Source organism: Dyella flagellata (assembly GCF_030160275.1).
Lineage (GTDB): Bacteria > Pseudomonadota > Gammaproteobacteria > Xanthomonadales > Rhodanobacteraceae > Dyella_B > Dyella_B flagellata.
In genome coordinates this window covers 115,343-173,013 of record NZ_BSOA01000002.1, presented here as the reverse complement: position 1 = coordinate 173,013, position 57,671 = coordinate 115,343, and the positions used below count along the sequence as shown (strand labels likewise).

46 protein-coding genes (1 of these 46 cut by a window edge) are annotated in these 57,671 nt (G+C 61.9%); 28 read left to right on the top strand and 18 right to left on the bottom strand.

Annotated features, from left to right (window positions below):
* Positions 1 to 14: 14 nt before the first annotated feature.
* On the top strand, positions 15 to 1,430 hold the full coding sequence (locus QQJ96_RS01035) for an OmpP1/FadL family transporter (protein WP_284330039.1): 1,416 nt from the start codon (positions 15 to 17) through the stop codon (positions 1,428 to 1,430).
* 56 nt (positions 1,431 to 1,486) lie between these two features.
* On the opposite strand, the gene QQJ96_RS01030 is transcribed toward QQJ96_RS01035, so the two are convergent.
* Positions 1,487 to 2,611 carry a hypothetical protein gene (locus QQJ96_RS01030; protein ID WP_284330038.1) on the bottom strand — a complete coding sequence of 375 codons (1,125 nt, stop codon included), beginning with the start codon at positions 2,609 to 2,611 and terminating at the stop codon, positions 1,487 to 1,489.
* 396 nt (positions 2,612 to 3,007) lie between these two features.
* Here QQJ96_RS01030 and QQJ96_RS01025 point away from each other — a divergent pair, with 396 nt between their 5' ends.
* Both QQJ96_RS01025 and fabF read left to right on the top strand, forming a co-directional pair.
* Positions 3,008 to 9,484: a condensation domain-containing protein gene (locus QQJ96_RS01025; protein WP_284330037.1), complete on the top strand. Its 6,477-nt coding sequence runs from the start codon at positions 3,008 to 3,010 to the stop codon at positions 9,482 to 9,484.
* Between the two features lie 171 nt (positions 9,485 to 9,655).
* Positions 9,656 to 10,984 carry a beta-ketoacyl-ACP synthase II gene (fabF, locus tag QQJ96_RS01020; RefSeq protein WP_284330036.1) on the top strand — a complete coding sequence of 443 codons (1,329 nt, stop codon included), beginning with the start codon at positions 9,656 to 9,658 and terminating at the stop codon, positions 10,982 to 10,984.
* 64 nt (positions 10,985 to 11,048) lie between these two features.
* Here fabF and QQJ96_RS01015 read toward each other — a convergent pair whose 3' ends face one another.
* From QQJ96_RS01015 to QQJ96_RS01000, 4 genes are all read right to left on the bottom strand, one after another.
* Positions 11,049 to 12,464: a coniferyl aldehyde dehydrogenase gene (locus QQJ96_RS01015; RefSeq protein WP_284330035.1), complete on the bottom strand. Its 1,416-nt coding sequence runs from the start codon at positions 12,462 to 12,464 to the stop codon at positions 11,049 to 11,051.
* Positions 12,464 to 14,923, bottom strand: coding sequence for a TonB-dependent receptor (locus QQJ96_RS01010; RefSeq protein WP_284330034.1), 2,460 nt, complete (start codon positions 14,921 to 14,923; stop codon positions 12,464 to 12,466). The genes QQJ96_RS01015 and QQJ96_RS01010 overlap by 1 nt, the downstream gene beginning before the upstream one ends.
* Positions 14,924 to 15,007: 84 nt before the next feature.
* Positions 15,008 to 16,171, bottom strand: a complete 1,164-nt coding sequence (locus QQJ96_RS01005) for an SO2930 family diheme c-type cytochrome (RefSeq protein WP_284330033.1) — start codon at positions 16,169 to 16,171, stop codon at positions 15,008 to 15,010.
* Positions 16,172 to 16,181: 10 nt separating this feature from the next.
* Complete coding sequence (locus QQJ96_RS01000) at positions 16,182 to 17,417, bottom strand: parallel beta-helix domain-containing protein (RefSeq protein WP_284330032.1); 1,236 nt, start codon at positions 17,415 to 17,417, stop codon at positions 16,182 to 16,184.
* 602 nt (positions 17,418 to 18,019) lie between these two features.
* Here QQJ96_RS01000 and QQJ96_RS00995 point away from each other — a divergent pair.
* The 3 genes from QQJ96_RS00995 to QQJ96_RS00985 are packed head-to-tail and all read left to right on the top strand — an operon-like array spanning position 18,020 to position 20,092.
* A complete protein-coding gene (locus tag QQJ96_RS00995; protein ID WP_284330031.1) occupies positions 18,020 to 18,871 on the top strand; it encodes an alpha/beta hydrolase in 852 nt (283 codons plus the stop codon).
* Positions 18,872 to 18,917: 46 nt separating this feature from the next.
* Positions 18,918 to 19,655 (top strand): DUF5671 domain-containing protein, encoded by a 738-nt coding sequence (locus QQJ96_RS00990; protein ID WP_284330030.1) that lies wholly within the window; start codon positions 18,918 to 18,920, stop codon positions 19,653 to 19,655.
* A complete protein-coding gene (locus QQJ96_RS00985) occupies positions 19,652 to 20,092 on the top strand; it encodes a hypothetical protein (RefSeq protein WP_284330029.1) in 441 nt (146 codons plus the stop codon). The genes QQJ96_RS00990 and QQJ96_RS00985 overlap by 4 nt, the downstream gene beginning before the upstream one ends.
* Before the next feature lie 118 nt (positions 20,093 to 20,210).
* Here the strand turns inward: QQJ96_RS00985 and QQJ96_RS00980 are convergent, their stop codons facing one another.
* Positions 20,211 to 20,720: a MarR family winged helix-turn-helix transcriptional regulator gene (locus QQJ96_RS00980; RefSeq protein ID WP_284330028.1), complete on the bottom strand. Its 510-nt coding sequence runs from the start codon at positions 20,718 to 20,720 to the stop codon at positions 20,211 to 20,213.
* On the opposite strand from QQJ96_RS00980, the gene QQJ96_RS00975 reads away from it, so the two are divergent.
* The gene (locus QQJ96_RS00975) at positions 20,719 to 21,093 is read left to right on the top strand and encodes a cupin domain-containing protein (protein ID WP_284330027.1); all 375 of its coding nucleotides are present in this window, start codon (positions 20,719 to 20,721) and stop codon (positions 21,091 to 21,093) included. The genes QQJ96_RS00980 and QQJ96_RS00975 overlap by 2 nt on opposite strands.
* 59 nt (positions 21,094 to 21,152) lie before the next feature.
* Here the strand turns inward: QQJ96_RS00975 and QQJ96_RS00970 are convergent, their stop codons facing one another.
* On the bottom strand, positions 21,153 to 21,899 hold the full coding sequence (locus QQJ96_RS00970; protein ID WP_284330026.1) for a glucose 1-dehydrogenase: 747 nt from the start codon (positions 21,897 to 21,899) through the stop codon (positions 21,153 to 21,155).
* A gap of 88 nt (positions 21,900 to 21,987) precedes the next feature.
* Here QQJ96_RS00970 and QQJ96_RS00965 point away from each other — a divergent pair, with 88 nt between their 5' ends.
* Positions 21,988 to 22,380 (top strand): ArsR/SmtB family transcription factor, encoded by a 393-nt coding sequence (locus QQJ96_RS00965; protein ID WP_284330025.1) that lies wholly within the window; start codon positions 21,988 to 21,990, stop codon positions 22,378 to 22,380.
* Between the two features lie 93 nt (positions 22,381 to 22,473).
* Here the strand turns inward: QQJ96_RS00965 and QQJ96_RS00960 are convergent, their stop codons facing one another.
* From QQJ96_RS00960 to putA, 3 genes are all read right to left on the bottom strand, one after another.
* Entirely contained in the window at positions 22,474 to 23,553 is a 1,080-nt protein-coding gene (locus QQJ96_RS00960) for an AraC family transcriptional regulator (protein ID WP_284330023.1), read from the bottom strand.
* Positions 23,554 to 23,663: 110 nt separating this feature from the next.
* A complete protein-coding gene (locus QQJ96_RS00955) occupies positions 23,664 to 24,461 on the bottom strand; it encodes a TlpA family protein disulfide reductase (protein ID WP_284330022.1) in 798 nt (265 codons plus the stop codon).
* A gap of 132 nt (positions 24,462 to 24,593) precedes the next feature.
* Positions 24,594 to 27,749: a bifunctional proline dehydrogenase/L-glutamate gamma-semialdehyde dehydrogenase PutA gene (gene putA, locus QQJ96_RS00950; RefSeq protein ID WP_284330021.1), complete on the bottom strand. Its 3,156-nt coding sequence runs from the start codon at positions 27,747 to 27,749 to the stop codon at positions 24,594 to 24,596.
* Between the two features lie 453 nt (positions 27,750 to 28,202).
* Here putA and QQJ96_RS00945 point away from each other — a divergent pair, with 453 nt between their 5' ends.
* From QQJ96_RS00945 to QQJ96_RS00920, 6 genes are all read left to right on the top strand, one after another.
* Entirely contained in the window at positions 28,203 to 28,682 is a 480-nt protein-coding gene (locus tag QQJ96_RS00945) for a DUF2244 domain-containing protein (RefSeq protein WP_284330020.1), read from the top strand.
* 19 nt (positions 28,683 to 28,701) lie between these two features.
* Complete coding sequence (gene coxB / locus QQJ96_RS00940) at positions 28,702 to 29,664, top strand: cytochrome c oxidase subunit II (RefSeq protein ID WP_284330019.1); 963 nt, start codon at positions 28,702 to 28,704, stop codon at positions 29,662 to 29,664.
* A 62-nt stretch (positions 29,665 to 29,726) separates the two neighbouring features.
* Complete coding sequence (gene ctaD / locus QQJ96_RS00935) at positions 29,727 to 31,355, top strand: cytochrome c oxidase subunit I (protein ID WP_284330018.1); 1,629 nt, start codon at positions 29,727 to 29,729, stop codon at positions 31,353 to 31,355.
* 4 nt (positions 31,356 to 31,359) lie between these two features.
* Positions 31,360 to 31,545 carry a hypothetical protein gene (locus QQJ96_RS00930; RefSeq protein WP_284330017.1) on the top strand — a complete coding sequence of 62 codons (186 nt, stop codon included), beginning with the start codon at positions 31,360 to 31,362 and terminating at the stop codon, positions 31,543 to 31,545.
* A 54-nt stretch (positions 31,546 to 31,599) separates the two neighbouring features.
* On the top strand, positions 31,600 to 32,487 hold the full coding sequence (locus QQJ96_RS00925) for a cytochrome c oxidase subunit 3 (RefSeq protein WP_284330016.1): 888 nt from the start codon (positions 31,600 to 31,602) through the stop codon (positions 32,485 to 32,487).
* Between the two features lie 308 nt (positions 32,488 to 32,795).
* Complete coding sequence (locus QQJ96_RS00920) at positions 32,796 to 34,829, top strand: autotransporter outer membrane beta-barrel domain-containing protein (RefSeq protein WP_284330015.1); 2,034 nt, start codon at positions 32,796 to 32,798, stop codon at positions 34,827 to 34,829.
* A 117-nt stretch (positions 34,830 to 34,946) separates the two neighbouring features.
* Here QQJ96_RS00920 and QQJ96_RS00915 read toward each other — a convergent pair whose 3' ends face one another.
* Positions 34,947 to 35,162, bottom strand: coding sequence for a twin transmembrane helix small protein (locus QQJ96_RS00915; protein WP_284330014.1), 216 nt, complete (start codon positions 35,160 to 35,162; stop codon positions 34,947 to 34,949).
* Positions 35,163 to 35,221: 59 nt separating this feature from the next.
* On the opposite strand from QQJ96_RS00915, the gene QQJ96_RS00910 reads away from it, so the two are divergent.
* The 11 genes from QQJ96_RS00910 (at position 35,222) to QQJ96_RS00860 (ending at position 50,750) form a co-directional block, all read left to right on the top strand.
* Positions 35,222 to 35,992 (top strand): SURF1 family protein, encoded by a 771-nt coding sequence (locus QQJ96_RS00910; RefSeq protein WP_284330013.1) that lies wholly within the window; start codon positions 35,222 to 35,224, stop codon positions 35,990 to 35,992.
* Between the two features lie 8 nt (positions 35,993 to 36,000).
* Positions 36,001 to 36,570, top strand: coding sequence for a hypothetical protein (locus QQJ96_RS00905; protein ID WP_284330012.1), 570 nt, complete (start codon positions 36,001 to 36,003; stop codon positions 36,568 to 36,570).
* A complete protein-coding gene (locus tag QQJ96_RS00900; protein ID WP_284330011.1) occupies positions 36,570 to 37,727 on the top strand; it encodes a COX15/CtaA family protein in 1,158 nt (385 codons plus the stop codon). The genes QQJ96_RS00905 and QQJ96_RS00900 overlap by 1 nt, the downstream gene beginning before the upstream one ends.
* Positions 37,724 to 38,617 carry a heme o synthase gene (cyoE, locus tag QQJ96_RS00895; protein ID WP_284330010.1) on the top strand — a complete coding sequence of 298 codons (894 nt, stop codon included), beginning with the start codon at positions 37,724 to 37,726 and terminating at the stop codon, positions 38,615 to 38,617. Before QQJ96_RS00900 ends, cyoE begins: the two co-directional genes overlap by 4 nt.
* A gap of 501 nt (positions 38,618 to 39,118) precedes the next feature.
* Entirely contained in the window at positions 39,119 to 39,310 is a 192-nt protein-coding gene (locus QQJ96_RS00890; protein ID WP_284330009.1) for a hypothetical protein, read from the top strand.
* Positions 39,311 to 39,465: 155 nt separating this feature from the next.
* Positions 39,466 to 42,117 (top strand): magnesium-translocating P-type ATPase, encoded by a 2,652-nt coding sequence (gene mgtA / locus QQJ96_RS00885; protein WP_404649177.1) that lies wholly within the window; start codon positions 39,466 to 39,468, stop codon positions 42,115 to 42,117.
* A gap of 108 nt (positions 42,118 to 42,225) precedes the next feature.
* Positions 42,226 to 43,893, top strand: coding sequence for a Na/Pi cotransporter family protein (locus QQJ96_RS00880; protein WP_284330007.1), 1,668 nt, complete (start codon positions 42,226 to 42,228; stop codon positions 43,891 to 43,893).
* Positions 43,894 to 44,108: 215 nt separating this feature from the next.
* Positions 44,109 to 45,227 (top strand): efflux RND transporter periplasmic adaptor subunit, encoded by a 1,119-nt coding sequence (locus tag QQJ96_RS00875; protein ID WP_284330006.1) that lies wholly within the window; start codon positions 44,109 to 44,111, stop codon positions 45,225 to 45,227.
* The gene (locus tag QQJ96_RS00870) at positions 45,220 to 48,315 is read left to right on the top strand and encodes an efflux RND transporter permease subunit (RefSeq protein WP_284330005.1); all 3,096 of its coding nucleotides are present in this window, start codon (positions 45,220 to 45,222) and stop codon (positions 48,313 to 48,315) included. The genes QQJ96_RS00875 and QQJ96_RS00870 overlap by 8 nt, the downstream gene beginning before the upstream one ends.
* Before the next feature lie 2 nt (positions 48,316 to 48,317).
* Entirely contained in the window at positions 48,318 to 49,811 is a 1,494-nt protein-coding gene (locus tag QQJ96_RS00865; RefSeq protein WP_284330004.1) for an efflux transporter outer membrane subunit, read from the top strand.
* Between the two features lie 144 nt (positions 49,812 to 49,955).
* Positions 49,956 to 50,750, top strand: a complete 795-nt coding sequence (locus QQJ96_RS00860; protein WP_284330003.1) for a bestrophin-like domain — start codon at positions 49,956 to 49,958, stop codon at positions 50,748 to 50,750.
* Between the two features lie 20 nt (positions 50,751 to 50,770).
* On the opposite strand, the gene QQJ96_RS00855 is transcribed toward QQJ96_RS00860, so the two are convergent.
* The 5 genes from QQJ96_RS00855 to rpsU form a co-directional block, all read right to left on the bottom strand.
* Complete coding sequence (locus tag QQJ96_RS00855) at positions 50,771 to 51,388, bottom strand: DedA family protein (RefSeq protein ID WP_284330001.1); 618 nt, start codon at positions 51,386 to 51,388, stop codon at positions 50,771 to 50,773.
* Positions 51,389 to 51,415: 27 nt separating this feature from the next.
* The gene (dnaG, locus tag QQJ96_RS00850) at positions 51,416 to 53,152 is read right to left on the bottom strand and encodes a DNA primase (protein WP_284330000.1); all 1,737 of its coding nucleotides are present in this window, start codon (positions 53,150 to 53,152) and stop codon (positions 51,416 to 51,418) included.
* Between the two features lie 129 nt (positions 53,153 to 53,281).
* Entirely contained in the window at positions 53,282 to 53,455 is a 174-nt protein-coding gene (locus tag QQJ96_RS00845) for a DUF1328 domain-containing protein (protein ID WP_284329999.1), read from the bottom strand.
* 90 nt (positions 53,456 to 53,545) lie between these two features.
* Positions 53,546 to 53,992 (bottom strand): GatB/YqeY domain-containing protein, encoded by a 447-nt coding sequence (locus QQJ96_RS00840; RefSeq protein ID WP_284329998.1) that lies wholly within the window; start codon positions 53,990 to 53,992, stop codon positions 53,546 to 53,548.
* Positions 53,993 to 54,157: 165 nt separating this feature from the next.
* Positions 54,158 to 54,373, bottom strand: coding sequence for a 30S ribosomal protein S21 (gene rpsU, locus QQJ96_RS00835; RefSeq protein ID WP_109724432.1), 216 nt, complete (start codon positions 54,371 to 54,373; stop codon positions 54,158 to 54,160).
* Between the two features lie 181 nt (positions 54,374 to 54,554).
* Between rpsU and tsaD the strand changes: the two genes are divergently transcribed.
* From tsaD to folK, 3 genes are read left to right on the top strand one after another with little or no spacing between them, the layout of a single operon-like run.
* Positions 54,555 to 55,622 (top strand): tRNA (adenosine(37)-N6)-threonylcarbamoyltransferase complex transferase subunit TsaD, encoded by a 1,068-nt coding sequence (gene tsaD / locus QQJ96_RS00830; RefSeq protein WP_284329997.1) that lies wholly within the window; start codon positions 54,555 to 54,557, stop codon positions 55,620 to 55,622.
* Positions 55,623 to 55,654: 32 nt separating this feature from the next.
* Positions 55,655 to 56,011 (top strand): dihydroneopterin aldolase, encoded by a 357-nt coding sequence (folB, locus tag QQJ96_RS00825; protein WP_284329996.1) that lies wholly within the window; start codon positions 55,655 to 55,657, stop codon positions 56,009 to 56,011.
* Positions 56,012 to 56,494, top strand: coding sequence for a 2-amino-4-hydroxy-6-hydroxymethyldihydropteridine diphosphokinase (folK, locus tag QQJ96_RS00820; protein WP_284329994.1), 483 nt, complete (start codon positions 56,012 to 56,014; stop codon positions 56,492 to 56,494). It begins immediately after the preceding gene.
* A gap of 158 nt (positions 56,495 to 56,652) precedes the next feature.
* On the opposite strand, the gene QQJ96_RS00815 is transcribed toward folK, so the two are convergent.
* Together QQJ96_RS00815 and QQJ96_RS00810 are read right to left on the bottom strand one after the other, a co-directional pair.
* Entirely contained in the window at positions 56,653 to 57,147 is a 495-nt protein-coding gene (locus QQJ96_RS00815) for a VirK family protein (RefSeq protein ID WP_284329993.1), read from the bottom strand.
* Positions 57,148 to 57,406: 259 nt separating this feature from the next.
* On the bottom strand, positions 57,407 to 57,671 hold the end of the coding sequence (locus tag QQJ96_RS00810) for a pteridine reductase (protein WP_284329992.1). 482 nt of this gene lie beyond the right edge of the window; the window shows 265 of its 747 coding nt (coding positions 483–747); its start codon lies beyond the right edge, outside the window; its stop codon occupies positions 57,407 to 57,409.

Genomic DNA, 57,671 nt, shown 5'->3' with positions numbered 1-57,671 from the left:
AGCAGGAGCATGCAATGCACACGTTCTTCCGTAACTCCGTCCGTGGTGGCCGTCCGTACGCGCTGGCCGCATTGGGTCTGGCCATTGCCGGTGCCCTGGCCATGCCGCAGCAGGCCCACGCCAGCTCGTTCCAGCTGAAGGAAGACACCGCGCAGGCCATGGGGCGTGCCTACGCTGGTTCCGCGACCGCCGGTGGGGACGTTTCCGTGGTGGCCAACGCCCCGGCGGCGATGAGCGACCTGAAGGGCACTTATTTCGAAGCGGACGTCACCGCCATCAACTTCAGCGCCCAGTTCTCCGGCAGCGCACACGACGTGTTGGGCAATCCGATCAGCGGCGGCAACGGCGGCGACGCCGGCACCACCATGCCGCTGCCTTCGTTCTTCTTCGCCACCCAGCTTACCGACCGCCTGCATGTCGGCGCCTCCATCACGGTGCCGTTCGGTTTCAAGACCACCTATGACAACGATTGGGTGGGCCGCTACAACTCGGTCTACTCCAAGTTCGAATCGCTGGACGGCACCATGTCGGCCTCGTTCGATGTCACCGACAACCTCAGCATCGGCGCCAGCGCCATCGCCCAGCGCACCAGCGCCACGCTCACCAATGCGATCAATTTCTCCAGCGTCGCACTGGGCCTGGCCGGTCCGGGCACCGCGCTGAACCTGCCGGTGAACCAGGTTTATGCCCTGGTGCCGCCGGGGTCGGACGGCCTGGCTCGTATCAGCGGCGCCAGCTGGGCCTGGGGCTGGCAGGCCGGCGCGTACTGGAAGGTCACCTCGCAGGACAAGCTGTCCTTCAACTACCGCTCCAAGATCACCCATCGCCTGCAAGGCACCGCCAATTTCAACGTGCCGGACAACGTGTCCGCCCTGGTTGGCCAGCTGGCACCAGCGCTGGGCCTGACCCCTGCCACGCTGCCGTTCCAGCATACGACCGGCACGGCACTGTTCACTACGCCATCCACGGCCACGGTCAGCTACTGGCATCAGGAACAGCAGTTCGGCTTTGGCGCTGACGTGGCCTGGACCGGCTGGGATGTGTTCAAGAACCTGACGGTGAATTACGGCAACCCGACCCAGCCGACCACCACGCAGATGTTCAACTGGCATAACTCCTGGTACTTCTCGGTCGGCGGCGATTACTACCTCACCGACAAGCTGACCCTGCGCGGCGGCTTCGGCTACGACACCACGCCGACCACGGCCGCATTTCGCGAGCCGCGCGTACCGGACGAAACCCGCAAGCTGGTGTCGGCGGGTGTGGGCTACAAGGCCACCGATCACTTCTCGATCAATGCCTCGTACGCGCATATCTTCGTGAACCGCGCCTCGATCAATGGTGCCGTGAGCCCCACCGGCGACGTGCTTTCCGGCTCGTTCGACGACGCCGGCAACCTGTTTGCGCTGTCGGCGATCTACAAGTTCTGATAGCTGTCCTACGCGAGCCCCGGGAGCTTTCGCTCCCGGGGCTTTTTATTTGCTTATTAGGTATGGCGGATGATCGCGATCACGATCTCCACCACGATCAACGCGATGATCGCCAGTTCCAGCAATTCGGCGCGCTTGGCCGAGGCTTCTTCGTAAAGCGCCGCATACGTATCGCGAATGATCGCCAGCTTGCGGTCCACCGCATCGCTCACGTGGCGCACCCGGAACAGATCCAGCGCCGCGGCGTAGACGCGGGCCAGGTAGACGTCCTCGGTGACCTGCAGGGCGTTATCCACCTTTTCGGTAATCTCGGTGACTTCCGCCACCAGGGTGTACAGCTTGCGCGCCAGATCGGCGAAGTGACGCGCTCCGAGCGGATTGCCGGCGTGGTAAGCAGCCTCGACCATGTCGTACATGCGCGGTAATTCGGCATCCAGCAGCTCGTCGTAAAAGCGCATTTCCAGCAGCTGCGCATTGGCGACCTCCAGAATGTCGATCACGTCCGAATCGCCGCGCGGCTCGTAGATGAAGGCGCGATCCCAGGTCAGTACCACCAGGTCGTCGGCGTAATAGGAGAACCGTTGCAGCAGCAGGTCTCGGCGTGCCTGCTCCGACAAAGGGCGCTGTTCACCGGACAACAACGGCACCAGATCGATGCTTTCGTGCATCGTGCTCACCGGTATCGGTTCGTCGAAGGCATGCACGATGCCGAGCAGATAGTCCTCGTGCAATGAAGCGGGGCTGGGTTTGGTCAAGGCGGGCAACAGCGCCGCGCGGACATGCTCCAGCAGTTGCGTCCAGATCGGGCTGTCGGCGCCTGGGCCCAACAGCGCATCCACCGCGTTCACCAGCTGTGAAAACGAGGCCCAGCTACAAGCGCTGACCGGAATTTGCACCGAAAAGGCCGCTGCGCCGAAGTCGTACAGCCGTACAGTGGCGCTGGCCTGGTAGTTGCTGCCAAGCAACGGCAGATCGATAGCATCGAGCTTCAGGACTACCGGCGGCACGCCGAACGCCATCGCCTTGGGTGGCGTGCTGGCCAGCTTGCTGCGCGCGCTGGCCGGCCGCTGCTGCTGATCCCATAGCGCTTCGGCGTTGGACAGATCGATCGCATCGGCGATATCGATCAGGTGCATTGCGATCACCCCAGCCGATCGGACCTCGGGTTGTTTGTATGGCATGTGTATACCCTAGCCCACCGATGCAAAGCCGTCGAGCATAAGCAGGGCTGGATACGCGAATTGTTACCCCTCCGTGCGGCTGTGCGTCCTTGCGATAGGGCTATGTTGCTCTGCGCGCTCCTGCCGTTACCTACATATCAATGCGGCGGTCACCTACGCTACATGTTCGCCGCAATTGCTAACCTCCGTTACACGTCGCTACCGAGCATCTCCTGCATTCCGGTCAGATCGGTGAGGCTTGCAACACAGAGGGAAATAGATGTCGCGCAGGATGAAATCGAATGCCATTTCGAATAAGACGACATCCTGAAATTCCATGCTGGATAGACCAAAGCCACTGGTTCGTGCGACGACTGGTGCATCACTTCGTTTCTTCATCCAAACGCAGGAAGGAACATGCGCAGCCCGCCGATCTCCAGCAATTCCATCAGCATGAACCACTATGCCCATGGCTATGTGCTGATGCCTATCCTGCATTGCCTGATGCAAGGGGGCGTCCTTTCACTTATTAAAGAGCGATATCACGTCGCTCTAACAGAACTAACGGATTCCATCAGCGCCTCGCCCGGCTACTTGCGCATCGCGCTGCGTGTCGCGGAGGCAGTGGGGCTCGTCAAATGCGACGAAGCCATCGTCAGGTGGGAGGCGCCTACCTCTTCCATGCTCGATATCGAACTAAGCGCGCTCGATCCGGCGCTTTTCACACTCTATGGCATTGATCCGGTCGACTACCTGGCCCGCACACCTGTCGGTCATTGGTCCGGCGCCCTTACACAGATCGAACAACGATGGAGTGGACTGAGCATTGATTGGCTGCGGGAATTCGCCGATGGCATGGTGGTGATTCCACTTCTGACCGGCTTGCGCCAGCTAGACCTCGCAACCGATCCCGCCGCCAGCGAAGTCGACATCAGTGCCATCAGCCCGGTTGCGGCTGTCGAGGTTTATCGTCTATTCGATTTGCTCGGTTGGGCCGATGGCCTGCACCAGAACAAGCTTCAGCTGACCGTTATTGGGCGTTGGATATATAGAAACGCGCTCAACTACGCGCTAGGTCTTTCATACAGGAAGCTTCTGCATCGCGTGCGTGACTTGGTGTTCGGCGATCCCCAGGGGGTGTTCGATCAGATCGACGGATTCGAAGGCCATGTGGATCGCGCACTTAACGTGCTCGCGAGTGGGTCGATGCACAAGACCTATTTCAAAACCATCGCAGATACGGTCGTGCGCCTGTTCCACCAGGAGCATCTGCATGAACAGCCCGCCTACATCATCGATACCGGCTGTGGGGACGGCTCTCTACTAACGGAGCTGTATCAGCGCATCCGCCAGGATTCACCGCGTGGCCAGGCACTTGCCTCCCATCCGGTAACGATGATCGGAGTCGATTACAACCAAGCGGCGCTTGCTGTCACACAGCAACGATTGACGGCGAACGCGATACCTCACTTGACGCTGCGTGGCGATATCGGTGACCCAGCGATGATTCGCTCGGCGCTCGCGGACAGGGGCGTAGATCTGACGCGCCCGCTGCTGCATGTGCGCTCCTTTCTCGATCACGATCGCTCTTATAACGCGCCAGCAATGACCCAGGATGGCCCCTTGCTGGTGCCCGGCGGCTTGCATGCCACGCGCGAAGGGGCTGTGCTGCCTGCCCGTGACGTCCAGGATAGCCTGATCGATCATCTGGCCCGTTGGCGGCGTGCGCTCGGCAAGCATGATGAGCTGCTCGTGCTGGAAGTGCATGCCATTGAGCCACGTCGAGCGTTTGAAACCAAGCAGCACGATATCAGTCTGCACTTCGAACCATTACAAGCGCTTACCGGCCAGTTATTGGTATCGGCAAAGGCGTTCTTCTACGCCACTGCCGTAGCGCGCCTGCACACGCTGGAACTGATCAGATTTCCGGAGCAGCAAGCGCTGACCCGTATCTCTTTCCAGCGGATGCGCCCTGTAGGGCATCAAATCCGCTTCGCAACGGTCGCCGATACTCCCGTGCTCGCGAATCTTGCTGCGACATGGCTGAGGTTGCCGCTCACGCAGGCGACCGAGCTCGTCGAGCGCAGACTACGTGACTATCCGCATGGCCAATTTGTCGTCCAATCCGGTGATGACCGCGACACGATCCACGCTGCGGCATATGTAAATCGAAGCAATACCACGCCGTGCGCACTCGCCCTCGACGAAGCCATCGACCTTCCATCAGGACAGGCCTTGCGAATTGTGGATGTGCATGTGACACCCGATCAGGCCGAGCAATGGCGCCCGATCCTGCTTGAATTCCTGGTTCAATGGATGCTGTTGGATGAATCGTACGGGTGCCTTGTATTTCAAACCGATCCATGGCCGACCTCAACCGCACCTGCTCAGCAGCTGATTGAGCGCATCCAGGCAAACGATCCCTCGGTGCCACGCCTCACCAGCCATGCGCCAAGACTGCTAGGCGTGCTTGGTGCGGACGAGGATTCGTCGCGTGCCCGCTTGTTGTTGGCGATCGAGCGCCAGCCGTCACTCATCGCTCCCGCCGTAGCCGCCAACAACCTGACGATGATCGAGGCACGCGAGCTACTGCAGGAGGCGATCAAGATGATCGCGCCGACGTCTCACACACACCTTTCCCAGGTCACTTCACTGCTTGATCTGGGTCTTGATTCGCTGGAAATAGCCCGGCTCTCCCGGTACCTGAATCAACATCTGAACATGAAGATCAGCGTGGCCGACGTCTTTCGCCATAGCCAAATCCATCGGTTGGTCGAGTTGCTGGTCGAGCGCACTGGAAACGAGCGCATCGCCTCGGCCGCCGTTTGTGAGGCATCTGAGGATGCGCGCTATCCTCTTTCTCTCTCTCAGGAGCCCATGTGGATCTGGTTCGAAAAGATCGGCGAAACAAGCGCCTATAACGTACCACGCATCGACCATTTCACGGGGGCGCTCGACGTTAACGCATTGTCGTTCGCGCTGCGCCACATCATGTCTCGCCACCAGATCCTTCGCACCCGCTACGCCACGGTCGATGGTTGCGCCCAGCAAATGGTCATGCCGCTGGACAAATGTCACGTACCGCTGCGGATAATTCGACCGGAACAGCAGGATGGCGAATCGCTGCGCCGGCTGATCGAAACGGAAATCAACCGCCCACTCGATCTCACCGAGGGAAAAACTTTCCGAGTGCTCATACTGGAGCGGGATGGGCATGAATGGGTGATGGTGATCACCATGCATCATATGGTCACTGATGGTTCTTCGATTCCGATCTTCTGGCACGAGTTGACCGAATCGTACGCGGCGGCTCTACAGCATCGCTCTCCCCAATTGCCATCGCTGAACAACGGGCAATACCACGACTGGGGGAAGTGGCAACGGACGCGTTTTGAACGCGGCGAAATGGACGAAGCACTCGAATACTGGCGTAAAGCACTTGTAGTGCCGCTACCGGTGCTGGAGCTTCCCGTCGACCAGTCGCATCCTGCACAGCAGAGCTTCAGCGGGCACCGCGTCCCATTCGAACTATCGGCCCCGGTGACGGCAGCCCTGAATGCTCTTGTGCGCAGCACCGGCGTTACTTTGTTCGCGGCGATCACAGCGTCCTGGGCGGTTTTCCTAACGCGCATGTCGGGGCAGGACGAAATCATCATTGGTACGCCGTGGGCCAATCGCGAGCACGAAATGGCCGAATCCCTGATCGGCTGTTTCGTCAATATCCTCCCTCTGCGCATACGTGTTGATGTGGATCAATCGTTTCGCGGCCTGACCTCGCGCGTACGCGATATCACGCTTACGGCCATTGAGCATGCGGAAATCCCCTTCCACAAAATCGTGGAAAAGCTGCGGATCGGAGCGCCAGCCGGCCGACTGCCGGTGTACCAGACCATGGTTGCTCTGGAGCAGGAGCAAGGGTGGATAAGAGGCGACAGTCTCGCGGGTACTGTACGGGTCGATGCGAAGCAGGCTTTGTCTGGCATCCGCGATACCAGCAAGTTCGAACTGTCGTTGTCGATCCGCGAACGCAGCGGAGCCGACGGTCAGGCGGTCCTACAAGGTGAGCTGGTCTACTGTACCGATCTGTATGAATCGCAGACCATGGACAGGCTGCGCGACCGCTACCTGCATATGCTGACGGCGCTTACTGCAGCTCCGGATACACCGCTCGACGCCATCGATCTGGTCTCTCCTACCGAACGGGTGCACCTGCTTAGCATTGGTGCCGGCCCCACGCGTGCGTGGCCATCGCAAGCTGGCCTACTTGACCTCATTGATGTCCATGCAGAGGCACGGCCAGACGCTGTGGCGCTGGAATGGGAGGACGTGACACTGAGCTATGCCGAGCTGAGGCGGCGCAAACTGGCTATGGCCGCGCATTTTGCCATGTGGCTCAGGCAAGAGAAGGCGACATTGGACGCATGCGCCAGACAGCCTTGGCAGCATACAACCTGCTTCATTGGTGCTATCGAGGATTTCATCCGCACGCAGCCGGATGTTGTCGTACTCGTACACAACGAATCAACGCTGACCTATCGGGCGTTCGGTCAGGCCGTCGATACGCTGAGCGCCCACTTGCTCGCGCTCGGAGCGAAGACCGTGGCTGCTTGCCTGCCCCCGGGCAAGGATTCATTGATCGTGCCGCTCGCCACGCTCAGTAGTGGCATGCGCACGCTATTGTTCGATGCGGATGCGACGGCTGCATTCCTCACTATGCTTGAGCAGGAATCCTTCGATGTTGTGATTGCTCCTGCGAACTTGCTGATGGCCTATGGCGTGCTGAACTCTCCAGCGCAGCCGGGGCGACTTGCGACCCTGGCGCTAAGCGAATCGCCGAACGCTGCGCTGTCCCCGGGGCTTCTGCATCTGGATAGTGTGTTGGAGAACCCCGCGCTCACGCAAAATCGGGCCTCTCTTCCGCCACGCCCGAACGATGCAAGCGTAACGTTTTTTACGTCTGGCAGCACCGGCGTTCCAAAAGGCGTCGAGCATACGCTTAGTTCCTTGCACGCAGCCGTCTCGGGCTTCAGCCTCACGCTGCATGGTGAGCATGCTGACCCGTCGCGCACTATTTTTCTCAATCGCATTCCCCATTTTGGCGGTTTCATGACGGCTTATGCTGTGCTCGCAAGCGGCGGCACCCTGTTCGCACAAAAAAGCTTTGATGCCAAAGCACTGATTGAAGCCATCCGCGCCTATCATCCTACCCACCTTGTATTGTTCACCTCATGGCTGTCGGCACTTTGCGCGCATGGGGACTATTTCCCCGCTTTGTTGGACTCCCTGCGGGTGGTCGTTGGTGGAGAGCCGATGTCCCCCCGTCTCCTTCGCCACCTGTGTAACGATAGTTCGGTCGACTTGATCGGAACGTTTGGCATCAGTGAATGTGGTCCGCTGTTTGTCAAGCGCTATCGCTCGGATGCTCAGATCGATCTTGGCGATCCAGCGCCGGGCGTGGCTTTCAAGCTCATGCCATGCGAGCCGTTGGCTGGCGCTAGTGCGGTTGGGGAGCTTTGGATACAAAGCCCGGCGATGTTCACGGGTTATCGAGGCGATCCGCAACGCACAGCCGATTGCTTTACGGAGGCGGGTTGGTTTCGCACCGGCGATATGGTTACGGTCAACAACGGCAATTGCCTTGCTCTACGGGGTCGGGCCGGTGATGAAATCAAGCATGGCTTGTTCGTGCAGGATCTCGAGGCTGCGCTACTGGACGATCCATCGGTGCATGAAGTGTGTATCGGCTGGGATGGTGAAGCGGGGCGGTTGGTTCATCTGCGGGTGCTGGTGGTTCCTGCCGCTGGTGTGGGAACTTCACGCGTCAACGCGTGGGAGCAACGGCTACACTCGCTCTGCGCGCCCGGTGTGGCCAGCGTCCTAATAGAGCCTGTCGACTGTCTGCCAAGGCATGCGGGCGGGAAGCTGGCAAGGCCGAGGGTGACTGCGCGCGCAAACACCATCAGCAAATCGGCTGCATCTGCCAAAGCGCGACCTCGTGCGATCATGTTTCCTGGGCAGGGCGTGCAATTCATAGGCATGTTGGATGCATATACGGATCGTAGCGAATGCGTAAGTCTGCTGGAGCTTGCGGAAGATCTGACCTGCATGCCACTGCGTTCCATTTACGCGCACGGACCAGCATCCCTTCTCGCGCGCACCGACGTCAGCCAGATCGGCATCTTCCTGGCATCGTTGTTCGAGTGGCGTACTGCGCTGCAAAACCATAGTGGCCTGCTTGATGCGTGCGAAGCGATGTTTGGGCTGAGCCTGGGCGAATATACGGCATTGGTCGCAGCCGGAGCTTTGAATGACACCGACGCCATTCGGCTTCTGCACATACGAGGACGCGCGATGCAGTACGCTGCTAGCCAAAGTGACCAGCGCATGATCAGCATCCGCGAGCTGCCACGCGGAATCGCCATGGAGTTGTTGAGCACCGTACCCATTGATACGCCTGTTTATCTTGCTACTGATTTGGCCGAGCAGCATATCGTTGTGGCCGGCAGCGGTTCCGGTTGTGCGTTAGTGATGGAGCGTGCAAGAAAAAGGGGGGCAATTTGCACAGCCCTTGCAGTGGCGGGAGCATTTCATACGCCCTATATGGAAAGCGCCGCTATGGAACTAAGCCAAGCGTTGCAAACGTGTCCGTTCAGCCCGCCTCACGTGCCCATTCTGAGCAACGCCGACGCGCAGTTCACCACTTCGCCAGATACGATGCTCGCCAATCTTGTCAAACATCTTGCACATCCGGTGCAGTTAAGAAAAAGCCTGCTTCGACTCAAAAGATCGGGCTTACATCAATGTGATATCCACACGTGCGGGCCTGGCCAGGCGTTGCAAGTCATCCTCAGCGAGGCCTGGGACGAGAGTGTTCGTCTACTGTCCTACGAATAGGCATGTTCATTGAATGCTTTTGTCGGCCATGCTCGGTCGGCGGCCGAGATTCGACGGAAACTCGCCCGCCCCAACCCATCTGTCGTCGTGACGCCCGGTAGCGAGCCGGCTAGGCGCCGCGCCAGAGGCATCAATGCGTGCGCGTGATTTACCTCCTTAGGAAAACGCAATATGAAACCGGAAAGCATGAACATCCATTTGAACGATTTGCCGCATCCGCTGGGCTTTCGGCGTGTCGTCGCGACCGGGTTCGGACTGGTCACCCCGCTCGGGGTCGGCGTTGAGCATTGCTGGAAAAACCTGTTGTCGGGCGCAAGCGGTGTCCGTCCGATCGATCGTTTCGATACCAGGCATTTGGCAAGCAAGATCGCCGGTCAGCTACCTAGGGGGTCGAAGGAGCAGGGAGGATTCGACGCTGCCGAATGGATCGAAGCGAAAGACCTGAAGAAGATGGATGCGTTTATCGTCTATGCGCTGGCCGCGGCGGTGCAAGCGGTGGACGATGCGAACTGGGCCTCGATAAGCCAGGCCGAGCGCGATCGCACCGGCGTGATGGTCGGTTCAGGCATAGGCGGATTACCGGGCATCGAGGCCGCCGCGCGTTCGCTGGAGCGATCGCCGGGCCGCAAGCTATCGCCTTTTTTCATTCCCTCCAACCTGATCAATCTTGCCGCCGGTCACATTGCGATCCGCTACGGATTTCGCGGCCCGACGCATGCAGCCGTAACCGCTTGCGCTTCCGGTGCGCATGCGATCGGTGATGCGGCAAGGCTCATCGCGCTTGACGACGCAGACGTGATGATCGCGGGCGGCACCGAGGCCACGATCTGCGAGTTGGGCGTAGCAGGGTTCGTGGCAGCGCGCGCGTTGTCGACAAACTTCAATGATCAGCCGGCTCAGGCGTCTCGTCCTTGGGACTCCGATCGCGACGGATTCGTCATGGGTGAAGGCAGCGGAATGGTCGTCCTCGAAGAATACGAGCACGCCCGTCAACGCGGTGCGACCATCTATGCCGAAGTGATTGGCTATGGCATGTCCGGCGATGCGCATCATATCGTTGCCACGCCGGAGGACGGCGACGGAGCTGCACGTGCGATAGCGGCCGCGCTCAAGCGCGCCAGGATCGCGCCGGATGCCATTGATTACATCAATGCGCACGCCACCTCGACACCCACTGGCGATCTTACCGAAGTCGCCGCGCTCAAGCGGGTATTCGCAGAGCATGCTTTCGGTGGGGTATCGATCTCCTCGACCAAGTCCGCGACCGGGCATCTGCTTGGAGCGGCAGGAAGCGTTGAAGCCATTCTGACCATGCTGGCCTTGCGCGATCAGGTCGCCCCACCCACCTTGAATCTGGTCTCGCCATCTGCGGAATGTGAAGGCATGGATCTGGTGCCGCTTCAAGCCAAGTCCAGACGCATAGGCTACGCGCTTTCCAATTCGTTTGGTTTTGGCGGAACCAATGCGGCCTTGGTGTTTGGGCCTTCACCCATGCTATGAGACAAGAGCGGGCAGGACGGTCAAAACAGGTCTCTTGCTCCCTCGGCCGCGATGGGATGGTGGATTACCCCCGCCGCAACAGGATTTCCAGCAATCGCCAGAAGCGTTTGCCATAAGGCGGATTGAACAGTCCCACGCCGTTGAGCCGCGCTTGCCGAAACACGGGCTTCATATGCGAGAACGTTCGGAAACCCGCCTCGCCGTGGTAGCCGCCCATGCCGGAGGGCCCTACGCCGCCGAAGGGCAGCCGATGCTGGGCGATGTGATAGATGGTGTCGTTGAGCGTGACGCCGCCGGCATGGGTGCGGGCCAGCACCTGGTCGATACGTGCCTGGTCCTGCTCGAACAGATACAGCGCCAGTGGGCGCGGATGACTGGCGACGTAGCTGATGGCTTCGTCGAGCGTGTCGTAGGGCACGAGCGGCAACAACGGTCCGAAGATCTCTTCCCGCATCACCGGCATGTCATCGTTCACGCCGACCAATAAGGCCGGCGTAAGCACGCGTTGCTCGGGACGATCGGCCGCGTCGCTCAAATTCTCGCTGCGCGCGCCGGCATTCACGGCGCTGTTGCGCAGTTCAACCAGGCGCTGGTAGTGGCGATCGGTGGCGATGCTGGCGTATTGCCGATTGCTGGCCAGGTCCGGATATAGGCGCGTGGCAGCCTCGCGTGCGGTTGCCGTAAAGCGCGCAAGTTCCGTGCGCGGAAGCAACACGTAATCAGGCGCGATGCAGGTTTGTCCGGCGTTGATCAGCTTGCCCAGCAGGATGCGTTCCACCGCATGTTCGAAACGCGCACTGGGGCCGATGATGGCGGGCGACTTGCCACCCAGCTCTAGCGTGACCGGCGTGAGATGGGCTGCGGCCGAACGCATCACGTGATGGCCCACAGCGGTGGAGCCGGTAAACAGCAGGTGATCGAACGGCAATGCGGCGAACGCTTGCGCCACCGATGCATCACCGTTGATGACGATCACTTCGTCGGGCTGAAAGTGGCGTGCGACCAGCTCGGCAAAAAGCTGCGAAAAGCGTGGCGTGAACTCGCTCATCTTCACCATCACGCGATTGCCGGCCACCAGTGCGTCGACCAGCGGGCCCACGGCGAGGAACAGTGGATAGTTCCATGGCACGATGATGCCGACCACGCCCAGCGGTTGCGGACGCAGTTCGGTGCGGGCCGGCAGAAAGGCCAGGCTGGCCATGCCGCGCCTGGGTTTCATCCAGCGGCGTCCGTGGCGCAAGGCGTGGCGGATTGCCGACAAGCTGGGAAACACCTCCAGCATGTCGGTTTCCTCGCGCGGGCGGCATCCGAAATCGGCATTGATGGCCGCGCCAATTTCCTCGCGATGCTGGCTTAGTGCCGCTTCCAGTGCGCGCAAGCGGCGCGCGCGAGTGGGCCAATCCGGCAGCGGATCGCGCGCCTGTACAAGACGCAGGCGTTGGAGTTCGGCGGCAGGATCGAGTCGGTCAGGCTGGTTCATCAAAACTTCGCTCGCAATTCCACGCCATAGGTGCGCGGTGGCGTAATGGTGGCATACGGCGTCCCGAAATCATTGGTGCTGTCGTTGCCGATGCCGAGCACGTAGCGCTTGTTGAACATGTTGTTGACGAACAGGCCCACGCCCCAATGCTGGTCTGGCGTATGCCAATCCAGGCGAGCGTCGGTGCGCTGCTGGGAGGCGCCGATCTTGAAGGCGGCGGTACTGAAGCAATTGCCCTGGAACTCCGAGTCGGCATTGCAGCGGGTGTGGCCGCGATAGGCGTATTGCAGGTTCAGTTCCAGGTCGCCGTGGTAGACACCGTGCCAGGTGTAGTCCAAACCGGCGGTGGCCGAGAGCAAGGGTTCACCCGTAGGCTGCCCATCGAGCACGACGCCTGAGGTGGAGGTGCCGTGGATGTAAGTGCTGTCGATATACGCGGTAGTGAAGTTCAGCCGCAGCGCATCCGTGGGTTGCCATTGCGCTTCCAGGTCCACGCCGTGCGCATGCTGATCACTGGTCATGACGGTGTAGAACGGTACGCCCGAACCGGTCGAATTGGGGTTGAGCACCGACGATTGCAGGTTCGAATAGCGGTAGTAGTACACCGAGGCGTTGACCAGCAGGTTGTACTGCGGCACGACCGCTTTCACCCCGCCTTCGTAGTTCCATACCTTTTCCGGCGCGTACAGCGAGCCGACCTGCAGGCTGTTGTAGCCGCCGGCCTTGTAGCCCTTGGTCGCCGAGATATACGTCATGACGTTGGGAGTGACCTTGTAGCTCAGCACCGCACGCGGGCTGAAGTCGTGCCAGGAGTGGTGCACCGGCACCCATTGTCCCACCGCGTTAGGAAAAACGATGTTGCCGCTGAATACGCCCAGCGCCTGCTGCGCCTGCGGCGGCAGCAGGGAATAGACACCGCTGGCGACGAGTTCGGCCACGGTCTGGTCGAACGCGCTGGCCTGGCGCGGCGGCGTGTACCAGGTGAAGTCCTTCTTGTCCTCGGTGTAGCGCAGGCCGGTGGTCAGGTCCAGCCGGTCGTTCAAATGCCAGATCACGTCGCCAAATGCCGCATACGCTCTGAACTTGCCGACGTTGTTGATTTGCTCGCGCCACGGATCGCCCAGCAAGCTGAAGGGCAGGCCGAGCGCTTGCAGGCTCTGGGTGATGTCCGTCAGCGGCAAACCCACGCCGTCCACGTTCTGTGCCAGCGTGTCCAGGCTGCTCGTATTAGTGTTCACCTGGCTGCTCTGGCGCGCTTGCTCCGAGTAAAAGCTCACGCCGGACAGCCAGTCCATCAGGTCGTTGTTGCCGGATAGCTTCAACTCCTGGTAGTAGCTGTTGTTGTGCTCGATGTTGGCGGTATCCAGATAGCTGACCACATGGTCGGTGCCGTCGTTGTCTTCGTCGTTGAAGGTGTTGAAGTGGCGCCATGCGGTGGTTGAAGTAAGGCTGCCCCAAGAGAAGGAATGATCGACGATCAAGGTGGAGCCATCGAAATGCCGCCATTCACGCGCCTGGATCGCATCGTTGAAAAGCGGTGCGCTAAGCGGATTCAAGTAAGTGGCGGGATTGGGCGGAAAAGGCGGGCGCTCGTTGGGGTCGCTGGACAGCGGTACCAGGCCGACCGCCGGACGCGGCGGTTGATCCAGTCGTTCGTGGTCCCATGACCACAGCAGGCGCGTATCCGGTGTGATGTTCCAGCGATAAACGATGCGCGTGCCCCAATCGTCGTTCTTGCCGTAATGCTGGCCGTTGGCCTGGTCGCGGATCCAGCCGTCGCTCTGGTTGTCCAGCACGCTGATGCGCAGCGCCATGTCGTGGTTGAGCGGAATGTTGACCAGCGCGCTTTCGTAGCGCAGGCCATCGTTGCCGTACCGCAGTACGGCTTTGCCCTCGAACTTGTCGGTGGGCTCGTTGGTAACTATGGAGATGGCGCCGCCCGCCGCATTGCGGCCGAACAGCGTACCCTGCGGGCCTTTCAGCACTTCGATGCGATCGATGTCGTTGAAGGCCAGCAAGGCGCCGCCGGAACGCGCCGCATAGACGCCGTCGATATACACGCCTACCGCCGATTCGGTGCCGATGCCGAAGTCGCTGGTGCTGATGCCGCGCAACGAATAGTTCGGTTGCGTGGGCTGGCTGCCATCCACCACCAGGCCGGGCACGAACAGGGAAATCTTGCTCAGATCCGTGGCCGCCTGCGTGTCGATCTGCTTCGCGGTGAGGATCTGCAGTGCAATCGGCACTTGCTCCATCTGCTGCGTACGGCTCTGCGCCGTCACCGTCACATTGCCAAGTTGCCTGGCTTTTTCGGCATCCGGCTGGTTTTGCGTTCCCGCATCGCTGCTTTGCGCCGCGGCGTCGGCCAAAGCGGAAAGCGGTGCACACATCAGCAGGGTGGCCCCGCTGAACAGCAGGTGGCGCACATAAGCGGACAGTGCTCGTTGGCGAAGCATCATATTGTTTCCTTTCCCCTATGAACCCAAGGCCTGCCGGCCGATGCGGGCCGGGATTCGCGCCCCGGCCCGCGCTGCATGCCACTGCTAATGCAACACCAGGCATTCCCCCGGCTGTGACGCAATCCATGCCTTGATCAGCGCCAGCCCTTCCTTGTGCACGGTGCTGCGCCCGATCTCCGGCATCATCGTGCCCGGTTCGGCCGAGCCAAGCCGGTAGGGCAGGATCGAGTCGTCGGGATGGCCGGGCACGATGTCGAACAAGTGATCGCCGGTACCTTGCCCCGCCGCCGTCGGTGGCTTGCAGATGCCGATGTGGCGGTCTTCGGGCGTGGCGATATCCAGCGTCAGTCCGGTGGTATTGGCTGCGCCTTTCGGGTTGTGGCAATGGCCGCAATTGATGTCGAGATAGGCGCGCGTGCGCGCATCGAGCGAAGCGTGCGTGTCCGTCCAGTTGGTGTTGCGTGGCGCATCGGCCGGAGTCGGCGCACCGGTGAGATACCCCACGCGTATCAGGTGCGCGAGTTCGTTTTCGTCGCCATCGGCATAGCGATAGTCGCGATTGAGGTGGCGCGCCTTCGGCCCGATCGGTTGCAGCGCGCGTGTGGTCCAGTCGTGCGCATGGCAACTCACGCACTGGCTCTGGTCCGGCACCACGTAGTTGAAATTCTCGCGTTCGCCGTTGTCGCTTACCAAGGTCAGCGCCTGCACGTCGCCGGTGCGGGCGAGCCTTGCCTCGGTCTGCTCGGCATTCCAGACATAGGGAATGGCCACCCAGCCGTCCTTGCGTCGTACCAGCAGGCGTGTTTCCACCAGATGCACGTTGGCGAGTTCAAGGCCCTGCCCGGGTGCCGCGAAATCGAGGCTGGTGTCGTAGGTGCGCGCAACGTCCGTGGCGTTGCGCGCTTCATTTTTTGGCAGCGGGTAGAAGAAGGTCTTGCTGATGATGGTTCCCACCGGGAAATCAAAAGTGTCGGTGGCGCTGTATCGGGCCGATACGCCCTTGGGCATCCAGATCGTGCGCAGCTTGTGCGCGTAGTCGGTAAACAGTGGCGTGTTCAGTTCGTACGGCACCACGCCTTCGTTCAACTGCAAGACGCCATCGCGGGCTTCCACTATGTGCCAGTCGCTGAGTTTTTGCGGATAGCCCTCGCTCTGGAAGGCAACCGGTTGCATGCCGTGGTGGCAAGCAGCAAGGCACAACAGCGCAAACCACAGCAATAGTCCGCGCATCCACGTTTTCGTCGGCATGGGCAACTCTTCAGACTTTCGGTTCCGGGTTCAGCGCCACCGGCGGCAGCTTGGGTAAGCTGCATTGGAACGGCTTGGCATCGGTGCTTGGGTTCTTGTAATCATGCGGACCATCGGCATTGAGCACGCCGTTGGCGCCCTGGATGCAAATGCGATCGTCCGGCGGCGGCAGCCCGTCTGCGGCGATCTTCGGATCGGCATAGCCGTCCCACACCACGTCGGGGAAGTTGCCGCCCAGGCCGTAGACCGCGGCCTTCAGGGTCTTGAGCTTCAGGCCATCCGGCGAATCGCCGCCACCCTTGAAGCGGTTGCCATAGACGTAGATGCCTTTGGGGTAGGGGTTGTAATCGGCGGCGACACCGCGCGTGTTGTAGTAGTTGGTGGAGAAGTAGCTGGAGATGATCACGTTGGCCGTCTGGTTATCGGCGATGTCGTTGTCGAAGATCTCCACCTTGTCGTTGGAATTGACCACCACGCCGGAGCCTGCCGGCACGCTGGCCACTGCCGCGCCTTTCTTGGCGAAGTTGCCGGTGTTATTGGCGAACACCTTGTTGTGGAACACCCGTGTGGCATGCCCTTCCTGCGACAGGTTCGGCATGTTGAACACCAGGATGCCGCCGGTGTTTTTGGTCGCGGTGTTGTCGTACACGTCGGCGTTGACCGAGTTCTCGATCTCGATACCGGCCACGTTCTGTTCGGCGCGATTGCGGCGTACCACGATGTTGTTCGACTGACCCACGTAGATCCCCGCATCCGAGGCGCCGATCACCACCGAATCTTCCACCAGCACGTTCTGCGTCTTCACCGGGTACAGGCCGTAAGCACCGTTCGTGCTCTTGGGGCCATCGGTCCATTCGATGCGCACGCCGTGGATGGTGATGTTCCTGCCCTGGTTGATCTTCAGCGCATCGCCCATGGTGTCCTCGATGGCGAGGTTCTCGATGGTGAAGTCATCGGCATTCACCAACAGGCCTTCGGGGCCGACGATCTGGCCTTTGAACGAGAGCACGGTTTTGTCCATGCCCGCGCCGCGCACGGTCACGCCGTTGGTGCGCAAGCTCAAGCCGCGCTTGAGCGTGTAGTGACCGGCCGGGATGTCGATCACGCTGCCGGGCTTGGCGTCGAGCAATTGCTGCTCCAGCTTGCTCTCGAACGAGGCGTCGGCCTGGTTCTGGGTGGTGTTCTGCGGTTGGCTGCAGGCCGATAGCAGCAGTGAAAGGGCGAACAAGCCGCAAGCGTTGCGCATATGAAAGTCTCTCCCCACGCGCCATACCGGCGCGTACCTACGCACTGTCTCCCAAGGCGTGCGGGCAGGGGAGGGCAAAAGGGACGGCTATGGGGGGCAAATAGGCCAGAGTGCGGATGGATGCTGGCCATCGCCTCGCCGGCAGCTCGCTTGCGCCGGTCCTGCCACTAGAGAGACTTGAGATAAATTCAATTCTGGCTTGTGAAGATATCGCTTTTGCGCGGAATGCTTGGGGCGTAACTTGAACTCACATCAACTTTATTGGAGATTATGATGCGCGCCGCCTGGTTGGATCAGTTGTTGCGCAGTCGCCGTACGGGAGGCCATGGAGCGGCCCGGCCAGCAGTTCTTGCGTCCAAAGGAAGGCGCAGGGGAGTAAAAGATCGAGCCGTTCGCGCAGTGGAGGTCATCCCTTCCACGCCCTCGGCCCCAGCCAGCAAGGGGCGCATTTGCCTGGGCATTGGGGATGGCAGCTTGCGTAGGCAGTAAGACAAAGCGGCAGCCCGGCCAATCTTGTCGGGTATCGCGCGCCCAAGGTTTGGTAGCCTGTTCTCGTGACGTCCGCGCCGCACGCCCATTCAGCGGCAAAAAAAGGGAACGGCATGCGACGACTGTCGGCGATGGCCTTGATGCTATTCATATCGTTTTGCGGCTACGCGCAGACGGTAAAATTGTGGCCGGGCGTTGCGCCAGGCTCGGAGAGCTGGAAGCAGAAGGAACAGGTCGAGAAGAATACGCCCATCGGTAGCGTGGTGATCGATGTCGTAACGCCGACGCTTACGGCGTATCTCCCGCAGCATGCCAAAGCTACCGGCACCGGCATCATCATCGCCCCGGGCGGTGCGTTCGTGGCGCTGGCCATCGATATCGAAGGCAATGACGTGGCGCGATGGCTGCAAAGCAAAGGCATCGCAGCCTTCGTACTCAAGTATCGCACCGTGGAAAAGCGGCAGGAGGGCATTCCGCCTGACTTGAACATGGACGAAGCCGGCAAGTACGGCATCGCCGACGGCATTGAGGCCATCAAGCTCGTTCGCCAGCACGCCGCACAATGGGGAGTTGCGCCCGACCGCATCGGCTTCATGGGGTTTTCGGCCGGCGGCATGGTGGCTTCTGCCGCCTTGCTGCAAAGCGAGCCTGCCGCGCGCCCCAACTTCGTTGCGCTCGTTTACGGTGCCCCGTTCGGCGTGATGCCACCTATCCCGTCAAAACTTCCGCCGATCTTCATGGCGTGGGCGCAGGACGATCCGGTGGCTCTAGATGATGTCACCCGCTTTTATGCGGCCTTGAATGCCGCCGGCGATAAACCCGAAGCCCATATTTTCAGCGCGGGCGGCCATGGCTTTGGCATGCGCAAGCAGGGCACCAGCAGCGATCATTGGATCGACGATTTCTATGCCTGGCTGCAGGCGCAGGGCTATACCAAAAGCGCGGTGAGTCCTGCTTCACATTAACGCGCGTTACCTCGCCCCGGGATCCGGCAAATGCCATGGATCTGCCTTGCTCCAGCCCTTCGTTCATGTCAGCTTGCTGATCGGCAGCAGTGAGCTGAGTGGGCGCTATGCCCCTTCAATTCGGAGTGACAGGGAGAAGGAATGTATGGCCAGTGCTATGCAGGATCTGGATCAATTCGTACGGGAAGCTCTTTCGCGAGGATGTTCCCGCGCAAGTATCGACAAGGCATTGACTGACGCGGGCTGGGCCCCCGAACAGACGCAGGCGGCATTGACTGGCTATGCTGACGTTGCGTTCCCGGTGCCGGTACCAAGACCGCGCCCATATCTGTCGGCGCGAGAAGCCTTTCTGTACCTGGTGCTGTTCACCACGCTGTACCTGAGCGCCTATCATTTGGGTGAGCTGCTGTTCGAACTGATCAACCGCAGCTTTCCCGGCATCGTGTCGTCCTATGAGAACGGCAACCCTAAAAATATTCGCTGGTCGATCGCAACCATTGTCATTGCCTTTCCCGTATTCCTGCTGGTTTCCGCAAAAATCGGGCGCGAGCTGAAGCAGCAGGCGATAAAGCGCCAGTCGGCGGTGCGGCGATGGCTTACCTATTTGACGCTGTTCGTTGCGGCCATCGTGCTGATCGTGGATTTGATCACCCTGGTGGATAGTCTGCTCAGTGGTGAAATCACTATGCGTTTCGTATTGAAGGTGATGGTGGCCGCAGCGATTGCGGGCACGATTTTCGGCTACTACTTGCGGGATCTGCGCCGCGACGAGGCTTCGCCGTGAACGCTGGGCGTGTGTTGCTGATTGTTGCTTCGATCGCCATGGCCGGTGCGGTATGGGGTGGCTTGTGCGTATTGGGCAGTCCCATGCATCAGCGTGCGCTGCGTCTGGACGACCAGCGCTTATCCAGCCTGGGTTTTTTGTCCTCCAACGTGCATGGCTATTGGGAACGGCATCATGTATTGCCGGACGATATAAGCGCGATGGATGTTGCGGCTCGCTGGAAGCAGGACCCGGTTACCGGCAAACCCTATGTCTACGAGAAGTTGGATAACGGCAGTTACCACCTTTGCGCTATGTTTGCCTTGGCGTATGACGGAGAGGGAACGGGCGAGAACCGCTTACCCCGGTATGTACCGATGGGCACGGGATGGCAGCATCCGGCAGGAGCCCACTGCTTTCGTTTCCAGGCGGCGAGCCTGGACATGCCAAACGGCTAAACAAGTGTATGCCGCGCCGATTGATCCGGCGCCGCGCTTCAACCCTTCATCATCAGCGCGCTCGAATGGCGGTCTGATAGAGACCTTGCCGTGGTGGTGCTCTCGCCAGTGATCGCGTTTAAAGCGGGCGAGGTTTCAGGTCGGTCTGGGCAGCATAGTGATAGGCGATATCTTCCATCGCCAGCCGTGCGGATGCAGCGTGTTTTTCACCTATTCGCGCGGCCAACTCATGCTCGAACTTGGCGTGGAAGCGCCGCGCAGCTGCCATCGCGCTGGTGGCGCGAGGGGTCAGCAGCAGCAACTTGCTACGCGCATCTTGCGCGTCGTCGCGTCTTATCAAGTAACCCTTTTCCACCATGTCGTTCACGATCTTCAAGGCGCCCTGTGGCGTGATCTGCAGGGCGTTGGCCAGCTGGCGGAGGTTTTGCGGTCTCTTGTCGAGTAACCGGAAGACATAGCCAAAGGAAGGCCCCAGATCGTCGAACCCCTGTTTGGCCAGATGCTCGTGCAGCCCTCCCTTGAAGGCGCCGAAGGCAAGATTGAGCAACACGCCAAAATCCGTTGACATTGATTCACCTAGGTTGATAATCCGAGGTGAATTATATTCGAGAGCAACGGAGAGTGTCATGCCGCTAGTCGACAGCACGCAAACCCCTATCTTCACGCTGCATGGCGCCAGCTTCACAGGCATGGCGTCACCCAGCCGCGGCGCCACGGAAAATGCGGTCTGGCTGGTGACCTTGCCGCCGGGTCTTCCGGCGGTCCGCCATCAGCTGACGCGTGAAGAAACCCTCGTCGCCCTGGATGGACGCGCCTTGGCCTCGATAGGTGACGAAACGTTCGAAGTTACGCCAGGTAGCGCACTGATCGTGCCGGCAGATACCGATTTCGAAATCCATAACCCTGGGCCGCAAGCCTTCCGTGCCGTGGCGATTCTGCCAGTCGGTGGCCAGGCCGTGATTGGCGATGGTGCACCGTTCACACCGCCGTGGGCGGTGTGAACGTTATTTCTATCGTAGAGGCGTCTTGCAGCTCTGTGCCCCTACCCATGCCAGGCGGATCAGCGCGCGCCACCACCGGCGTATAAGCGCTCGCCCGTCAGCCAATACGAATCGTCGGAAGCCAGGAATACGGCGATCGAGGCAATGTCGTTCGGCTGGCCGATGCGGCCCAGCGGCGTGGTCGACAGGGCGTATTGCTCGAAATCGCCGCCGATGGCGCCGATGGCATGCGTGCCTTCCGTCTCCACCATGCCCGGATTGAGCGCATTCACGCGGATCTTGCGCGGGCCCAGTTCTTTCGACAGCACGCCGGTGATTGCATCTACCGCGCCCTTGGTGGCGGTGTACACGACGGTATTCGCAGGCACGATGCGCGAAACCAGCGAACCGATGTTGATGATGCTGGCGCCTTCGCCCAGATGCTTCACGGCTGCCTGGGTGGTAAGCAGCAGGCCACGCACGTTCACGTTGAACTGCCGGTCGTACTGTTCCTCGGTGATGGCTTCGATCGGCGCGAATTCGTAGACGCCGGAGTTGTTCACGAGGATGTCGAGGCGGCCGTAGTGGGTGATGGCGGCATCGACAAGCGCCTGCGCGTCAGCGGCTTTGGACACGTCACCCTGCACCGCCACAGCCTTGCCGCCGGCCTTCACGATTTCGTCGACCGCGGCGTCCGCGCCCGCCTTGCTGGAGGCGTAATTCACCACAACCGAGGCGCCTTGCGCGCCTAATGCCTTGGCGATGGATGCGCCGATGCCCTTGGATGCGCCCGTAACGATGGCGACTTTGCCTTGCAGCTTGCTCATGGTGGTGTCCTGATCAGTGGAAAGGGGTTCGTAAATCCTGTAGTTCGTAACTTATGAACTATAGAACTAGAAATCAAGTGCCGATAAAATGCGCAGCATGCGGCCGCTGGTTCACCCATCCATCGAAGACATCACCGTCGAGGGCATCCTGCATGCCCTGTCCGATCCCGTGCGCGCCGCTATCTACGCCGAACTGGCCATTTCCAGCGGCGCCACTTGCTCCAACTTCCTGAAGATCAGCGACCGCGACATCCCCAAGTCCACGCTTTCGCAACATTTCCGCGCATTGCGCGAAGCGGGCCTGATCCGCAGCGAGCGCCACGGCGTGGAGATGCGCAACTGCACGCGTTGCGAAGAAATCAATCAGCGCTTTCCTGGCTTGGTGATGACCATCATGAAGGCACACCAGATCCAGGCAGCCGAGCGTCTGCCAGCCACGAAGCGCAAGCCGGCGGCTAAAAAGAAAACTGGCGGTGCGTAGGCTGGGATGACAATCCCAGCTTTCTACGCGGCATCCCCATGCTGGGATTGCCATCCCAGCCTACGCGCTTTTCGGATCAGCCAAGGCTGAAATTCAAGGCAGGCTTCGCCGCGCCAGCTGCGGCGGCATCCCCGTCCAGCGCTTGAACGCCCGCCGAAATTCGCGCGGGTCGCTGAAACCTAGTTCGATCCCGATTTCCGCCACGCTCAATTGACCAGCGTGCAGCAATTCGAGCGCGCGCTCGGCGCGCACGCGATCATGGATTTCGCGAAAGATGCGCCCGCTCTCGGCGAGCCTGCGCCGCAGCGAGCGCTCGCTGAGGTGCAGGCTGCGGGCCACTTCGATCAAGCGCGGATGTTCGCGCAGGCGGTTGCGCAGCAGGCGTTCGACCGAGACCACGATTTCGTCGGAAGGACTGTGGCCGCGCAGCTGCTGGTGGCATAGCGCCAGGGCCTGGCGTGCCGTGAGCGGGTTGTAGCCGGGCAGCGCATGGGCGAGCCAGCCGACGTCCACCACGATGCGATTGTGTTGCGCGCCGAAACGGATGTCGCATTGGAACGTAACCATGTATTCGGCGGCATGGGCGGGCGGCGGATACGTGAATTCCATGCGTACCGGCGTGATCCCGGGGCCGACCAGGTCGCGCGCGAGCGCCAGGCAGCTGGAGAACAGTTCCTCGCACAGGAACGGCAGCAGCTCGATCTCACCGAAGCGCGGCCAGGCCTGGACGGCCACCGTCTGGGCATCCACGGCGGCGAAATCCACATCGAGCAGGCTGCCGCAGATCTTGTGGTTTTCGATGCCTACGCTCATCGCCTCGCCGAAATTGCGCGAGGTCATCATTGCCAGGCCCAGCAAGCCAAAGCTGCCGACGGTTTCATTGCGTCCAATCAGCAGGCCCAGTGCCGGCACGCGCAGGCTGCGCAAGGCGCGGGTAATCACCGTACGGGCCTGCCGATACGAGACTCGCGCACTAGGTTCGTTCATCTGCTGCCGGGTGAGTCCCAGGCCGGTGAACCAGGGCTCGTTAGGAATGCCGCGCTGGCTGGCGAATTCGGCCAGATGCACCAGCACGTTAGGCGGGATGTCGGCAGCTTGGGCGCGCGGATCGGGCTCGATCGCTGCCGATGCCGTGCGCCGCGTTTCGGGTAATTCGAATGCCGCCTCTGACATGCTGGACCTTCCCCGGTGCCAAACTCGATGGCGCAGGAGACTGTTCTAGCACGGGCGACGGTGGGGTGGTTGGCGCGCCGCACAAGTCCGGCGCCAACGGCACTGCGGTATTACCGCTGCACGGGTTTTCCGGCTTGCAGCGGTGCCTCGGCCGCGTGTTTCCACTGCTCGACCCAGCTACCGAGGTCGGCCAGGCGCTTGGCCGGATCATCCTGCATCGACGTGCCGACCGCGGAGCCGACGACGTTTCCGACCGGGTCGAGCAGCATCAGGGTTGGATAAATGCCGATGCCCAGCGTGTCGGTCAGCCCCTGCCCTTGATACAGCACGTTCCAATCCAGGCCGCGTTGCTTCACGAACTGGCGGGCGCTCTCGGCATCTTCATACGTGATGGCCACAAAATTCATATCGCTGTGTTCGCCTGCGTACGCATTGAGCGTGGGTACCTCGGAGATGCAGGGGGCGCATTCGGCGAAAAAGAAGCTCACCAGGGTGTAGCGGCCGCGGAAGTCGCCCAATCGTTGCGTGGCGCCACGCAGGGATGGCAGCTCGAAAGGAGGAAAGGCGTCGCCGCGGCCGAACGCGAAGCGCCCTGGCTCGCCCGCGCGGGCGCCGGCTGGGCGCAAACGCAACACTGCCACTTCAGCCTCGCTGTCGCGAGTGATGCTGTAGTGGCGGCGGCCCTGGAGCATTTGCTGCGCAAAAGCTGCGTAGTCGAGCGGCTTGCCGTTGGCGTCGAGGTAGTGGACCTGGGCTGTGGCGCCTAGATGCAGGGTGGCGATGAAGTGTTGTTCGTCTTGCGCTGGGCTTGCCGCGAACGCTGTGCTTGCCAGCCATGACAGGAGCGCGACCAACATCAGTATTTGTCGCACGATGAGCAACTGTTGACGGTCGTAACGAGTAAGCATCTCTGGTCCACCTCAGGGTCGTCGTTCCCGCGAAAGCGGGAATCCATTTTTAAAGATGCATCAGAGCAAGATGGATTCCCGCTTTCGCGGGAACGACGGCCATGAAGTTACGTAGCGAGCTTCGAGAGTGCACTACTCGCCGATCGTGAGCAGCGAAGCATTGCCGCCCGCCGCCGTGGTGTTGATGGTGAGCGTACGCTCGGTAGCGAACTTCACCAGATAGTGCGGGCCGCCCGCCTTCGGGCCGGTGCCCGAAAGCGATTCGCCGCCGAACGGCTGTACACCCACCACCGCGCCGATCTGGTTGCGGTTGACGTAGCAGTTGCCGACGCGCGCGTGGCTGCGGATGTATTCCACGGTGTCGTCGATGCGGCTGTGTACGCCGAGGGTGAGGCCGTAGCCGGTACGGTTGATCTGGTCGACCACTTGCTCCAGCTCGCTGCCCTTCCAGCGGATCACGTGCAGCACGGGGCCGAAGATTTCGCGCTTGAGCACGTCGAGCGAGGAAATCTCGTAGGCACGCGGTGCGAAGAACGTGCCGTGCGCGGTATTGGCCGGATCAAGCTTGGCCTCGGCGATCTTTTTCGCTTCCTTGTCCATGCGGGCGGCATGGTCGACCAGGATCTTCAAAGCATCGTCGTCGATCACCGGGCCCACGTCGGTGGAAAGCTGGCCAGGATCGCCCACTTTCAGCTCGGCCATGGCGCCGGCGAGCATGCTGATGACCTTGTCGGCAATGTCTTCCTGCACGAACAGCACGCGCGCGGCGGAGCAGCGCTGGCCGGCCGACTGGAAGGCCGAGGCGATCACGTCCTTCACGATCTGCTCGGGCAGGGCGGAGGAGTCGGCGATCATCGCATTCTGGCCGCCGGTTTCGGCGACGAGCGCGGCAATCGGCGCGTTGCGCGCGGCGAGCGTGCGGTTGATCGCCCAGGCGGTTTCGGTCGAGCCGGTGAAGGCCACGCCGGCTACGCGCGGGTCTTTGGTAAGCGCGGCGCCCACCACGGCGCCGTCACCCGGCAAATACTGCAGCACTTCGGCCGGTACGCCGGCTTCGTGCAGCAACTTCACCGCGGCATGGCCGATCAGTGTGGTCTGTTCGGCCGGCTTGGCGATCACGCTGTTGCCAGCGGCCAGCGCCGCAGACACCTGGCCAAGGAAGATCGCCAGCGGGAAGTTCCACGGGCTGATGCATACGAACACGCCACGCCCGTTGAGGAACAGCTGGTTGTTTTCACCGGTCGGCCCGGGCAGTTGCTCCGGATGGCCGAACAGGCGCCGCGCCATGGTGGCGTAATAGCGCAGGAAGTCGGCTGCCTCGCGAATTTCGGCGATCGAATCGGGCAGACTCTTGCCCGCTTCGCGCACGCATAGCGCGATGAATTCGCCACGGCGCGCTTCAAGCAGTTCAGCCGCGTGCTCCAGGATCGCGGCACGGCTGGCGGCGGGCAGGCGATCCCAGGCCGGCTGCGCGGCGACGGCATTGGCCAGCGCCTTGTCGACCAGCGGCGCGTCGGCGCTCACGTAGCTGCCCACCGCCTGGCGGCGATCGACCGGGTTGGTGACCTGCACGGTGGGGCCTTTGCTTTCGCCGCCAGGCACCAGCGGACCGGCGGACCAGGTACCGGATTTCGCGTTGACTGCCTCGGCGAGGGCCTTCAGTTCGTTGTCGTTGGAAAAGTTGACGCCCATGGAATTCTTCCGAAGTTCACCGAAGAGATTGACCGGCACGGGGATGCGCGGATGCGGAATGGAGGCGAAGCGGCGCACCGTTTCGCATGGATCGGCGACGAGGTCGCGCACCGGCAGGGTTTCGTCCACCACGCGGTTGACGAAGCTGGTATTGGCACCGTTCTCAAGCAGGCGGCGCACCAGGTAGGGCAGCAGGTCTTCGTGCGTGCCCACCGGCGCGTACACGCGGCAGGGCACATTGAGGTTCTGCTTGCCGATCACTTCGGCGTACAGGTCCGTGCCCATGCCATGCAGGCGCTGGAACTCGAACGGACGTCCGCGCGAAATGTGGTGTACGGCGGCAATGCTGTGCGCATTGTGTGTGGCGAACTGCGGATAGATCAGTTCGGCGCCCGCATCGAACAGCTTGTGTGCGCAGGCCAGGTACGACACGTCGGTGTTGGGCTTGCGCGTGTACAGCGGATAGCCGGACAGGCCCAGTTCCTGTGCGCGCTTGATCTCCGCGTCCCAGTACGCGCCCTTCACCAGGCGCACGTACCAGCGGCGGCCGGTGGCGCGCGCGGTTTCGATCAGCCAGTCGATCACGAACGGCGTGCGCTTGGAATACGCCTGCACCACGATGCCCAAGCCGTTCCAGCCCTGCAGCGAGGGATGCGCGAAGACGTCGCCGATGATGTCCAGCGACAACTCCAGGCGATCGGCTTCCTCCGCGTCCACGGACAGCGCGATGCCTTGCTTCATCGCCAGCTGCGACAGTTCCAGCAGTTTGGTGGTGAGGTCACGCCGGGCACGCTCGCGATTGGCCACTTCGTAGCGCGGATGCAGGGCGGACAGCTTCACCGAAATCGACGGCGCATCCGTGTGATTGGCGAACGGGCCGCGCGCGCCGATGCGCGCGATGGCGTTGCGGTAATCCTGCTGGTAGCGCTCGGCCGTTTCCGCAGTAAGGGCCGATTCGCCCAGCATGTCGTAGGAATAGCGATAAGCGGTGTATTCGCCCTTGCCGCAGCGATCCAGTGCTTCGTCGATGCTGCGGCCCATCACGAACTGATGGCCCATGATGCGCATCGCCTGGCGCACGGCCAGGCGGATGGCCGGCTCGCCCGCGCGCCCGACCAGACGGCGCAGCGCGCCGGTGAAATCGTGGCGGGTTTCCTCGGCCAGGTTTACCAGCTTGCCGGTGAGCATCAGGCCCCAGGTGGAGGCGTTGACGAACAGCGACTCGCTCTGGCCCAGGTGCTTCTTCCAGTTCGCGTCGCCGAGCTTGTCACGGATCAGCTTGTCGGCGGTGGCTTTGTCTGGAATGCGCAGCAGGGCTTCGGCCACACACATCAGCAGCACGCCTTCCTCGCTGGAAAGGTCGTACTGACGCATGAAGGATTCCACCGCGCTCTGGTCCTTGGCGCGGACGCGCACGCGGCTGACCAGGTCGGCCGCGAGGTCGATCACTTTTTCGCGCTCGACTGGCGGCAGGGTGGCCTGGGCAAGCAGGTCGTTCACGGCTTCCGTTTCATCGCGCAGCCAGGCGGCAGTGATACGCGCGCGGGCCGGCTCGACGCTGGTCGGCAGTTCGGGGGTAAGAATGGCTTGGGTCACGATGGCGTGGGCTTCGAAAGGATACGAAAGCGGGGTGAACCCGCGATTGTAGGCGGGGCAGAGCGCAAACGCATCCGTATCGAACGGGGGCCGCGGGCGGGCAAGGTTTTGACCGATTCAAGGCGCTGCGTCTGGCACAACCGCGCCAGGCGGATCTCGGTGGCGGGTAGGCTGGGATGCCAATCCCAGCATCGGCACGCCGCATGAAAAGCTGGGATTGGCATCCCAGCCTACGCGAGGACATCCAGCGCACGCTTCTGCCACCACGGCATGGCAACGTGCCGCCATTTGCTGCCGAGACAAATTGTCGCGGCTCGCCCAAGTTGGCGACAAGGTAGCGCAAATCACGCGTGCGCAAAGAATTTTTGCGGCCAGCGCTGCGCTGCGCCTGTCCTTGCCCGACTTCACGACGCGGCCTATGATCGGAAACGTTCCAGGCACGCTAAGACTTCCATGATCGTGCTTCGACCAGCCCTTGGCGGCGTGCCGTACGTGCTGTGGCTTCGGCCCAACCGCGTACTCAGTCGGCGTGGTCTGCGTCATCTGATCCTGGTGCTGGCTGCGCTGGCGTTGATAACGGCAGGTCTGGGAGCGTGGCAGGGCGACGTCTTCGCTCCGCTGTTCGCCCTGATCGAGGCTTCCGCGGTGGCCATCGCCTTGAGCGTGGCATGGCGGGCCGGCGACCGCAGCGAACGCATCACCCTCGACACAGAGTCGGTGGAGGTGCAAACCCTGCCTGGACGCCGCTGCACGCGTTTCCAGCCTTATTGGGTGCGCGTGCTGCTGGAGTCAGGGGAGGGGCGTTACCGATTGTTGTTGTCGTCGCATGGACGCAAGCTGGAAGTAGGGGCTTTCCTCACCGACGAGGAACGCACCGAGCTGTTCCGGAAACTCAGGGCGTTGCTGGCCGATCTCAAGGCTGAGCGCAGGTAGGTTCAACAAAGGTGCAAACATGACAGCTGGCGGCATCGGGAAGCATGGCATCAGGGTTGGGAAGCACTTCAAGCATGCAATCGGGGCGTTGGGCCTAGCCTCAAGTCTCATCGGCAGCGCCGTCCTGGCCAATCCGCAGCCTGGCCAGTTGAATCTCACGCCTGGCGTGACGACCTATTCGGAAGTTCCCTACGAGCTGAACAACTACTCGCTGATCGTGTGCGTGGTGATCGGCATCCTGGTGTTCGGCGCGATGTTCATCGCCATGTTCCGCTTCCGCAAATCGCGCGGCGCAGTGCCGGAGAAGTGGTCGCACAACACCACCCTGGAAATCGTGTGGACCGCGATTCCGGTGGTCATCCTCGTTTGCCTCGCCTGGCTGGCGACCGATGGCCTCAAAAAATTCTCTGACACCACCGGCTCGCAGATGACGGTGAAAGTCACCGGCTACCAATGGAAGTGGCGCTACGACTACGTCGACTACCTCGGCAAGCCGATCAGCCACGTCGACTTCATGTCCCGGCTGGACGATCGCAGCAACGCCACCCGCCAGCTCGATTCCGGGCTCGATCCCTATGCCGTGAAAGTCGGTGACGAGAACACCTACCTGCTGGATGTCGATCATCCGCTGGTGGTGCCGATCAACACCAAGATCCGTTTCGTGATCACCGCCGACGACGTGATCCATTCCTGGTTCGTGCCTGCGCTGGGCTGGAAGATGGATGCGATTCCGGGCGTGGTGAATGCGGCCTGGACCAACATCAAGGTGCCCGGTGTATACCGCGGCCAGTGCGCAGAGCTGTGCGGCCAGGACCATGGCTTCATGCCGATCGTGGTGAAGGCTGTATCGCAGCAAGACTTCGCCAAGTGGCTGGCGGACCAGCAGAAGCCTGCCACGCCCGCGCCGGCTCCGGCGTCTACGGCGGCGGTGCCCGCCCAGGCGACAGCGCAGCTTGCACCGAAGCAAAATTCCCAGGGTTGATCTCTCGGCGGCCCACCGCAGTTCACGACCGAAGCACTCATTGAGGTAGAGGTTCTAAGGCTATGGCCCACGCAGCCACCCATGATCAGCACCACCATGATGGTCACGACGAGCATCACGAGCACCTGAACTTCTTTCAGCGCTGGGTGATGTCCACCAACCACAAGGACATCGGCACGCTGTACCTGGTCTTTTCGCTGCTGATGTTCTTCATCGGTGGCAGCTTCGCGATGGTGATCCGCGCCGAGCTGTTCAAGCCGGGCCTACAGCTGGTGCAGCCGTACTTCTTCAACGAAATGACCACCATGCATGCGCTGGTGATGATTTTCGGCGCGGTGATGCCGGCCTTCGTCGGCCTGGGCAATTGGATGATCCCGTTGATGGTCGGTGCGCCGGACATGGCGTTGCCGCGCATGAACAATCTTTCGTTCTGGATCCTGCCGTTCGCCTTCGCGCTGCTGCTTTCCACGCTGTTCCTGCCCGGTGGCGGCCCCGCCGGCGGCTGGACCATGTATCCGCCACTGTCGCTGCAGAGCGCTTCCACGGCCTACGTGGTGTTCGCAATCCACTTGATGGGTATCAGCTCCATCATGGGTGCGATCAACATCATCGCCACCATCCTCAACATGCGCGCGCCGGGCATGGATCTGCTGAAGATGCCGGTGTTCGTGTGGAGCTGGTTGATTACCGCCTTCCTGCTGATCGCGGTGATGCCGGTGCTGGCCGGCGCGGTGACCATGCTGCTCACCGACAAATACTTCAACACGCATTTCTTCGATGCCGCCGGCGGCGGTGACCCGGTGCTGTTCCAGCACGTGTTCTGGTTCTTCGGTCACCCCGAGGTCTACATCATGATCCTGCCGGCGTTCGGGATCATTTCGGAGATCATCCCCACCTTCGCGCGCAAGCCGATCTTCGGCTACAAGGCGATGGTGTTCGCGATCGCCTCGATCGCCTTCCTGTCGTTCATCGTGTGGGCGCACCACATGTTCGCAGTAGGCCTGCCGCTGGGCGCGGAAATCTTCTTCATGTACGCGACCATGCTGATCGCGGTGCCGACCGGCGTGAAAGTGTTCAACTGGGTCGCCACCATGTGGGGCGGCTCGATGACCTTCGAGACGCCGATGCTGTTCGCGGTGGCGTTCGTGATCCTGTTCACCATCGGTGGCTTCTCCGGCCTGATGCTGGCGCTGGTGCCGGCGGACTTCCAGTATCACGACACCTACTTCGTGGTGGCGCACTTCCACTACGTGCTGGTGACCGGTGCGATCTTCGCCATCATCGCGGCCACTTATTACTGGATCCCGAAGTGGACCGGTCATATGTACAGCGAGTTCTGGGGCAAGCTGCACTTCTGGAACTCGGTGGTGTGGGTGAACGTGCTGTTCTTCCCGCAGCACTTCCTCGGCCTTGCCGGCATGCCACGCCGTATCCCGGACTACAACGTGGCTTTTGCCAACTTCAACATGATCAGCTCGATCGGCGGCTTCCTGTTCGGCGCCTCGCAGCTGATCTTCCTGGGCGTGCTCATCCATTGCGTGTGGTTCTCCAAGAAGAAGGCCACCGACCGCGTATGGGAAGGCGCCAAGGGCCTGGAATGGACGGTGCCGTCGCCGGCACCGCATCACACCTTCTCCATCGCGCCGGTCGTCCATGACGAGGAACTGGCGCATGGACACGTCGAGGACTGATCGCATGAAGCTGGATCATCAAGCGCTCGGATCGGAACAGGCACAGCGAGTGCGTCGCGCGCGGCGCACCGCGGTAGCGGTAGGCATCGTCGCCTTCGTGGTGTTCGTGGTCTCGATCGCGCAGATGCTCTGGCTGCAGCATCATCCACAGGCACACGCGCAGGCAATCCAGGAAGCGCTCATGCAGTAACCGCCGTAGCGGCGGGGCACGTAGGTCACCAGGAACATCTACGGGATACACACCATGGGTCAGCAGCACGACATCTACTACGTACCGAGCAAGAGCCAGTGGCCGATCGTGGCCGCGGTGGTCATGTTCATCACCGTGTTCGGTGCGGCGCACTGGCTGAATGCGGAGCCCGGCGAAAGCGGCTTCGGCAAGACGCTGCTGCTGATTGGCTTCGTTGGCATCCTCGGGATGTTCTTCGGCTGGTTCCGCTCAGTCATCCATGAATCCATGCGCGGTTTCTACAACAGCCAGGTGGACCGCTCGTTCCGCATGGGCATGATGTGGTTCATCTTCTCCGAGGTGATGTTCTTTGGCGCGTTCTTCGGTGCTCTGTTCTACGTGCGCATGTTTTCGGTGCCGTGGCTGGGCGGCTACGGCCACGGCGTGCTGACTCACCAGTTCCTGTGGAGCGACTACGCGGCTTCGTGGGGTGCGGGCGGCGGCAATGGCCCTGGCCATGTCGGCGGCGCCTTCCAGACCGTTGCCCCCTGGGGCCTGCCGCTGCTGAACACGCTGATCCTGCTCAGCTCCAGCGTTACCGTGACCATCGCGCACCATGCGTTGAAGGCCGGCCACCGCGGCAAGGTGCTGGCTTTCCTGGGCTTTACCGTGCTGCTGGGCGCCAGCTTCCTGTTCTGCCAGGCGCACGAGTACGCCGAGGCCTATAAGGAACTCAACCTCACCCTCGGCAGCGGCGTGTACGGCTGCACCTTCTTCATGCTCACTGGCTTCCACGGCCTGCACGTGACGCTGGGCACCATCATGCTGGCCATCATCTGGCTGCGCGTGCTGGCCGGCCACTTCAGCAAGGACCACCACTTCGGCTTCGAGGCGGTGGCCTGGTACTGGCACTTCGTGGACGTGGTGTGGCTGGGCCTCTTCATGTTCGTCTACATCCTTTAAGGGAAATGTAGGCTGGGATGACAATCCCAGCATCGCCAAGCCACAACAAAGCTGGGATTCCATCCCAGCCTACAAAGACGAAGCCCGCCGCAAGGCGGGCTTTTTCGTGCCGGAACGTCGCAGTGCGGCGGGTTGGCGGGTGGTTACAATGGGTCTTCCTGCTAGGAATGTACTTGGGTTGCCGCGGCACACCCATGGATTGGCATTCTTGTAAGCATCTACTGTGCTGACAAGGCACGGGACGCCGTAATCGACCCGCATGCATTAATGCATCACCCCCGATAACCAATAGACGAAGGAACGCTCACATGCTCCACCCTCGTAAGATCGCTGGCGCTGTGGCGCTGGCCCTCGGTATGGCCGGCGTTGTACATGCGACGAGCAATTCGCATTCAACCTTCAACAGCGTGGTGGTTTTTGGCGACAGCCTCAGTGATGCTGGCAATATTTCATTGGCGATCAATCCGCATATTCAGTCGCCGCTTGAATCCACTACAAATCCGGGTGCGGTGACCGTACAGAATGTTGCGGCCGGATTGGGTTATTCGCTGAGCGCTTCATCGATTGGGGGTAGCGATTACGCCTGGGGTGGTGCAGGCGTCAACAACAATGCACCCCACATGCAGTGGGCCGTGCCGACCATCACCCGCCAGGTGACCAGCTATTTGGCAAGCAATAAGGTCGACAGCCATGCTTTATATGTAATGTGGGGTGGTGCTAACGATATCTTGAACGCTGCCGCTTCAGTCGCGGCTCGCGCGACCGCCCAACAACTCATTGACCAGATGCAGGCCGGGCAATCCCCGCCGGGCATCCCCGGGGGATTAATTGGATTTCCAGGATTAATTGGATTTCCAATTTCCCCTAAGATCCCGCCGAACATGGTGGATCTTCAGGTCGAATTGGCGGCTGGTGTGTCTACGCTGCAGACCGCAAGCCAGGCCCAAGCGACCATCGCCGCCGCCGGACAGCAGGAAGTGAAGCTGCTTGGTGCGCTGCAGGCCGCCGGCGCCAAGAACATCCTCGTGTTCAATCTGCCGAACATCGGCGTGACGCCCGAAGCGCTTGCGCAAGGCAGTTCCGCAGCGACCTCGCTGACCGGCTTGGGCGTGATCTTCAACAGCCAGCTCAACGCCGGCTTGAAGCAATTGGGCAAAGGCATCATCCCGGTCAACACTTTCGCCCTGGTCAATCAGGTGATCGCCAATCCGGGCGCCTATGGCTTTAGCAATGTCACCACGCCAGCGTGCGGCGCCGGCTCCAGTTCGGTGCAGTGCGGCCCACAGGGTTCGGGCCTGCCCTACACCTATGCGCCGGGCACGAATCAGAGCTACCTGTACGCGGACGGTGTGCATCCCACCACGGCGGGGCACATGATGCTCGGGCAGGTGGTGCTCTCCGAACTGGCGGCACCGCAACAGATCTCGCTACTGCAGGAGGCCCCGCTCGCCGCCGTGACCACGCAGACCGCCGTGGTGCGCGACCAGATGACAGCCGACACGTTCGGCAGCACCACGCGCGCGTTCGCCAACGTCAACTACGCCAACCAGCATTTCGACCAGCACGCCGGTGCTCCCCGCACCAGCAGCAACAATGTGGACCTCACCCTCGGTGCGGACATCCATGCGAGTGACAACATCTCCGCGGGTGTCGCGCTGGGCGTCGGCCAACACAACGCCGATGTCACTGGTGGCGGCGGTTACAAATTGCAAGCACTGACCGGCCTGGGCTACGTGACCTGGCACACCGGCGGCGCCTATGCCGGCGTGTATGGCGATTTCGGCCAGGCCAGCTACACCCGTGTCGACCGTACGTTCATGGTCGGCAACTACCACACGAATGAAAGCGGCAAGGTGGATGGCTCGTACGTTGGCCTGGGGCTGCATGGCGGCTACTGGTTCGACTTCAACGCATTGAAGACCGGTCCGTTCGCGAACTTCGAATACCAGAACATCAAGATCGACGGCTACAACGAAAACGGCAACGATGCGACGGCGATGTGGTTCGGCCGGCAGCAACGTAATGCCGTGATCAGCACGCTGGGCTGGCGCCTGCAGGGCACGCTGCACTCCCAGGGCATGGCCGTAACGCCGTTTGCCGAGCTGGGCTGGAACCACGACAGCCGCGCCAAGACCGACATGGTCACCGCCGGCCTCAACAGCATGAACGGCAGTTTCGAAATGCCCGGCTTCACGCCGGACAAGAACTGGGGCTCGATCACTGCTGGCTTGAGCGCGCAGATCACGTCGAACCTGACCGGCTGGATCGCCTACAACGGCCACTTCTCGGACAAGAGCCAGAGCATCAACGGCTTCAACCTTGGGGTGAAGCTCGGCTTCTAAGCAGAGCCTTGGTCGGCCCCAAAAAGCCGCCCGATATATGGGCGGCCGCTGGGGAAAGCCGGCTTTTTCGTGCCGGAACGTCGCAGTGCGGCGCGCGGGTGGGGTGGGCGGCTACAATTACTGGCCCACGCCGTGCGGGTGAATCCAGCCCATCCGGATACCGAGAATGACCATCGCAATCAGGATCAGGGAAAAACTGATGCGGCGGGTCAGCGCCCACACGGTCCGTTTGCTGCCTTCCTTGTCGGTCATCATGAAATACAGCGCCTGGCCAAGGTTGAAGATCACCACCAGGAACATGATCACCAGCGCTACTTTGTAAATGGTTTCCACGTGAGAATCCCAAGCAGGCTCGACATCGCCAGTATAGCCATGCACCGTGGGCTTGCCGCGTGAGCGGTATGCGCCGTCCGGCATGGTGGTCGGTGCTGCTGACGGTGGTCGGAGTGCTTGTTTTCGTGCGTCTTGGCGTATGGCAGCTGCATCGCGCGGACTACAAGGATGAGCTTCTGCGACGGTATGCCGCGGCGGCGAGTGCGCCGGTCAAGGCGTTCGATGCGGTGGCCGATCAGCCCCCCATCAATGCGTATCCACGCGTACGCGTGCAGGGTCATTACCTGGCCGATCGCCTGTATCTGCTCGACAACCCCAAGCACGACAGCATGGGCGGCGTGGAGGTGTATGCGCCGTTCCAGCCTGTCGACCAAAGCAAGGGTTTGCTGGTGGACCTTGGCTTTCTGCCGGGCAATGGCTCGGACAAGGCGCCCGAGTTGCCGCCTCTGCCTACCGAGCAGCAGACCTTGCAAGGCGTGTATCAGCCGCCGCCTGGCACGGGCTTGGAAATGGGCGGCAATGCGCTCGCGCAGCAGAAACATTGGCCCAAGACGTCGGTGTACCTGGATCTGGATCAGGTAGCGACCGACTTGCATGAAAAGTTGTATCCGCGCGTCCTGGTGCTGGATGCCGATCCTTCGGCGATCTACGTGCGAGTGCACACGCTCGATCTTTCTTCAATGCCGCCTGCGCGACATCGTGCGTATGCGTTTCAATGGTTCACGTTTGCGCTGGTGGCGGTAGTGATTTTTCTATGGCTGCACCGCAAGCGCCGTCGCCCCCACGGCCGTGATTTCCCGGAAAGCGGGCACGCCGACAAGGAAATTTGAAGCTTCACATGACTACCTCCACGCCAACAAATCGACGCACGAGCCGCCTGAAATTCCTGCTGGTGATCCTGGTGTTCGCCGCGCCGATCATCGCGGCAGGCTTGCTCAATCTGAGCGGCTGGCAGCCCAGCGGCAAGGCCTATGGCGAACCCATCGTCCCGCAGCGCAACTTCGACCAGGACCATGTGCAGATACGCCTGGCCGACGGGAAAACTTGGGCCTGGCGCGACGCCGAACCGCGCATGACGCTGATCGCGCTGACGGGGCCCGATTGCGCCGCGCACTGCATCGACACGCTCACCAAGATGGCCGCCGCGCGGATCACGCTCAACAACAACATGTCGCGCCTGCGCCTGTTGTATGTCGGGCCGCCGCCGGCCAATGCGGCCTCCGATGGCATGCGCAATTACTGGGCCATAGGTTCGGACGTGGCCAATAGCCTCGTTGCATACCGCCCGACCACCCCTGACAGCGTGAGCGCCTTGCTGGTGGAATCCGACGGCACGGCCCTGGCGCGGTATCCTGTCGGTTTCGATCCGAGCGGTCTGCGCAAGGATCTGCAGAAGGTAATTCGTTGATGGCGCTGCGCTCCCGCAAAATTGTTCCCTATCTCGCTGTGCTCGCGGCGGCGTTCGCCTTCGGCCTGGTGATGTTCGGTGCGTTCGTCCGGCTCTCCAATGCCGGCTTGTCCTGCCCGGACTGGCCCACCTGCTATGGCAAAGCCACGTGGCCGCACCACGAGCAGGCCGTTGCCGCCGCCAACTTGGCCTTTCCCGATCGCCCGTATGAAGCAAGCAAAGCCTGGCGCGAGCAGGTGCACCGCATGCTGGCCGGCACCCTGGGCGTGCTGGTGGTGCTGCTCGCTCTACTGGCAGCGCGGCGCGATCGCGTCGTGATGCTTGCCATAATTATCAGTGCGGTGTTTGCGGCGACGGGCGTCACCTTGTATTTGCATGGCGAACGCAACTGGTCGTCAGGCCTGGCGTTGCTGGCGATCTTGCTGCCAACGGCCGGCGCCTTCTGGCTGCGCGAACGTGCGGCGCTGAAGATGAGCGTATTGGCGTTGGGCGTGATCATCTTCCAGGCCATGCTGGGCATGTGGACAGTGACGCTGCTGCTCAAGCCGATCGTGGTGATGGGGCATCTGCTCGGCGGCATGACCACGTTCGGCCTGCTGGCTTATGCGGCCTTGCGCTACAGCGGATTGGGTTCGCCGGACGACCGCCACGCCGCGCTGCGCCGGGCGGTGGTATGGGGCATCGTGTTGCTTGCTTGCCAGATCGCGCTAGGCGGCTGGACGTCGGCAAACTATGCGGCGCTGGCTTGCGGCACGGATTTCCCGACCTGCCTGGGACAATGGGCGCCACCTACTGATTTTCATCAGGGCTTTACGCTGTCGCGCGAGATCGGCGTGAACTACGAAGGCGGCGTGCTCGACATGGCGGCGCGCAGCGCAATCCAGATCGCGCACCGCATTGGTGCGCTGGTGGTGTTCTGCTATCTCGCGTGGCTTGCCTACCGCCTTATGCACAACGGATTTCGTTTCGGCGGTATCGCCGTGGCCGTCGTGCTGGCGGTACAGGTATTGCTCGGTATCAGCAACGTGCATTTCGGCTTGCCCCTGCCGGTGGCGACCTTGCACAACGGTGGCGCTGCCTTGTTGCTATTTGCGTTGTTGGCCAATTACACGCGTTTGCAATCCTGGCATGCGGATGATTCGGAGTCGTTGGCATGACGCTGGTGCGCGAATACTTGCAGCTCACCAAGCCGCGCGTCGTCGCGCTGCTGGTGTTCTGCGCAGTGATCGGCATGTTCCTCGCCGTGCCTGGCATTCCACCTTGGCGCGCCCTGGTGCTTGGCACACTCGGCATCTGGCTGGCCTCAGGTTCCGCGGCCGCATTCAATCACCTGATCGACGAGCGCATTGACAAACTGATGGCGCGCACTGCGCGCCGTCCGCTTGCCACCGGCAAGCTCAACGCCAGGCAAGTGCTGGTGTTCGCGACTCTCCTCGGCATCGTGTCGATGGTGGTGCTGGCCGTATGGGTGAACGTACTCACGGCGTTGCTGACCTTCGCTGGCCTGATTGGTTACGCATTGGTGTATACCGCGTACCTGAAACGCGCTACGCCGCAGAACATCGTGATCGGTGGCCTGGCCGGCGCGATTCCGCCGGTGTTGGGCTGGACCGCCGTCACTGGCGCACTGCATCCTTTTCCCTTGCAGCTGTGCCTGATCATCTTCGTCTGGACCCCGCCGCACTTCTGGGCGCTGGCGATCTTCCGCCGCGACGACTACGCACGTGCACAGATCCCGATGTTGCCGGTTACGCATGGCGTGCAATACACCCGCTGGCAGATCCTGCTCTACACCATCATGCTGGTACTGGTGAGCTTGCTGCCTTCGATCACCGGCCATAGCGGCCTGATCTATTTCGGTGGTGCAGTGGTGCTGGGCGCAGGGTTTCTCTATTACGCGATCCGCCTGATGAACCCGCCGGACGAATACTTCGCGATGCGGGTGTTCAAGTATTCGGTCATTTATTTGATGGCTCTTTTTGCATTCCTGCTCGCCGACCACTGGTTGTTGTGGATGTCTCCCGCAGGGAGCTTTCAAGCCTATTGATACGCCCGGCTGTGTCCGAGAGCGGATCTGACACTCAAAGCGCTTTTTGTGAAGAGCGTCTGGGAAAATGGCCTTCACCAAGCTCCCGTGGCGATGGCTTTGGTGACTGGGCCAATGGTTGAGGTGCCTCTATCAGGCGATATGGTGAATGCGGAGCTAGGCCATGCCTATCTGATGGATAGGCCCGGGCTGCGCTCTTCATTCAAGGGCTGTTGCAAAAAATTTATTTCCAAGACTTGACAGTTTCGCACCGCAGCATGACAATTTCCGGGCCCACCGGTGCAACTTCTGACTGGCCGGGCCTCTGTCCGAACTAACCAAGGCATATGGACGTTTACCCTAGTCGCAACGTCGACATCCGCGAGCATCGGGTGCCGGCATTGCAAAACAAGCTGATCGTTCGCGGCAACCGCCAGCGGTTGGCCGGCGCTTTCCTCGACTAGGGAAGTCCGGCCCGCTCCTAACGGTGCCGTGGGCACCGTATAAAGAGGAGATGGGCCAATGAAGCTCCTTCGCGAGTTCTTCCGTTTTCGCACCGCGGGCCGGTTCCCCCTGGCTGGCCGCCGTCAGGCCGTGCGTCCCCGTATTACCGTCACCGTTCCCCAGCCGCTGACCTCGCGGCAGGTGGTCGAGCGCGCCCCGATCGAGGGGCCGCGCACGTCCCGTCATCTTCATTTGGTATCAAGTCACTAATGCGTCATACCCGGTGGCATAAAGGGTGGCCTCCGCCAGGACCGCAACGCCGGTCCGCGGGGCGTCGTCCTGGCCGCGGATTGCCCTAGCGGGGGCGGGCCTTTGCTATAGCTCGCTTTCGTCGCAACAGCTTGATTCCACGGAAGCGAAAGATGATGAACCGAGTCACCCAGGCGGCCAAGGCCAAGATCGCCCCAGCACCTCAGCACGTGGCGGCAGCCCAGGACGCGTTCCGCGAAAACGAAGCCCTGCTGGGTAGCCTGGATACCAGCCTGGCCGGCCTGGACGAAGAGCAGATCACCGAGCGCCTCGAACGCGACGGCATCAACGAGGTTTCCCACGAGAAGCCGCCGCACTGGTCGATCCAGCTGCTGCGCGCCTTCAACAACCCCTTCATCATCGTGCTGCTGATCCTGGCGGTGGTGCAGATCTTCGTGACGCCGGACGACTTGTCCGGCCCGATCATCATCGGGGTGATGGTGGGCATCAGCGTGCTGCTCAGCTTTACCCAGGAATTCCGGTCCTCGCAGGCGGCGGAAAAGCTCAAGGCGATGGTGCGCAACACCTCCACGGTCACGCGCCGCGCCTCGGACGGCCACAGCGAGCGGATCGAGGTGCCGGTGAACGAGCTGGTGGTCGGCGACATCGTGCATCTGGCGGCCGGTGACATGGTGCCCGCGGACCTGCGCCTGCTCACCGCCAAGGATCTGTTCATCAGCCAGGCGATCCTCACCGGCGAATCGCTGCCGGTGGAAAAGGCCGGCCCGGCACAAGCTCATGCTGTGGAAGCCGGTGCGCACGGGGCGCAGAAGGGCAATGCGCTGGATCTGCCCACCGTCTGCTACATGGGCACCAACGTGGTCAGCGGCTCGGCCACCGCGGTGGCGGTAGCTACCGGTTCGCGCACCTATCTGGGTTCGCTGGCAAGCAGCATCCTGGGTGAGCGGGTGCAGACCAGCTTCGATCGCGGCGTAAAGAGTGTCAGCTGGCTGCTGATCCGCTTCATGCTGGTGATGGTGCCGGTGGTGCTGGGCATCCAGTGGTACAAGCACGGCTTTCTCGAAGCGCTGATGTTCGCGCTGTCGGTGGCGGTGGGCCTGACGCCGGAGATGCTGCCGCTGATCGTTACCGCCAATCTCGCCAAGGGCGCGATGGCGATGTCCAAGCGCAAGGTGGTGGTGAAGCGCCTGAACGCGATCCAGAACTTCGGTGCGATGGATGTGCTGTGCACCGACAAGACCGGCACGCTGACGCTGGACAAGATCGTGCTGGAGCGCCATCTCGACCTGGACGGCGAGGATTCGGACGACGCGCTGGAATACGGCTACCTCAACAGCCACTTCCAGACCGGTCTGAAGAACCTGATGGACAAGGCGGTGCTGGCGCATCGCGATCTCGAACCGATCATTGCGCGCTACCGCGTGGTGGATGAAATCCCGTTCGATTTCCAGCGCCGTCGCATGTCGGTGGTGCTTGCCAATGGCGAGGGTCATCACCTGCTGGTGTGCAAGGGCGCCGTGGAAGAGATGCTCGCCATTTCCTCCACCGAGCGGCAAGGCGACCAGGTCATACCGATGACCGAAGAGCGCCGCCGCGAGATCAAGGCGATGACGCGCCGCTTGAATGAAGACGGCCTGCGTGTGCTGATCGTGGCGGTCAAGCAGCAAGCGCCGAGCAATCGCGCTTACAGCCTGGCTGACGAAACCGAGCTGACCGCGATCGGCTGCCTGGCCTTCCTCGATCCGCCGAAAGATACGGCCGCCACCGCGATCGCCGCGCTCCACCAGCACGGCGTGGAAGTGAAGGTGATCACCGGCGACAACGAGGCGGTGACGCGCAAGATCTGCCGCGAAGTCGGCCTGGACGTGGAACACTCGGCGCAAGGGCGCGATATCGAGCCGCTGGACGATACGGCGCTGGACGAGCTGGTGAAACGCACCACCGTGTTTGCCAAGATGTCGCCGCTGCAGAAGGCGCGCGTGGTGACCTCGCTACAGCGCCAGGGCCATACGGTGGGTTTCCTCGGCGACGGCATCAACGACGCGCCGGCCTTGCGCGAGGCGGACGTGGGCATTTCGGTGGATACCGCCACCGATATCGCCAAGGAATCGGCCGACATCATCCTGCTGGAAAAGAACCTGATGGTGCTGGAGGAGGGCGTGCTGGAAGGCCGCGTAACCTTCGGCAACATCATCAAGTACATCAAGATGACGGCCAGCTCCAACTTCGGCAACGTGCTGAGCATGGTGGTGGCGGCGGTGTTCCTGCCGTTCCTGCCGATGCTGCCGCTGCAGGTGCTGGTGTTGAATCTGCTGTACGACATTTCGCAGCTGTCGATTCCGTTCGACCGCATGGACGACGAATACCTGAGCAAGCCGCGCAAGTGGGATGCCAGCGACATCGGCCGCTTCATGTTCTGGATCGGACCGTCCAGCTCGGTGTTCGATATCACCACCTTCCTGCTGTTGTGGTACGTGTTCGGCGCGAACAATCCGGACCACCAATCGTTCTTCCAATCGGGCTGGTTCATCGAGAGCCTGCTGACGCAGACGCTGGTGGTGCACATGATCCGCACGCGCAAGGTTCCGTTCCTGCAGAGCGTGGCAGCGGCGCCGGTGCTGGCGCTGACCACGGCGATCATCGTCATCGGCATCGCGATTCCGTATACCGGCATCGGCGCCAAACTGGGCATGCTGGAGCTGCCGTGGGTGTACTTCGGTTGGTTGGCGGCGACCGTGCTGGCGTATTGCGCGCTGACGCAGGCGATGAAGCTGTTGTATATCCGCCGGTTCCGAGGGTGGCTATAAGTTCGTAGGCTGGGATGCGAATCCCAGCATCCTGAAAGCCGCAAGAAGGCTGGGATTGGCATCCCAGCCTACATAAAAATCACCAAGAAAATTACAGGGAGGCCGGCCATGAAAGGCACCTTCGCACTCTTCGACATTGCCGGTTATGTCGCCCTGCTTTTGTGGGGCACGCACATGGTCACCAGCGGCGTGCTGCGCGGCTATGGCAGCGCATTGCGCCGCTCGCTGGGCCGCTTTCTCGGCACCCGGCCAAGCGCCTTTGCGTTCGGCATCTGCGTTACTGCGCTGCTACAGAGCAGTACGGCCACTGGCATGATGGCCACCTCGTTCGCCGCCAGTGGCATGCTCGGCCTGGCCCCGGGGCTGGCGGTGATGCTTGGCGCCAACGTCGGCACCACGCTGATCGTGCAAGTGATGTCGTTCAACATCGCCTTGATCGCCCCGGTGCTGATTCTGGTTGGCATGGCTATCTATCGTCGCAGCGACGATGCGCGCTACGAAAACCTCGGTCGCGTCGGTATTGGCCTCGGCTTGATGCTGTTGGCGCTGCATCTGTTGGTGCTGACCATGGCGCCGATGGAAAACGCGCAGTTGCTCAAGGCGGGCATGCAGGCCCTGGCGGAAGAGCCGGTGATGGCCATGCTGGTCGCTGCGCTGTTGACCTGGATGTGCCATTCCAGCGTGGCCGTAGTGCTGCTGATCGTATCGCTTGCCACAGGTGGCGTCGTCGATGCGCCAGGTGCGATAGCGCTTGTGCTTGGCGCCAATCTCGGTAGCACCTTGCCGGCTTTGTTCGAAGCGCATACACCGGTCGCACGGCGGCTGCCGTTCGGCAACTTGCTGGTGCGCGCGTTTGGCTGCCTGGTTTGCCTGCCGTTGCTGCATCCACTGGCGCACTCTTTGTCGGCGCTGGGTGATACGCCTGCGCGCGTCGCGGTGAACTTCCACACCGCGTTCAATCTCGCACTGGCGCTGATCTTCCTGTTGCCGGTAAACAAGCTTGCGCAATGGCTGGTACGTCTGCTGCCGGAGCCGCCTAAGCCCGCCGATCAGGGCGTGCCGCTGTATCTGGATGAGGCCGCACTGGAGAGTGCTGGCGTAGCGCTGGTCAATGCACAGCGCGAGTCCATGCGGATGGCCGACATGGTCGAGGGCATGTTGAAGGGACTGGTCGAGATTTTTGGCAAGGATGACAGCGTGCGTGCCGCCTCCATCAGCAAGATGGACCCGTATCTGGATCGCCTGGGCGTCGCCATTCGGCAGTATCTGGCCGACCTGGGTAGCGAAGCCTTGAATGAGGAAGACGGCGAACGCAGCCAGGAAATCCATGCATTCGTGATCAATATCGAGCACATCGGCGATATCACCGCGAACAACCTGGTGGAATTCGCCTCGAAGAAAGCACAAAGCGGGCAGGATTTCTCAGCCGATGACATCCAGGACCTTGCCGCCATGCATGCGCAGATCATGGAAAGCCTGCGATTGGCCCTTGCGGTGTTCATGCGCGGTGATCTACGCGCAGCCCAGCACCTGATGGAGCGCAAGGAGTTGCTGTGGCGCCTGGAAAACGACGCCTCCGACCGGCACATCCGCGACCTGCGCCAGCAGCGCGACGGCGGCGGTGGCGATGTGTACCTGCGCATCCTGCGCGATCTGCGCCGCATCCACTCGCATCTGGCGGCGATCGCCTACCTGCCGCTGGAACGCGCCGGCCTGCTGCAGGGCAGGCTGGTCCAACCCAATGGCAACCACACCGCTGCAGAAGGAAAAGCCTGAAATTGGACAGTCATACGCAAGCCGAACCTCCCACTATTAGCCCGCCTCGCTGACTGCTGCCGATGACCCGGTAGCGGCTGGCAGCGGTCCAACCGCGGTCCGGGCCTGTAAGGCATGTGCAACACCTTGCCTTGCACCCTTCACCGTATTGCAACAACGTTATGGCCTCGTGGTTACGGGGAAGTGCCATAGCGCGGCAACGATGAGGAACACCCATGCTTCACCTGCTGAATAAACAAGGATGGCGACTGGCGGTTGCCGTGGCCCTGGCGCTGAATGTGGCTGCCTGCTCGCATGGCGGGAGCGAACCGGCCGAAACGCCGCCGTTTACGGTCGACCACGACCAGATCAAGGTCCCCGACGGCTCGCCGCTGCGCAAAGAGCTGGTGGTGCAGCAGGTCGAGGCGCGCCAGGCGCCACATGCGATGGTATTTCCGGCCAACGTGGAGGCCGATCCCGCGCATACCGCGAACGTGCTGCCGCCGCTCACCGGCAAAGTGATGAAGCTGAAGGTTGGGCTGGGCGAGCATGTCGGCAAAGGCCAGCTGCTGGCCGTTATTGACTCGGGCGATTACGCCCAGGCTGCCGCCGACGTCGCCAAAGCGCGCGATGCACTGGATCTTGCAAAGAAAGCGCTGAACCGCGCGCGCGCGGTTCAGGCCGCCGGTGGCAATGCCACCAAGGATCTGGAATCGGCGCAAAGCGGTTACAACCAGGCGCTGGCGGAGCTCACTCGCGCCCAGACCCGCCTTACCGCGGTGGGTGGCACACAGGGTACCCAGCACTTGATGCAGGTTGTTGCGCCGACCAGTGGCTATATCACGACGCTGTCGGTATCGCCGGGCGTGTACGTCAACGACGCCACTGCCGCGATGATGGTCATCTCGAATCTGGATTCGGTGTGGATCACCTCCAACGTGCCGGAAAGTGACGTGGGGCTGATCGCCAAAGGCGAAAAGGTCGATGCCGTGCTGTCGGCTTATCCGGGCCAGGTGTTCCATGGCACGGTGGCTTTCGTGCAACCCGTGCTGCAGCCGGATACGCGGCGAGACCTGGTGCGTGCGGAATTTGCCAACGCCGATGGCAAGCTCAAGCCCAACATGTATGCGAACGTCAGCATCGACGTGCCGCAGCCGGCGCAGGTCTTCGTGCCGGAATCGGCCTTGCTGATGAACAACGACACCATCAGCGTGTTCGTCGAGGTGTCGCCGTGGACGTTCGAGCGCCGTGCGGTGGATCTGAGCTACGACGAAACCGGTGACACGCGCGTGCTGAAAGGCCTGAAGGCAGGTGATCGCGTAATCGTGAGGGGCGGAGTGCTGCTCAATGATTAATGAGATCTTCCGCTTCTGCTTCGAGAAGCGAATGCTGTTCATGGTGGTGACGATCCTCGTCATCTGCTTTGGCTATTATTCGTGGACGCAATTGTCGATCGAGGCTTATCCGGAGTTAAGCGACGTCACCGCGCAGGTGACCACGCAGGTGCCGGGCCTGGCCGCCGAGGAAATCGAACAGCAGATCACCATTCCCCTGGAGCGCCAGCTGGCCACCACGCAGCAACTGGTAAGCATGCGCTCCAGCAGCACCTTTGGCCTGTCGCTGATCACCATGGTGTTCAAGGACGGCGCCGACGATTACTGGGTGCGCCAACGCGTCCAGAACGCCTTGGGCCAGGTCACCTTGCCTACGGGTGTCACTCCGTCGCTCGACCCGGTGAGCGGCCCGGCCGGTGAAATCTATCGCTACACGCTCGAATCCAAGAGCAAGAACCTGATGCAGCTTTCCGAGATCCAGCGCTGGATCGTGATCCCGGGACTGCAGAAAGTGTCCGGCGTGATCAATGTCGACAACTTCGGCGGCTTCACCAAGGAATTCCAGCTCGAACTCGATCCACAGCAACTGTTGCACTACGGCGTCAGTGTCAATCAAGTGACGGCGGCGATCTCCGCCAATACATCCAACGCTGGCGGCGGGCGCATCACGCGCGGCGAGCAGTCGTATATCGTGCGCGGCGTCGGCATGGTGCATACGCTGAAGGACCTCGGCGACATCGTGGTCACGCAGAATAACGGCGTACCGGTGCTGGTGCGCCAACTGGGCAAGTTGCGCTACGGCCATCAGGTGCGCGAGGGCATCCTTGGCAAGGACAATAATCCGGACACCATCGAAGGCATCGTCGATCTGCTCAAGTACGAGAATCCGTCGCACGTGCTGGACGGCATTCACGCCAAGGTGGCGGAGCTGAACAAGCAGCTGGCCGCGCAGGACGTGCAGATCGTGCCGTACATCGACCGCGACGACCTGGTGAACGCCACCAAGGAAAAAGTCTTTCACACCGTGATGGAAGGCATCGGCCTGGTGTGCATCGTGCTGATCCTGTTCCTGGGCAGTCCGCGTTCGGCCATGGTGGCGGCGGTGGCGATTCCGATGTCGCTGGTCACCGTGTTCATCCTGATGCAGTTCACGCACATGTCGGCGAACCTGTTTTCGCTCGGCGCGATCGACTTCGGCGTGATCGTTGACGGCGCCATCGTGGTCACCGAGGCGATCCTGCGCAAGCGCGAGCACAAGCCCACCGAGGTGCTGACCGAAGACGACGTAATGGAGGTGACCGGCCATGTCGGACGCTCCATCTTCTTCGCCACGCTGATCATCATCACCGCCTACTTGCCGCTGTTCGCCTTCGAGCATGCCGAAGGCAAGCTGTTCCGGCCGATGGCTTTCACCGTGGGCTATGCTTTGCTCGCCGCCCTGCTGTGCACGGTAACGCTGACGCCCGCGTTGGCCTATCTGGCCTTGCGCAAGCCGCGCAAGATCTTCCACAACAAGCCGCTGGAGGCCCTGCAGGCCGGCTTCACGCACAGTCTTGGCCGGTTGTTGCACCAGTTGCCGGTGGCCTATGCGATCGCCGGCATCGCGTTTTGCGGCGTGCTGATCCTTGGCGCCACCATCGGCCGCGAATTCCTGCCCGATCTGGACGAAGGCTCGCTGTGGCTGCAGGTGCAAATGCCACCGGGCCTTTCGCTGGACAAGGCCAGCCAGATGACGGCCGAGTTGCGCAAGGCCGTGCGCGAATTTCCCGAAGTGTCGTATGTGGTGACCCAGCTCGGCCGCAACGATACGGGTACCGATCCTTGGACACCTTCGCACGTGGAGGCTGGTGTGGGGCTGAAGCCGTACAGCACCTGGGCCAACGGCGAAACCAAGGGGGCATTCCTGCGCAAGTTCAATGCGCGCATGCAGCAGTTGCCGGGCATGAGCGTCGGCATCAGCCAGCCGATCATCGACGGCGAGAACGACATGATCGGTGGCGCGCATAGTCCGCTGGTATTGCGCATCTATGGCGACGATCTCGATGACATGCGCCGGGTTGGCAATCAGATCGTGGACGTGCTCAAGGGCATACGCGGCACCGCCGACGCATCGATCTTCCAGGAGCCGCCGATTCCGCAGCTGGAGATCAAGGCCAATCGCGATGCGGCGGCGCGTTACGGCATCAATGTCAGCGACATCACCAACCTGATCCAGACCACGATTGGCGGCGCGCCGATTACCCAGGTGTATGTGGCTGATCGCATCTACAACGTCACTGCGCGTGTCTCCAACGATGTCGCCAACAGCCTGCAGGCAGTGGGCGAGCTGCCGCTGACCTCAGCCAGCGGCGCGCAGGTGCCGCTCAAGCAAGTGGCGGACATCAAGCTGGTCTCGGGCGAAAGCACGATCGCGCACGAACACGGCCAGCGTGAACTCACCATCCGCATCGACAACCGTGATCGCGCGTTATCCGAATACCTCGCCGATGCGCAGGCCCAGATCAATGCGAAGGTGCATTTCGACCAGCAGAAGTATCAGCTGGAATGGGCGGGCAATTTCCAGAACGCACAGCGCGCACAGGCCCGCCTGACCGTGGTGATGGGCATGGTCCTCGCGATCATGGCAGTGCTGCTGTTCGCCGAGTTCGGCAAGTTCCACCAGGCGGTGCTGGTGCTCGGAGTGGTGCCCCTGGCGACCGTGGGCGGTTTGCTCGCCCTGCACGTGCGTGGCGAAACACTGAATATCGCTACCGCGGTGGGCTTCATTGCCTTGTTTGGCGTGGCGGTGCAGAACGGCATCATCATGGTGTCGAACATTAACCGCGTGCGCAGGGAAGGCCTGTCGCTGTTCGAAGCCGTGCTGGTGGGGGCGACAGAACGTTTCCGTCCGGTACTGATGACGGCCACGGTGGCCAGCATCGGCATGCTGCCGGCGGCGTTGGCGACCGGCATCGGTACCGACGTGCAGCGCGGGCTCGCGACGGTGGTAGTGGGTGGCCTGCCAGTCGCCACGCTGCTGACGCTGTACATCCTGCCGACCCTGTACTTCGGCCTGGAGAATTTCATCAACAAGCGCTGGGGGCATGCGCCATCCGAGGTGGAGCTATGACCATGCTGGCGAAGATCGATCTTTGCAAAGGGCGCGTTCATGCGCTGGCGCTGGGGCTGAGCCTTGCTCTGGCCGGTTGCGCGGTGGGCCCCGACTATCATCGGCCGACGCCACCCGCTGCCCAGGGGTACACGGAAGAGGGTGTGCCATCCACGACAGCGTCCGCGCCAGGTGCGAGTGGGCAGGCGCAGCGGTTTGAGCCGGGCGTGGACATACCCGGTCAATGGTGGACGCTGTTTCGCTCCCAGCCCTTGAACGGCCTGATCGACGATGCACTCAAGCACAATCCCGATGCGGCGGCGGCGCAGGCTGCCTTGAGGGCGGCCTGGGAAAACGTGCGTGCACAACGCGGCTTCTATTTGCCCGCAGTCAACGGCAGCGTCGATCCTACGCGTCAGAAAATCGCCGGTACGCTCGCCAGCCCGGCCCAGTCGGGTGCGACGTTCTACGACCTCACCACGGCGCAGGTCAGCGTGTCCTATACACCTGATGTGTGGGGTGCCAACCGCCGTACCGTCGAATCGCTGGTGGCGCAGGCGGATGCGCAGCGTTTCCAATTGGAGGCGACCTACCTCACGTTGACGTCCAATCTCGTCAACGCTGCTGTGCAAGAGGCTTCGTTGCGCGCGCAGATTGCCGCTACGCAAGACATGATCGACAGCCAGTCGAAGATTCTGGAAGCCAGCAAGAAGCAGCTGGGCCTGGGTGATGTGTCGGAGAGCGATGTTGCCGCACAGGAAGCCACGCTTGAGCAGACGCGTGCCGGCCTGCCGCCCTTGCACAAGCAACTTGCGCTGCAACGTGATGTGCTCGCGGTACTGAGCGGTCGCACCCCTGACCAGGACGTCAGCGCCCATTTCAGCCTCGACAGCCTGCAATTGCCGCAGGATCTGCCACTGACCCTGCCCGCCAGGCTGGTCGAACAGCGTCCCGACGTGCGCGTGGCCGACGCACAATTGCATGCGGCGTGCGCGCAGGTTGGCGTGGCGTTTGCAGCCCGCCTGCCGAACATCAACATCACCGCCAGCTGGGGCAGCGCCACGGACCAGATGCATACGCTGTTCGGTTCCGGCACCGGTTTCTGGAACATCGGCACCGCCATCACCATGCCGCTGTTCGATGGCGGCACGCTCAAGCACAAGCAGCGCGCGGCGGAAGCAACTTATAAGCAGGCGGCGGAGCAATACCGCAGCACCGTGCTGTCCGCTTTGCAGAACGTTGCCGATACCCTGCATGCTTTGCAGTCCGACGCGGAAGCGATGGCGGCGACGGCACGTGCGGAAAAAGCCGCAGCGCACAGCTTTGCCATCGCGCAGAAGCAGTACGCGGTAGGCGATATCAGCATGGTGGCGTTGCTCAATGCGCAAGTGACGTATCGGCAAGCGGAGCTTGCCCTGGTCCAGGCGCGCGCGTCGCGGTACGCCGATACCGTAGCCCTGTTCCAGGCGCTGGGCGGAGGGTGGTGGAACCGGCACGACGTGGCGGTTGCCCGGTAAGATGTGCGTGCCTGGCCCCTGGTCAGGCCTGATAGGCGCGATGTCTCAGGTGGCGGGTATTTGCCCCCTCCCCTACGTGTAGTAGGGGAGGGAGCTGCATGTCGCGCAACCTGACACAAGGGAAACACATCCGCAGGAGGGGGCATGATGCTGTATCTGCTGGATCACCCGGTTGATCTGTTCGTCATGGTCGTCGTCGTATTGCTGCTGGCCCACGAGTTTGGCTTTCGCCTGCGGGCATGGGCCAAGAACCGTGACGACAACGACTGGGAAAAGGAAGTCCATCAAGCGCGCAACCAGGTTGGCCTGCTGTTGAGCCTGTTGATCGGCTTTACCTTGAGCATGGCGCTCAATCGCTTTGATGAGCGCAAGCAACTGGTCATCGACGAAGCCAACGCCATCGGCACCGCCTATCTGCGCGCCGGCATGCAGGCCGAGTCGATGCGCAGCGACGCGCAGGAGCTGCTGCGCGATTATGTCGATGCGCGCCTGGCCATCTTCGGCCGGACGACTGAAATCGACGAGCACGGCGTTGAAGTGAAGCGCGCCAGGCAGATCCAGGACCAGTTGTGGAAACAGGCGACGTCCGCCGCGCAACAGACGCCGACACCGATCGTTGGCCTTTACGTCTCGGCCTTGAACGACGTGATCGATCTCGACGCCAAGCGTGTGGCCGCGCGACGTAACCGCGTGCCGCCGGATATCTGGGCGCTGATGACTGTGCTGGCGGTCGTCACGTCGCTGATCATCGGCTACGGCCAGCGACGTCGTGCCGCCTTGCTCACCTTCGTTCCAGTGTTCACGGTGGCCATTTCGATGAGCCTGATCGCCGATCTCGATTCGCCCGTGCACGGCCTGATCCAGGTAAGCCAGCAGAGCATGCAGCTGCTGAGCGACGATCTGCACAAGCAGTTTTCGGCGCAGCTCAATCAGGAGTAAGGCTGGGATTACATCCCAGCCTACGAATCGGCGTAACCGCGTTTGCGCCGGCGCCACCACAGCAACAGCAAGACCAGTACGGCCAAGACGAACAGCAGCCACAGGCTGTTCTGCCCGCGCCGTATCCACATGCCCAGCCATTCGCGCCGATTGGCTCCGAAATAACCCAGGTAAACCCAGATCGGCACGCTGATCAGCGCGGCAGCGCCGTCGAGCAGCAGGAAGCGCCAGAAGCCCACGCGATGGGTGGCTCCCGCGGTGGTGTAGATCGCCGTGCGCATGCCTGGCAGAAAGCGCGCGAAGAACATCATGCGATTGCCGTAGCGCTCGAATTGGTCTTGCACCTTCGCATAGCGGCGCGGCGGCATCAGCCAGGCGATGGGTTTGAATTGCAGGATGTGCGTGCCGAAATGATGGCCGAGCAGGAACATGCCCGCGTCGCCGACCAGCACGCCGACCATGGTGACGGCCACCATGATGTGGACGTTGGCGTAGCCCAGGCCCGCGATCACACCACCGGCCACCAGGGTGATGTCTTCCGGCAGCGGCAGGCCGGCGCCGCACAGCAGCAGCGCCATGAACACGGCCTCGTAGCCGTTTTCCGCGAAGAAGGTGATCAGGCGTTCAAGCAAGTCCATCGACGGTCCCTTTGTCGGCTGGCGGAGTCATGACGCGGCGCTGGGCGTCGGTGCGCGTGCGGCGAGCAGCTCGCGCAGCTCGGCTTTTTCGGCGTTGGTCAGCGTGCCTTCGCGGCTCTTGGCGACCAGGGCATCGCGGCGCTGGTCGACAGCTTGCTGTTGCATGCGAAGCAGTGCGTCAAGGAATTCCAGGCGCTGGGTTTCCGGTTCGCCGACCACGGTGGCGACGGTCAGTTTTTGCAGCGCGTTGTATTCGGGCCGCCCGGTAAAGTGCTCCACTAGCATTGCAGCGTTGACGCCCGGTCTTGCGCGCGCGGTGTCGATCAGCTCAGCCAGCAGGTCCACGCCGGGCTTGTCCAGGCGCAGGAAACCATACGGCCGTTCCACTTCGTCGGCGAGTCCAGGCTGTGCAAGCAATAGCGCGATAGCACTACGCACCAGCGAACGCTGCACGGCTACCGGGCGCTGCAGTGGACGCCGAGCCACCGGATCGGCTTCCAGCACGGCCCGTGCGCCGGTGCGTTTTTCCAGCTCCTGAGCCATCAGATCGCGGAAGGCGCCATCTGGCAAACGCGCAATCAGTGGGCGGGCGCGCTCGGCCAGGCGGGCACGCCCGTCGAGGCTGCCCAAATCCACCTCGTGCGACAGTTCGCCGAAGAAATATTCCGATAGCGGAGTGGCTTCGCGCAGGCGCTTCTCGAAGCCTTCCTTGCCTTCCTTGCGCACCAGGGTATCCGGGTCTTCGCCGTCCGGCAGGAACAGAAAGTACGCTTGGCGTCCGTCGCGCAGGCGGGGCAGGGCGGATTCCAGCGCTTTCCACGCGGCCGCGCGTCCGGCGCGATCGCCGTCGAAGCAGAACACCACATCCGGCGCCGCGCGGAACAACACTTCGGTGTGTTCCGGCGTTGTCGCCGTGCCCAGTGTCGCCACGGCAATCGGCAGGCCGGCCTGATGCAAGGCGATCACATCCATGTAGCCTTCCACCACCACGATGCGCGCAAGGTTGCTGTTGGCTTGTTTTACTTGCCACAGCGCAAACAGCTCGCGGCCTTTGTGGAACAGCGGGGTTTCGGGCGAGTTGAGGTATTTTGGGCCCTGGTCCGATTTCAGCACGCGGCCGCCAAAGGCGATCACGCGGCCGCGCCGGTCCAGGATCGGGAACATCAGGCGTTCGCGGAAGCGATCGTATTTGTTGCCGCGCTCGTTGCTGGCGACCATGCCTGCTTCGGTCAGCAGTTGCATGCGCTTTTCGTTGCTGCCGAGGCTGCGGATCACCCCATCGAAGCCGGCCGGCGCCCAGCCGATGCGGAAGCTTGCAATGGTGCCCGCGTCCAGGCCGCGTTTCTGGCAATAGGCCCCGGCCTCGTCGCTTTTCTTCAGCTCGGTTTCGTACCAGCGCGCGGCAGCGTCGAGCACGGCGTAAAGATCGGTCTTGTCTTCGCGCGGGGCGTTGTCACGTGCGCCTTCGTAAGGCACCTTCAGGCCGACGGACTGCGCCAGTTCCTCTACGGCATCGGGAAACTCCAGCCGCTCGTAGTCCATCAGGAATTTGATCGAGCTGCCGTGCGCACCACAGCCGAAGCAGTGGAAGAACTGCTTGGCCGGGCTCACGTAGAACGATGGGGTGCGCTCGTTGTGGAACGGGCAACAGGCGGTCCATTCGCGGCCGGCTTTTTTCAACGGCACGCGCCGCTCGATCACGTCGACGATGTCGACGCGGGCAAGCAGTTCGTCGATGAAACTGTCGGGGATACGGCCGCGCATCCGACTAGTCTAGCCGGACCCCGGGCATGGCCGCTAAACCATGCGCGGGGCACGTAGGCTGGGATGACAATCCCAGCATCGGATGTCGCATGGAAAGCTGGGATTGTCATCCCAGCCTACAAGGCGCAGTTACAGCGCCATGTGAATCACTCCGATCACCGCCAGCACGGCGATCAGGAAGATGATCACGAAGATCGCGAACAACAGCTTGGCGATGCCGGCGGCGATGCCGGACAGTGTGCCAAAGCCCAGCCAGCCGCTAATCAGGGAAACGATCGCGAAGATGATGGCCCACTTCAGCATGCGTTTGCTCCCGCTTGCCTATGGCGTGGGCCGCATCTTAATTGCGGCACGCGTGAAGGTGGCGCTTTGAAAGCGCCACGATGGCGCGCATCAACCGCCGAGGCGGGCCTTGATGCGGCCGGAAACCTGCGCCATGTCGGCGCGGCCGGCGGCCTTGGCCTTGACGGCCGCGACCACCTTGCCCATGTCGCGCGCGCCGCTGGCGCCGGTTTCGGCGATGGCGGCCTCGATCAGGGCGTCGATTTCGGCCCCGCTGAGTTTGGCAGGCAGATAGCCTTCGATCACCACCATTTCGGCGCGCTCGACGTTGGCCAGGTCCTCGCGGCCGGCGGCGGCGTATTGGCTGACCGAATCCTTGCGCTGCTTGAGCATTTTCTCCAGCACCGCGATGGTCTGGGTGTCGTCCAGCTCGATGCGCTCATCCACCTCGCGCTGCTTGATGGCGGCAAGCACCAGGCGGATCACGCCGAGGCGATCCTTGTCACCGCCGCGCATGGCGGTTTTCATGTCTTCGGTAAGCTGTTGCTTCAAGGACATAAACTACTCCTTCGGAAAGCACAAAGCCGACGTTGCGGGACAACGTCGGCCCATGCATTGCCTTGCTGGCAGCGGCTGCGGATGGACGCGCCGACTGCTAACGCTGCAGGAGTGCGGCGCGCAGCGCGCCAAGACTCCTTAAAGATCCGCCGGAGCGGACCGCGCTCAGTACAGGCGGGTCTTGCGCGAAACGTCGCGCGACAGGCGGCGCAGGTGACGCTTCACGGCAGCGGCGCGCTTGCGCTTGCGTTCCTGGGTCGGCTTTTCATAGAACTCGCGCTTGCGGGTCTCGGCGAGGATGCCGGCCTTTTCACAGGTGCGCTTGAAGCGACGCAGGGCGAGTTCGAACGGCTCGTTCTCGCGAACTTTTACGCTGGGCATGGAAACTCCGGATGGTAAACGGGCCACAGAAATGCGGCGAGCCGCAAAGTATACGCCGATGTGGGTGAAAAATTCAAAGCGTGGTGGCAGGAAAGTTGGGGCCAGGGCACACCAGGGGTGTCGCGAGGCCGGATGGATCGGCAAAATGGGCTATCCGATCCCTCGATGGTTGCATCTGAAGATGCCAGACCTCCTCCGTTCCCCGCTCTCCACCCCGCGCCCCATCCTGGGCATCGAGACCTCCTGCGACGAAACAGGTGTGGCCCTGCTGCGCTGGGAGCCGGAGCAACCGGGACATGGCCTGTTGGCGCATGCCCTGTACACCCAGGTGAAGCTGCATGCCGATTACGGCGGCGTGGTGCCCGAATTGGCCAGCCGCGACCACGTCCGCAAGCTGCTGCCGCTGGTGCGTGAAGCGCTGAAAGAGGCCGAATTGACCCCGGCTGATCTGGGGGGCGTAGCTTACACCGCCGGTCCCGGTCTGGTCGGCGCGCTGCTGGTAGGGGCGGCGACGGGCCGCGCGATGGCCTGGGCGCTGGGTGTGCCCGCCATCGGAGTACACCATATGGAAGGACACCTGTTGGCCCCGTTGCTGGAAGATGATCCGCCGGAACCGCCGTTTGTGGCTCTGCTGGTCTCCGGCGGCCACTCACTATTAGTGGAGGTGGAGGCGGTCGGCCAATACCGCATTCTGGGTGACACCCTGGACGATGCCGCCGGCGAAGCCTTCGACAAGACCGCCAAGCTGATGGGCTTGCCGTATCCCGGCGGTCCGGCGCTGGCTGCCCTCGCCACCCAGGGGCGGCCAGGCGTATTCCGCTTTTCGCGCCCGATGACCGATCGTCCGGGGCTCGATTTCAGTTTCTCCGGACTGAAGACCCAGGTGTTACTGGCCTGGCAGCAGTCCGACCAGAGCGAACAAACCCGCGCCGACATCGCGCGCGCCTTCGAAGAGGCGATCGTCGATACCTTGCTGATCAAGTGCCGCCGCGCGCTGGCCGAAACCGGCACGAAGCGGCTGGTGATCGCCGGTGGTGTTGGCGCCAACCGCCGTCTGCGCGAAGACCTGGCCGCCGCCGGCGCCAAGGACGGCTTCAAGACGTATTTTCCTCGCCTGCAGTTCTGCACTGATAACGGCGCGATGATTGCATTGGCTGGTGCGATCCGCCTGGCGCACGGCCAGCATCAGGATGAATCGGTGCAGGTGTTCCCGCGCTGGGATTTGCAGACCCTGCCGCCTGCCGCTTGATTGCATTCACCGCATCCACGACTCTTGTGCGCATGGACATCGTATTCATTGAAGACTTGCGCATCGACACCGTCATCGGCATCTACGACTGGGAACGGCGCGTGCGCCAGACTTTGTCGTTAGACATCGAAATGGCGTTCGACAACACCATCCCCGCCGCGTCCGATGACATCGCCCACACGCTCAACTACAAGGACGTGTCCAAACGCCTTATCGAGTATGTTGGCGAATCCAGTTTCGGCCTGGTGGAAACGCTGGCCGAGCGCTGCGCGGCGATCATTCGCGAAGAATTCGGCGTGACCTGGGTGCGGCTGAAACTGTCCAAGCCGGGGGCCGTACGTGGCGCCAAGGCAGTGGGAGTGTGCATCGAACGCGGCAAGCGCCACTGAATGGCCCGCGTCTATCTAAGCCTGGGCTCCAACCAGGAGCCGCATCGATATCTTCGTGCCGCGCTGGACGAGTTGCATGCACGTTTTGGCGAGCTGGACATATCGCCGGCGTATCGCAGCTCTGCGGTGGGGTTCGACGGCCCCGACTTCATCAATCTGGCCGTCGGCCTGGATACGGACCTTGCGCCCATTTCACTCAACGAATGGTTGCACGCGTTGGAAGATCGGCATGGCCGCCGCCGCGATGTACCTCGCTATGCCAGTCGCACACTGGATGTGGATATCGTGCTGTATGACGAGCTGGTGACGCAGGGGCCGGGGCACCTGGATATTCCGCGCAAGGAATTGCAGCATGCCTTCGTGCTCAAGCCGATCGCGGATATCGCACCGCAACTGCGGCATCCGGTGAGTGGCCGTACGATGGCGGAACTGTGGGCGGCTTTTCCTGTTGAGCAAGAGCCGCTAGTGGTCGAATCCTTGTAACTCTTGCCGCTGCGCGCAATGCGCGACCTGGCCGTCACGTAGGCTGGGATGCTAATCCCAGCTTTGCCCTGTATGCCGCCTCGCGATGCTGGGATTGTCATCCCAGCCTACACTCCAGCAAGAAAGAATCCCCGCAATGCTGCGGGGATTCCGAGTGCCTAGCCGGTGAAATCCACGCCGCCGCCACCCGTGTCACAGGTGTAAGTAGCGCCGGGCGTGGCCTGTGTATCGCCCGTTTTCCAGCTATAGGTCGACATCTCGACTTTCGCGCTTGCCGTTGACCCTGTTCCTGCTGGGGAGACTTTGTAGCGGTTGAATTCGTAGACGATGTTGTTGTTGGGATCTACCGTTTGATGCACCAACGAAAAAGCAATATGGTCGGGAAGGATCATGAAATCATGGATGGGAAGCCCGCCATGGTTGTCACTGCGCGCCATCATGATATGGCCGTTGGCGGCTGATCTGGCTTGGTCGCAAGCATTGAAATGGACCACGACGGAAAGACGCTGGCCGTTTTCGAGCGCCTTCTCGATCTTGTTGTAGGTGTCGAAAGTCTTGGCGCGCAAATCACCGGTATCGTTTGCGCTTGCTGCAGCAACAGGCAAGGCCAGTCCAAGTAACATACACGCAAGCATTGCAGTGTGACGTTGCATAAACTTATCTCCTTGGGTTTGGGGGAGACGTCGCTGCCGGGCAGGATTTTTCATCCATGTCGTGTCTTTTCAGACGCCTTTCAGGCCGGATATCGCACAAGTAGAAACCATGCCTGCCCGACGCAACTGCCGACGCCATAGTTCGTACAAATCCGAACGTCATGGACGGCATGCATCCTAGGGCGAGGCGCGGGGCAAGGATGTCCGTCGACGAGCAGTAAATTCCGCCGTGATGCCGCCTTAGCGTGTAAGTTGCCGCTTACACCGTGACGCTGCGGCCGCCATCGACGCGGATGATCTGGCCGGTCACGAAGGGCGCATCGCGCAGCAGCCAGAGCACCGTGCTGGCGACATCTTCCGGTGCGCCAGCACGCTGGAGGGGCGTGCGCGCCAGCATGGCTTGCTGGTCGGCGTAGGACTTGCCATCACTGGGCCACATGACCGCACCGGGGGCTACGCCGTTGACGCGCACATCGGGTCCAAGATCCAGCGCAAGACAGCGCGTCATCGCGGCCAGCGCGGCC

Coding starts and splice junctions, on each gene's coding strand:
- QQJ96_RS01035 (WP_284330039.1), top strand. CDS start 15: ATGCACACGTTCTTCCGTAACTCCGTCCGTGGTGGCCGTCCGTACGCG.
- QQJ96_RS01030 (WP_284330038.1), bottom strand. CDS start 2,611: ATGCCATACAAACAACCCGAGGTCCGATCGGCTGGGGTGATCGCAATG.
- QQJ96_RS01025 (WP_284330037.1), top strand. CDS start 3,008: ATGCGCAGCCCGCCGATCTCCAGCAATTCCATCAGCATGAACCACTAT.
- fabF (WP_284330036.1), top strand. CDS start 9,656: ATGAAACCGGAAAGCATGAACATCCATTTGAACGATTTGCCGCATCCG.
- QQJ96_RS01015 (WP_284330035.1), bottom strand. CDS start 12,464: ATGAACCAGCCTGACCGACTCGATCCTGCCGCCGAACTCCAACGCCTG.
- QQJ96_RS01010 (WP_284330034.1), bottom strand. CDS start 14,923: ATGATGCTTCGCCAACGAGCACTGTCCGCTTATGTGCGCCACCTGCTG.
- QQJ96_RS01005 (WP_284330033.1), bottom strand. CDS start 16,171: ATGCCGACGAAAACGTGGATGCGCGGACTATTGCTGTGGTTTGCGCTG.
- QQJ96_RS01000 (WP_284330032.1), bottom strand. CDS start 17,417: ATGCGCAACGCTTGCGGCTTGTTCGCCCTTTCACTGCTGCTATCGGCC.
- QQJ96_RS00995 (WP_284330031.1), top strand. CDS start 18,020: ATGCGACGACTGTCGGCGATGGCCTTGATGCTATTCATATCGTTTTGC.
- QQJ96_RS00975 (WP_284330027.1), top strand. CDS start 20,719: ATGCCGCTAGTCGACAGCACGCAAACCCCTATCTTCACGCTGCATGGC.
- QQJ96_RS00980 (WP_284330028.1), bottom strand. CDS start 20,720: ATGACACTCTCCGTTGCTCTCGAATATAATTCACCTCGGATTATCAAC.
- QQJ96_RS00970 (WP_284330026.1), bottom strand. CDS start 21,899: ATGAGCAAGCTGCAAGGCAAAGTCGCCATCGTTACGGGCGCATCCAAG.
- QQJ96_RS00965 (WP_284330025.1), top strand. CDS start 21,988: ATGCGCAGCATGCGGCCGCTGGTTCACCCATCCATCGAAGACATCACC.
- QQJ96_RS00960 (WP_284330023.1), bottom strand. CDS start 23,553: ATGTCAGAGGCGGCATTCGAATTACCCGAAACGCGGCGCACGGCATCG.
- QQJ96_RS00955 (WP_284330022.1), bottom strand. CDS start 24,461: ATGCTTACTCGTTACGACCGTCAACAGTTGCTCATCGTGCGACAAATA.
- QQJ96_RS00945 (WP_284330020.1), top strand. CDS start 28,203: ATGATCGTGCTTCGACCAGCCCTTGGCGGCGTGCCGTACGTGCTGTGG.
- coxB (WP_284330019.1), top strand. CDS start 28,702: ATGACAGCTGGCGGCATCGGGAAGCATGGCATCAGGGTTGGGAAGCAC.
- ctaD (WP_284330018.1), top strand. CDS start 29,727: ATGGCCCACGCAGCCACCCATGATCAGCACCACCATGATGGTCACGAC.
- QQJ96_RS00930 (WP_284330017.1), top strand. CDS start 31,360: ATGAAGCTGGATCATCAAGCGCTCGGATCGGAACAGGCACAGCGAGTG.
- QQJ96_RS00925 (WP_284330016.1), top strand. CDS start 31,600: ATGGGTCAGCAGCACGACATCTACTACGTACCGAGCAAGAGCCAGTGG.
- QQJ96_RS00920 (WP_284330015.1), top strand. CDS start 32,796: ATGCTCCACCCTCGTAAGATCGCTGGCGCTGTGGCGCTGGCCCTCGGT.
- QQJ96_RS00905 (WP_284330012.1), top strand. CDS start 36,001: ATGACTACCTCCACGCCAACAAATCGACGCACGAGCCGCCTGAAATTC.
- QQJ96_RS00900 (WP_284330011.1), top strand. CDS start 36,570: ATGGCGCTGCGCTCCCGCAAAATTGTTCCCTATCTCGCTGTGCTCGCG.
- cyoE (WP_284330010.1), top strand. CDS start 37,724: ATGACGCTGGTGCGCGAATACTTGCAGCTCACCAAGCCGCGCGTCGTC.
- QQJ96_RS00890 (WP_284330009.1), top strand. CDS start 39,119: ATGAAGCTCCTTCGCGAGTTCTTCCGTTTTCGCACCGCGGGCCGGTTC.
- mgtA (WP_404649177.1), top strand. CDS start 39,466: ATGAACCGAGTCACCCAGGCGGCCAAGGCCAAGATCGCCCCAGCACCT.
- QQJ96_RS00880 (WP_284330007.1), top strand. CDS start 42,226: ATGAAAGGCACCTTCGCACTCTTCGACATTGCCGGTTATGTCGCCCTG.
- QQJ96_RS00875 (WP_284330006.1), top strand. CDS start 44,109: ATGCTTCACCTGCTGAATAAACAAGGATGGCGACTGGCGGTTGCCGTG.
- QQJ96_RS00870 (WP_284330005.1), top strand. CDS start 45,220: ATGATTAATGAGATCTTCCGCTTCTGCTTCGAGAAGCGAATGCTGTTC.
- QQJ96_RS00865 (WP_284330004.1), top strand. CDS start 48,318: ATGCTGGCGAAGATCGATCTTTGCAAAGGGCGCGTTCATGCGCTGGCG.
- QQJ96_RS00860 (WP_284330003.1), top strand. CDS start 49,956: ATGATGCTGTATCTGCTGGATCACCCGGTTGATCTGTTCGTCATGGTC.
- QQJ96_RS00855 (WP_284330001.1), bottom strand. CDS start 51,388: ATGGACTTGCTTGAACGCCTGATCACCTTCTTCGCGGAAAACGGCTAC.
- dnaG (WP_284330000.1), bottom strand. CDS start 53,152: ATGCGCGGCCGTATCCCCGACAGTTTCATCGACGAACTGCTTGCCCGC.
- QQJ96_RS00845 (WP_284329999.1), bottom strand. CDS start 53,455: ATGCTGAAGTGGGCCATCATCTTCGCGATCGTTTCCCTGATTAGCGGC.
- QQJ96_RS00840 (WP_284329998.1), bottom strand. CDS start 53,992: ATGTCCTTGAAGCAACAGCTTACCGAAGACATGAAAACCGCCATGCGC.
- rpsU (WP_109724432.1), bottom strand. CDS start 54,373: ATGCCCAGCGTAAAAGTTCGCGAGAACGAGCCGTTCGAACTCGCCCTG.
- tsaD (WP_284329997.1), top strand. CDS start 54,555: ATGCCAGACCTCCTCCGTTCCCCGCTCTCCACCCCGCGCCCCATCCTG.
- folB (WP_284329996.1), top strand. CDS start 55,655: ATGGACATCGTATTCATTGAAGACTTGCGCATCGACACCGTCATCGGC.
- folK (WP_284329994.1), top strand. CDS start 56,012: ATGGCCCGCGTCTATCTAAGCCTGGGCTCCAACCAGGAGCCGCATCGA.
- QQJ96_RS00815 (WP_284329993.1), bottom strand. CDS start 57,147: ATGCAACGTCACACTGCAATGCTTGCGTGTATGTTACTTGGACTGGCC.